This is a genomic window from Flavobacterium sp. UW10123 (assembly GCF_040538975.1).
In the GTDB taxonomy this organism is placed as follows: domain Bacteria; phylum Bacteroidota; class Bacteroidia; order Flavobacteriales; family Flavobacteriaceae; genus Flavobacterium.
This window is the reverse complement of sequence record NZ_JBEWQE010000011.1, coordinates 173,014-230,684: the sequence shown is the minus strand read 5'-3', so window position 1 is coordinate 230,684 and position 57,671 is coordinate 173,014. Positions and strand designations below refer to the sequence as shown.

The 57,671-nt window shown below is 33.6% G+C and carries 48 protein-coding genes (2 of these 48 only partly in view); 31 read left to right on the top strand and 17 right to left on the bottom strand.

The annotated features are described in order from the left end of the window. On the top strand, window positions 1-100 hold the 3' portion of the coding sequence (locus tag ABXT06_RS14780) for an SRPBCC family protein (protein WP_111283220.1). Its footprint begins 293 nt before the window's first position; the window shows 100 of its 393 coding nt (coding positions 294-393); its start codon lies beyond the left edge, outside the window; it ends in the stop codon at window positions 98-100. Window positions 101-274: 174 nt separating this feature from the next. Here ABXT06_RS14780 and ABXT06_RS14775 read toward each other — a convergent pair whose 3' ends face one another. Continuing rightward, a complete protein-coding gene (locus ABXT06_RS14775; protein ID WP_354591431.1) occupies window positions 275-1,003 on the bottom strand; it encodes a biotin--[acetyl-CoA-carboxylase] ligase in 729 nt (242 codons plus the stop codon). Between the two features lie 92 nt (window positions 1,004-1,095). On the opposite strand from ABXT06_RS14775, the gene rsfS reads away from it, so the two are divergent. From rsfS to ABXT06_RS14735, 8 genes are all read left to right on the top strand, one after another. Next, window positions 1,096-1,467: a ribosome silencing factor gene (rsfS, locus tag ABXT06_RS14770; protein ID WP_095930844.1), complete on the top strand. Its 372-nt coding sequence runs from the start codon at window positions 1,096-1,098 to the stop codon at window positions 1,465-1,467. 15 nt (window positions 1,468-1,482) lie between these two features. Then, window positions 1,483-3,408 (top strand): ATP-dependent zinc metalloprotease FtsH, encoded by a 1,926-nt coding sequence (ftsH, locus tag ABXT06_RS14765; protein WP_343705913.1) that lies wholly within the window; start codon window positions 1,483-1,485, stop codon window positions 3,406-3,408. 118 nt (window positions 3,409-3,526) lie between these two features. Beyond that, window positions 3,527-4,132 (top strand): lactate utilization protein B/C, encoded by a 606-nt coding sequence (locus ABXT06_RS14760; RefSeq protein WP_354591430.1) that lies wholly within the window; start codon window positions 3,527-3,529, stop codon window positions 4,130-4,132. 1 nt (window position 4,133) lies between these two features. Beyond that, the gene (locus ABXT06_RS14755; protein ID WP_354591429.1) at window positions 4,134-5,024 is read left to right on the top strand and encodes a phosphatidate cytidylyltransferase; all 891 of its coding nucleotides are present in this window, start codon (window positions 4,134-4,136) and stop codon (window positions 5,022-5,024) included. Next, window positions 5,014-5,667 carry a phosphatidylserine decarboxylase family protein gene (locus ABXT06_RS14750; protein WP_354591428.1) on the top strand — a complete coding sequence of 218 codons (654 nt, stop codon included), beginning with the start codon at window positions 5,014-5,016 and terminating at the stop codon, window positions 5,665-5,667. The genes ABXT06_RS14755 and ABXT06_RS14750 overlap by 11 nt, the downstream gene beginning before the upstream one ends. After that, window positions 5,668-5,937, top strand: coding sequence for an acyl-CoA-binding protein (locus ABXT06_RS14745; protein ID WP_354591427.1), 270 nt, complete (start codon window positions 5,668-5,670; stop codon window positions 5,935-5,937). Window positions 5,938-5,944: 7 nt separating this feature from the next. Continuing rightward, window positions 5,945-6,724 carry a superoxide dismutase gene (locus ABXT06_RS14740; protein ID WP_354591426.1) on the top strand — a complete coding sequence of 260 codons (780 nt, stop codon included), beginning with the start codon at window positions 5,945-5,947 and terminating at the stop codon, window positions 6,722-6,724. Window positions 6,725-6,789: 65 nt separating this feature from the next. Next, window positions 6,790-7,848 carry a glycoside hydrolase family 130 protein gene (locus tag ABXT06_RS14735; RefSeq protein ID WP_354591425.1) on the top strand — a complete coding sequence of 353 codons (1,059 nt, stop codon included), beginning with the start codon at window positions 6,790-6,792 and terminating at the stop codon, window positions 7,846-7,848. 44 nt (window positions 7,849-7,892) lie between these two features. On the opposite strand, the gene ABXT06_RS14730 is transcribed toward ABXT06_RS14735, so the two are convergent. After that, window positions 7,893-9,785: an alpha-amylase family protein gene (locus ABXT06_RS14730; RefSeq protein WP_354591424.1), complete on the bottom strand. Its 1,893-nt coding sequence runs from the start codon at window positions 9,783-9,785 to the stop codon at window positions 7,893-7,895. 318 nt (window positions 9,786-10,103) lie between these two features. Between ABXT06_RS14730 and ABXT06_RS14725 the strand changes: the two genes are divergently transcribed. The 7 genes from ABXT06_RS14725 to ABXT06_RS14695 all read left to right on the top strand — a co-directional run bounded on the left by ABXT06_RS14725 (window position 10,104) and on the right by ABXT06_RS14695 (window position 19,294). Continuing rightward, the gene (locus ABXT06_RS14725) at window positions 10,104-11,750 is read left to right on the top strand and encodes an OstA-like protein (RefSeq protein ID WP_502909046.1); all 1,647 of its coding nucleotides are present in this window, start codon (window positions 10,104-10,106) and stop codon (window positions 11,748-11,750) included. Between the two features lie 140 nt (window positions 11,751-11,890). Then, window positions 11,891-13,084, top strand: a complete 1,194-nt coding sequence (locus ABXT06_RS14720; protein WP_354591422.1) for an aspartate aminotransferase family protein — start codon at window positions 11,891-11,893, stop codon at window positions 13,082-13,084. A 264-nt stretch (window positions 13,085-13,348) separates the two neighbouring features. Next, window positions 13,349-14,743 (top strand): tetratricopeptide repeat protein, encoded by a 1,395-nt coding sequence (locus tag ABXT06_RS14715; protein WP_354591421.1) that lies wholly within the window; start codon window positions 13,349-13,351, stop codon window positions 14,741-14,743. 2 nt (window positions 14,744-14,745) lie between these two features. Next, window positions 14,746-15,498 (top strand): shikimate dehydrogenase family protein, encoded by a 753-nt coding sequence (locus ABXT06_RS14710; protein ID WP_248726289.1) that lies wholly within the window; start codon window positions 14,746-14,748, stop codon window positions 15,496-15,498. A 56-nt stretch (window positions 15,499-15,554) separates the two neighbouring features. Then, window positions 15,555-16,307, top strand: coding sequence for a lipid A phosphoethanolamine transferase (locus ABXT06_RS14705; RefSeq protein ID WP_354591420.1), 753 nt, complete (start codon window positions 15,555-15,557; stop codon window positions 16,305-16,307). 251 nt (window positions 16,308-16,558) lie between these two features. After that, window positions 16,559-18,538, top strand: a complete 1,980-nt coding sequence (locus tag ABXT06_RS14700) for a DUF349 domain-containing protein (RefSeq protein ID WP_354591419.1) — start codon at window positions 16,559-16,561, stop codon at window positions 18,536-18,538. Window positions 18,539-18,874: 336 nt separating this feature from the next. After that, on the top strand, window positions 18,875-19,294 hold the full coding sequence (locus ABXT06_RS14695; RefSeq protein WP_111283188.1) for an OsmC family protein: 420 nt from the start codon (window positions 18,875-18,877) through the stop codon (window positions 19,292-19,294). 59 nt (window positions 19,295-19,353) lie between these two features. Here ABXT06_RS14695 and ABXT06_RS14690 read toward each other — a convergent pair whose 3' ends face one another. Continuing rightward, entirely contained in the window at window positions 19,354-20,622 is a 1,269-nt protein-coding gene (locus ABXT06_RS14690; RefSeq protein ID WP_354591418.1) for a tetratricopeptide repeat protein, read from the bottom strand. Between the two features lie 35 nt (window positions 20,623-20,657). Beyond that, window positions 20,658-23,300 carry a DNA gyrase subunit A gene (gyrA, locus tag ABXT06_RS14685; RefSeq protein WP_354591417.1) on the bottom strand — a complete coding sequence of 881 codons (2,643 nt, stop codon included), beginning with the start codon at window positions 23,298-23,300 and terminating at the stop codon, window positions 20,658-20,660. A 258-nt stretch (window positions 23,301-23,558) separates the two neighbouring features. Between gyrA and ABXT06_RS14680 the strand changes: the two genes are divergently transcribed. The 3 genes from ABXT06_RS14680 (at window position 23,559) to ABXT06_RS14670 (ending at window position 28,234) form a co-directional block, all read left to right on the top strand. Further along, complete coding sequence (locus tag ABXT06_RS14680) at window positions 23,559-26,105, top strand: ATP-dependent Clp protease ATP-binding subunit (RefSeq protein ID WP_119789945.1); 2,547 nt, start codon at window positions 23,559-23,561, stop codon at window positions 26,103-26,105. A gap of 141 nt (window positions 26,106-26,246) precedes the next feature. Then, on the top strand, window positions 26,247-27,614 hold the full coding sequence (gene rimK / locus ABXT06_RS14675) for a 30S ribosomal protein S6--L-glutamate ligase (RefSeq protein ID WP_354591416.1): 1,368 nt from the start codon (window positions 26,247-26,249) through the stop codon (window positions 27,612-27,614). 101 nt (window positions 27,615-27,715) lie between these two features. Beyond that, window positions 27,716-28,234 (top strand): DUF421 domain-containing protein, encoded by a 519-nt coding sequence (locus ABXT06_RS14670; RefSeq protein ID WP_354591415.1) that lies wholly within the window; start codon window positions 27,716-27,718, stop codon window positions 28,232-28,234. Here the strand turns inward: ABXT06_RS14670 and ABXT06_RS14665 are convergent. The 5 genes from ABXT06_RS14665 to hutH all read right to left on the bottom strand — a co-directional run bounded on the left by ABXT06_RS14665 (window position 28,231) and on the right by hutH (window position 33,802). After that, window positions 28,231-29,226, bottom strand: coding sequence for a WG repeat-containing protein (locus tag ABXT06_RS14665; RefSeq protein ID WP_354591414.1), 996 nt, complete (start codon window positions 29,224-29,226; stop codon window positions 28,231-28,233). The two genes, ABXT06_RS14670 and ABXT06_RS14665, sit on opposite strands and share 4 nt — an antisense overlap. Before the next feature lie 136 nt (window positions 29,227-29,362). Then, window positions 29,363-29,995 (bottom strand): hypothetical protein, encoded by a 633-nt coding sequence (locus ABXT06_RS14660; RefSeq protein WP_354591413.1) that lies wholly within the window; start codon window positions 29,993-29,995, stop codon window positions 29,363-29,365. 227 nt (window positions 29,996-30,222) lie between these two features. After that, a complete protein-coding gene (locus tag ABXT06_RS14655; protein WP_354591412.1) occupies window positions 30,223-31,563 on the bottom strand; it encodes an inorganic phosphate transporter in 1,341 nt (446 codons plus the stop codon). Between the two features lie 30 nt (window positions 31,564-31,593). Next, window positions 31,594-32,238, bottom strand: a complete 645-nt coding sequence (locus ABXT06_RS14650; protein ID WP_008462731.1) for a DUF47 domain-containing protein — start codon at window positions 32,236-32,238, stop codon at window positions 31,594-31,596. 49 nt (window positions 32,239-32,287) lie between these two features. Beyond that, window positions 32,288-33,802: a histidine ammonia-lyase gene (hutH, locus tag ABXT06_RS14645; protein ID WP_354591411.1), complete on the bottom strand. Its 1,515-nt coding sequence runs from the start codon at window positions 33,800-33,802 to the stop codon at window positions 32,288-32,290. A gap of 643 nt (window positions 33,803-34,445) precedes the next feature. Between hutH and thrA the strand changes: the two genes are divergently transcribed. The 6 genes from thrA to ABXT06_RS14615 all read left to right on the top strand — a co-directional run bounded on the left by thrA (window position 34,446) and on the right by ABXT06_RS14615 (window position 43,506). Further along, the gene (gene thrA, locus ABXT06_RS14640; protein ID WP_354591410.1) at window positions 34,446-36,893 is read left to right on the top strand and encodes a bifunctional aspartate kinase/homoserine dehydrogenase I; all 2,448 of its coding nucleotides are present in this window, start codon (window positions 34,446-34,448) and stop codon (window positions 36,891-36,893) included. 144 nt (window positions 36,894-37,037) lie between these two features. Continuing rightward, window positions 37,038-37,958, top strand: a complete 921-nt coding sequence (locus ABXT06_RS14635; protein WP_354591409.1) for a homoserine kinase — start codon at window positions 37,038-37,040, stop codon at window positions 37,956-37,958. A 157-nt stretch (window positions 37,959-38,115) separates the two neighbouring features. Continuing rightward, window positions 38,116-39,405, top strand: a complete 1,290-nt coding sequence (thrC, locus tag ABXT06_RS14630) for a threonine synthase (protein ID WP_354591408.1) — start codon at window positions 38,116-38,118, stop codon at window positions 39,403-39,405. Window positions 39,406-39,666: 261 nt separating this feature from the next. After that, window positions 39,667-40,203 (top strand): hypothetical protein, encoded by a 537-nt coding sequence (locus tag ABXT06_RS14625; RefSeq protein ID WP_354591407.1) that lies wholly within the window; start codon window positions 39,667-39,669, stop codon window positions 40,201-40,203. A gap of 150 nt (window positions 40,204-40,353) precedes the next feature. Further along, window positions 40,354-41,868: an RNA-directed DNA polymerase gene (locus ABXT06_RS14620; RefSeq protein ID WP_354591406.1), complete on the top strand. Its 1,515-nt coding sequence runs from the start codon at window positions 40,354-40,356 to the stop codon at window positions 41,866-41,868. Between the two features lie 201 nt (window positions 41,869-42,069). After that, the gene (locus tag ABXT06_RS14615) at window positions 42,070-43,506 is read left to right on the top strand and encodes an AAA family ATPase (protein ID WP_354591405.1); all 1,437 of its coding nucleotides are present in this window, start codon (window positions 42,070-42,072) and stop codon (window positions 43,504-43,506) included. Window positions 43,507-43,656: 150 nt separating this feature from the next. Here ABXT06_RS14615 and ABXT06_RS14610 read toward each other — a convergent pair whose 3' ends face one another. Beyond that, a complete protein-coding gene (locus tag ABXT06_RS14610) occupies window positions 43,657-44,061 on the bottom strand; it encodes a helix-turn-helix domain-containing protein (protein WP_354591404.1) in 405 nt (134 codons plus the stop codon). Window positions 44,062-44,245: 184 nt separating this feature from the next. On the opposite strand from ABXT06_RS14610, the gene ABXT06_RS14605 reads away from it, so the two are divergent. Then, on the top strand, window positions 44,246-44,752 hold the full coding sequence (locus ABXT06_RS14605; RefSeq protein WP_354591403.1) for a GNAT family N-acetyltransferase: 507 nt from the start codon (window positions 44,246-44,248) through the stop codon (window positions 44,750-44,752). A gap of 108 nt (window positions 44,753-44,860) precedes the next feature. Beyond that, window positions 44,861-45,409: a HutD family protein gene (locus ABXT06_RS14600; RefSeq protein ID WP_354591402.1), complete on the top strand. Its 549-nt coding sequence runs from the start codon at window positions 44,861-44,863 to the stop codon at window positions 45,407-45,409. A 306-nt stretch (window positions 45,410-45,715) separates the two neighbouring features. Here the strand turns inward: ABXT06_RS14600 and ABXT06_RS14595 are convergent, their stop codons facing one another. From ABXT06_RS14595 to ABXT06_RS14585, 3 genes are all read right to left on the bottom strand, one after another. Beyond that, the gene (locus ABXT06_RS14595) at window positions 45,716-46,099 is read right to left on the bottom strand and encodes a DUF3037 domain-containing protein (RefSeq protein WP_354591401.1); all 384 of its coding nucleotides are present in this window, start codon (window positions 46,097-46,099) and stop codon (window positions 45,716-45,718) included. Then, window positions 46,089-46,868, bottom strand: a complete 780-nt coding sequence (locus tag ABXT06_RS14590) for a HipA family kinase (RefSeq protein ID WP_354591400.1) — start codon at window positions 46,866-46,868, stop codon at window positions 46,089-46,091. The genes ABXT06_RS14595 and ABXT06_RS14590 overlap by 11 nt, the downstream gene beginning before the upstream one ends. 293 nt (window positions 46,869-47,161) lie before the next feature. Beyond that, window positions 47,162-48,010, bottom strand: coding sequence for an NAD(P)H-hydrate dehydratase (locus ABXT06_RS14585; RefSeq protein ID WP_354591399.1), 849 nt, complete (start codon window positions 48,008-48,010; stop codon window positions 47,162-47,164). A 234-nt stretch (window positions 48,011-48,244) separates the two neighbouring features. Between ABXT06_RS14585 and gcvT the strand changes: the two genes are divergently transcribed. From gcvT to ABXT06_RS14565, 4 genes are all read left to right on the top strand, one after another. Further along, window positions 48,245-49,327: a glycine cleavage system aminomethyltransferase GcvT gene (gene gcvT, locus ABXT06_RS14580; RefSeq protein WP_354591398.1), complete on the top strand. Its 1,083-nt coding sequence runs from the start codon at window positions 48,245-48,247 to the stop codon at window positions 49,325-49,327. Window positions 49,328-49,527: 200 nt separating this feature from the next. After that, window positions 49,528-51,564, top strand: coding sequence for a S41 family peptidase (locus ABXT06_RS14575; protein ID WP_354591397.1), 2,037 nt, complete (start codon window positions 49,528-49,530; stop codon window positions 51,562-51,564). Window positions 51,565-51,887: 323 nt separating this feature from the next. Continuing rightward, window positions 51,888-52,601, top strand: coding sequence for a YebC/PmpR family DNA-binding transcriptional regulator (locus ABXT06_RS14570; RefSeq protein WP_012024626.1), 714 nt, complete (start codon window positions 51,888-51,890; stop codon window positions 52,599-52,601). A gap of 498 nt (window positions 52,602-53,099) precedes the next feature. Continuing rightward, complete coding sequence (locus ABXT06_RS14565; protein WP_354591396.1) at window positions 53,100-53,309, top strand: hypothetical protein; 210 nt, start codon at window positions 53,100-53,102, stop codon at window positions 53,307-53,309. Window positions 53,310-53,353: 44 nt separating this feature from the next. Here the strand turns inward: ABXT06_RS14565 and ABXT06_RS14560 are convergent, their stop codons facing one another. The 4 genes from ABXT06_RS14560 to ABXT06_RS14545 form a co-directional block, all read right to left on the bottom strand. Then, window positions 53,354-54,265, bottom strand: a complete 912-nt coding sequence (locus tag ABXT06_RS14560; protein WP_354591395.1) for a LamG domain-containing protein — start codon at window positions 54,263-54,265, stop codon at window positions 53,354-53,356. Between the two features lie 430 nt (window positions 54,266-54,695). Continuing rightward, the gene (locus ABXT06_RS14555; RefSeq protein WP_354591394.1) at window positions 54,696-55,583 is read right to left on the bottom strand and encodes a LamG domain-containing protein; all 888 of its coding nucleotides are present in this window, start codon (window positions 55,581-55,583) and stop codon (window positions 54,696-54,698) included. Between the two features lie 347 nt (window positions 55,584-55,930). Further along, on the bottom strand, window positions 55,931-56,971 hold the full coding sequence (gene capA / locus ABXT06_RS14550; RefSeq protein WP_109194804.1) for a cysteate synthase: 1,041 nt from the start codon (window positions 56,969-56,971) through the stop codon (window positions 55,931-55,933). Window positions 56,972-57,042: 71 nt separating this feature from the next. Next, on the bottom strand, window positions 57,043-57,671 hold the 3' portion of the coding sequence (locus tag ABXT06_RS14545) for a S9 family peptidase (protein ID WP_354591393.1). It continues 1,432 nt past the right edge of the window; only the last 629 of its 2,061 coding nucleotides appear in the window; the start codon falls outside the window, past its right edge — the gene reads right to left on this strand; its stop codon occupies window positions 57,043-57,045.

Sequence of the window (57,671 nt, the reverse complement as noted above, 5' to 3'; positions counted from 1 at the left end):
ATTCTTTGAAGGAGAATTCAACGCTATGATGGCAATGATGGTTAAAGGTCCAATCAGTAAGTTTATTGAAACTTTAGCAAACAATATGAACAAGCTTTAATAATGGTGAATTATAAATGAAAATGTCCGACTATTGTTGGACATTTTTTTTATGCTCTCGCAAAGTCGCAGAGACGCAAAGTTTTATTTTAAAATTAAACCATTACTAACTTAGAATCTTTGCGAGATTAAAATAAAAAAACTTAGAATCTTAGCATCTCAGAACCTTAGCAACTTAGTAAAGCATTTTAACTTCCTTAATCTCAAATTCGGCAATCGAATCATCTTCTAGCAAAACCTGTAGTTTACCAATTGGAGAAACACCCTGAATGATTCCCATAAAATCTTGGTTACTGTTATCTCTGAACGCTGTTGGAACTCCTTTTTTAAATAAAAAATTGAAATAATCGTCCCAAAAAGTCTGTGCTGAGGTATTCCACAATTGGATTTTTTCTTTTAGTTTTTCCACAATTAAAACTGCCAATTCTTCTTTATCAAAAGATTTGCCTGCAATCACTGACATAGAAGAAGCAGTTGGCAATTCGCTAAAATCAGTTTGATTGACATTGATTCCAATTCCCGCAACTGACACGATTCTGCCATTACTTTTTAAGGTATTTTCGATTAATATGCCAACCAATTTCTTATTATATGACAGAATGTCGTTTGGCCATTTTATACAAATATCAGGAATATTTAATGTTTTTAAAACCTCTGCAACCGATAAAGATACAACGAGACTTAAATTGAAAACTTCGTCGTTATTAAAGAGGAAATCTTTAATCAAAACGCTCATAGTTAAGTTTTTACCAGCTTGAGTCTTCCATACGCCACCTACTTGACCCTTCCCTTTTGTCTGATTTTCAGCTGTTACCGTTGTAAAATTCTCCAGTTCATCTTGACTTGCCAAAGCCTTTAGGAAGTCATTTGTTGAATCTATGGCATCGAGTTTGATTAGTTTCATTAAATAATTTAAATATCTTAATTTAATATTTTGTTAAGGTTCAAAAATAATCACAAAATTTGGTAACTTTACAAATTCATATAAAATAATTCATGGCGAAAAAGACTATTAATAATGATGTTCTACTGGCGAACATAATCAAAGGGATTGAGGAAGTAAAAGGAAATGATATCGATATTCTTGACTTAAGAGAAATAGATACAGCTGTATGCGACTATTTTGTTATTTGCAACGGTAGCTCAAACACCCAAGTTAACGCCATCGTAAACTCAATTCAAAAAATCGTATCAAAAGACTTAAAAGATAAACCTTGGCACGTAGAAGGAACAGATAATGCAGAATGGGTTTTAATGGACTATGTACATATTGTTGTACACGTTTTCCAAAAACACATTCGTGAATATTACAACATCGAAAGCCTTTGGGGCGATGCCAAAATAACTTCAATCGAGAACAAATACTAAAGAAACTTTCATTAAATGGCTAAAGATAATAATCCAAATCCGAATAAATTTAAAATAAGTCCTTGGTTAATATACACCGCAATACTTTTAGTTTTTTTATTCATAAGTTTTGCCACAGGAGGATCAAGCTTAAGCGAACCTGCTCAATTAACTTCTTCTAAATTCAATACCCTTCTAGAAAAAGGACAGATTGAAAAAGTAATTGTTTACAACAAGGCAGAAGCTGAGGTATATTTGAATGCTGCGGCTCTTAAAGACCCAGCAAACAAAAAAGTTGCTGAAGATATTTTCAAACAGCCAAACAAAGGTCCACATTACACTTTGGAAATTGGTAATGATCAAATCTTTCAGACTAAACTAGAAAAAGCAGTTAGTGAAGGAAAATTGAAAGACTTTAACTTCCTTCAAAAAAACAACTGGAGCGATATTTTAATCAGCCTACTTCCTATCATCATTATTGTTGGTGTATGGATTTTCATTATGCGTAAAATGTCTGGCGGAGGCGCTGGAGGTGGCGGACAGATCTTCAATATAGGAAAATCTAAAGCTAAATTGTTTGATGAAAAAACAGATATCAAAACTACATTTAAAGATGTTGCAGGTTTAGAAGGTGCTAAAGAAGAAATTCAGGAAATAGTTGAATTCCTTAAAAACCCTGAAAAATATACAAATCTTGGAGGTAAAATTCCAAAAGGAGCTTTACTTGTAGGGCCTCCGGGAACTGGTAAAACTTTATTGGCAAAAGCAGTTGCTGGTGAAGCTCAAGTACCTTTCTTCTCTTTATCTGGTTCAGATTTCGTAGAAATGTTCGTAGGAGTTGGTGCTTCACGTGTACGTGACTTATTTAAACAAGCTAAAGAAAAATCTCCTGCTATCATATTCATCGACGAGATCGATGCTGTTGGTAGAGCAAGAGGAAAAAGCAATATGTCTGGCGGAAACGACGAAAGAGAAAATACATTAAACCAATTACTGACAGAAATGGATGGTTTTGGTACAAACTCTAACGTAATTGTTTTAGCTGCAACTAACCGAGCTGACGTGTTAGATAAAGCTTTAATGCGTGCAGGACGTTTTGACAGACAAATTTTTGTTGACTTACCAGACATTCGAGAGAGAGCTGAAATCTTCAAAGTACATTTAGCTCCAATCAAAAAAGTTGAAGGTCTTGATTTAGATTTCTTAGCAAAACAAACTCCAGGCTTCTCAGGTGCTGATATTGCTAATGTTTGTAACGAAGCTGCATTAATTGCTGCTAGAAATAATAAAGCTGCAGTTGACAGACAAGATTTCCTTGACGCTGTTGATAGAATTATTGGTGGTCTTGAAAAGAAAAACAAAATCATTACTCCAGAAGAGAAAAGAGCAATTGCTATTCACGAAGCTGGCCACGCAACTGTGAGCTGGATGTTAGAGCATGCTGCTCCGCTTATTAAAGTTACAATTGTTCCTCGTGGACAAAGTTTAGGTGCTGCTTGGTACTTGCCAGAAGAAAGACAAATCGTAAGAACAGATCAAATGTTAGACGAAATGTGTGCTACAATGGGTGGTAGAGCTGCAGAAAAAGTAACTTTCGACAGAATTTCAACTGGAGCTTTAAGCGATTTAGAAAAAGTAACTCGTCAGGCTCGTGCAATGGTAACAATTTACGGATTGAATGATAAAATCGGTAACGTTACATATTACGATTCATCTGGACAAAGCGAATACAATTTCTCTAAACCATATTCTGACGAAACTGCAAAAATTATTGACAAAGAAATTTCAGATTTAATCGAAGGTCAATACCAGAGAGCGATTCAGATTTTAGAGGAAAACAAAGATAAATTAAATCAACTTGCTGATATCCTGATTGAAAAAGAAGTAATCTTTAAAGATGACTTAGAAAATATATTCGGAAAACGCACATTTGACAAAAATTTAGAAGAGGTAGTTTCATAACGAATTACCAAATACATAATAATATTTTTCAAAATCTTAATTCAAAACACCCTTTTGAATTAAGATTTTTTTATCTTTGAACGTTTTCAATTAACATGTAAAGCATTTCATATAAAAAATGAATTTTTTCAAAAAAATATTTGGCTCTAGTGAGGCCGCTTCTGACGAGGAGAACGAAAGCGAATATGCAGGAACTTCTGCGCAGAACAGTCATTTATCCTTAGACGAGCAATTTATTTTCAACTTCAAAAAAAATGGAGGTAAATTTTTGTACTGCGAAAACACGGGAGAACTTTCTGAACAGTTTGAAAATATTTTAGAAGAAAATGATTGGTTTGAACAAGAAGTTTTATGTTATGAGCCTGCTTTATTTGGTTTATTAGAAGAAAACAAACTATTTTACAGCGCACCAACCAAACCGAGGTTCTTATTAGCGAGTTGCGAAAACCTTATTGCCGATGAAGGTTCTATTTTATTTTCATCCAGACAAATTAAACAAAATAAACCAAACGAATTACCTGCAAATATTGTCATCATAGCTACAACCAGCCAAATCCTTCCAATGAAAAGCGATGGATTAAGCGCTATAAAACGCAAGTACGAAAGAGACTATCCTACTAATATCACTACAATAAAATATTTCGAAAAAGCGAAAGACGAAGATTTTACACAATACGGAAGTGTTGCGAAAAACCTTTATTTATTGCTTTTAGAAGATCTTTAAGATGAACGAAACGCTGAAGAGAACCATTTCTGGTGCTGTTTATATTGCTTTATTATTAACTTCAATATTGTTTTCGACTGAAAGCTTCATTACCCTTTTTGGTGTTTTCTTAATTATTACGATATATGAATTTTCTAATATAGTTAACCTGAATAAAGTGTTTTCTATATTTTTTGGAATACTGGTTTATACTACTACTATTTTAGTAAGTCATTACAATAAACAGACCAGCAAATTCTTAAATGACTCTTTTAATTTGGATGTAAACCTGGAAATAAACATCAAACAACTAGACTTAGTTCTTCTAGCTGTTACAATTGTCGTTTCTATTAAATGCATTATATTCTTATTTTATGATTCTATTCAAAAAATAAGCACTTCTTCAAAATATTTATACCTGCTTGGATATATTACGCTCCCATTTATTTTTATTGTAAAAATCTCTTTTGGAACAAATGATTATAATCCGAAAATCATTCTAGGATTATTTGTTTTAATCTGGACCAACGATACTTTTGCCTACTTAGTAGGAAAATCAATGGGAAAGCACAAGCTGTTTGAACGTGTTTCTCCTAAAAAAACAATCGAAGGCTTTCTTGGTGGTGTTGTTTTTGCTGCCTTTGCTGGCTTTTTGATTTCTAAACTCTACATTCAGCCTAAACCTGAATTTAGCAACACATCGATCTTAATCTGGACCATTATTGCATTAATTGTGAGCATTTTTGGAACTATAGGGGACTTAATAGAATCCAAATTTAAACGAATCGCAGGTATAAAAGACAGTGGTTCGATAATGCCCGGCCATGGAGGTATTTTAGATCGATTAGATAGTGTTATATTTGTAGCACCAATTATATTTTTATTTTATCAAATTTTATATTATGTTTCATAAAGAGGGAGGCCCGTCCATTTTATTAGGTACTGTATTTACTGTAGCTGTACTTTTAATTGCTGAAAGATTTATAGATATCAATTGGCTTAGAATGCTTGTTCAAATTGCAGCGCTTGTAATTTTGATTATTATTTTACAATTCTTCAGAAACCCGAAGAGAATTGCAGTTAGAAACAGCGATTACATCCTAGCTCCAGTTGATGGAAAAGTGGTGGTTATCGAAGAAGTTTATGAAGGAGAATATTTTAAAGACAAACGTTTACAGGTTTCTATCTTTATGTCGCCAATCAATGTGCACGTAACACGTTACGCAATGGATGGGATTATTAAATTTAGCAAATACCACCCTGGAAAATTCCTTGTTGCTTGGCACCCAAAAGCAAGTGAAGAAAACGAAAGAACTACTGTAGTGATTGAAAACGAAACTTTTGGCGCTATTTTATACAGACAAATTGCTGGAGCTTTGGCTCGTAGAATTGTAAACTACGCTAAAGAAGGAATGCAGGTTGTTCAGGGAACTGATGCTGGTTTTATTAAATTTGGATCTAGAGTAGATTTATTTTTACCTTTAGGTACACCAATTAATGTTGAGTTAAATCAAAAAGCAATTGGTGGAAAAACAATTATTGCTACAAAAGCATAAATGGCTGATAAAGATTTAGATATTCGCTTTGCTGATGCCGTCGAAGTTGCTATGACAATGACACAGGCTTCGTTGCCGCAAGACGTGCAGCTAAGACTTTATGCTTTTTACAAACAGGCTACTTTTGGAACAGCAGTTTATAATCAATCTCAAAATTTTGATTTGCGAGATGCTTTTAAAACTAACGCTTGGATGCAAATAAGCCATATGTCTGTAGACGAAGCCAAAGAAAGTTATATCGAAATCATCAATTCATTAACATCAAAATAAAAACATTATGAAGAAAAACGTTGTACTTTTCAGCACTTTAGCTTCATTTTTACTATTATTTTCCTGTAAAGAAGATAAGCTGGTTGAAGTAGTTGAAGTTCCTCTTCCAACAAAAGAAGAAAAAATAACTATTGGTTCACCAAATGATGTTAAAGCTGATCCTGGTTCTTTTGAAATGACGAAATTGCCATTTAACTACGATGCACTTGCACCAGACATTAGAAGCTTAACTTTAGAAACCCATTATTCTAAACATTATTTGTCGTACACCAACGCTTTTAATAAAGAAATTGTTTCGACTGAGTTTGAAAATATGCCTATTGAAGACATTTTGAAAAAAATGCCGCTTACAAATTTAAAGCTTCGTCAAAATGCGGGTGGATATTACAATCATACTTTGTATTTTAATATTCTGACTCCAAAAGAGCAGACACCAAAAGATACACTTTCTGGTTCTATTAACAAAGAATTTGGTTCTTTTAATAATTTGACGAATCAATTTAAAGCGCAGTCAGAAAAGCAGTTTGGCTCTGGATGGGTTTGGCTGGTTGTGGATCGATATGGTAAATTACAAATTACTACAACAGACAATCAGGATAATCCATTGATGAAAAATGCTTTGATTCCGGGCACTCCAATTATGGGAATTGATCTATGGGAACATGCATATTATTTAGATTATCAAAATCGAAAAGGCAGTTATATTGATGCTTTTTACAATCACATCAATTGGGAAAAAGTAAACGAATATTACGTTGAAGCACTCAAAAAGGTTAAAAAAGTATAGAAAAGAAGCTGATACAAGTAAGTATCAGCTTTTTTTTATACCTTTTAGGTACTTAAACGAAGATCATGAAAGACATTGCCAATCGTTTTACAGAAAACCCTATAGTATCTCCATCGGATCTACCGCCAAGCAGAGAAGGCTTAGAAATCACATGCCTATTAAACCCAGGTGTTTTTCGGTTCCAAAATAAAATCTGGCTGGCTGTACGTGTTGCTGAAAGACCAAAACAAATTGAAAATAGCATTTCGTTTCCAATTCTAACAGAAGCTGGAACAATCCAAATTATTGAAATTCTAAAAAATCATCCAGAACTTATTGCAACAGATGCTCGTGTAATTAATTATCAAGGAATTGATTATTTAACCACTTTATCACATATTCGTTTATTGTGTAGTGAAGATGGAAAACGATTTTATGAACCTGAAAACTATCCGCATTTGGTTGGCGAAGGAATACTAGAAACTTTCGGAATCGAAGATTGTCGCGTTTCTTTAATTGAAGGCAAATATTACCTGACTTTTACTTCTGTTTCTCCTAGTGGTGTTGGCGTTGGCTTAAGAACCACAACCGATTGGAAAAATTTCCAAAAACACGGAATGATATTTCCGCCTCACAATAAAGACTGTGCTATTTTTGAAGAAAAAATAAACGGCTTATTTTATGCTTTGCACCGACCAAGTAGTGTAGATATTGGAGGAAATTACATTTGGATTGCCTCTTCTCCAGATGGCATTCATTGGGGAAATCATAAATGCATTATCAAAACCAGAAAAGAAAGTTGGGATAGTAAAAGAGTTGGTGCAGGAGCCGCTCCTATAAAAACAGAATTGGGTTGGCTAGAAATTTATCACGGAGCCAACGAGTTCCATCAATATTGTTTAGGCGCTTTTTTATTGGATTTAGAAGATCCTACAAAAGTAATTTCAAGAACAGAAACCCCAATCATGTTTCCTAAAACAAATTATGAATTAAGCGGATTCTTTGGAAATGTCGTTTTTACAAACGGACATATCTTCGACCCTGATAGCGATACACTGACGATTTATTATGGCGCTTCAGACGAATTTGTCTGCGGAGCAACATTTTCTATAAAAGAGATTTTTTCTTTGCTGATAAAGATTTAAAATAAAAAAAAACGTGTTTAGGATACACTAAACACGTTTTCTATTTATAATATTTCAATTGGCTTGACATCAATTCCTAAAATCAAAGATTCTGAAGGTTGAATTGAGATTTTAGCTTCTCCTTGCCCATTTTGAACTTTCAATACAAAAGTTTTATCTTGATACAACTGATCTTTTAACTGATATTCTCCATCTTTTAAATTCCATTTTGAAATAAGTGAAGAAGGCACTTTCAAATCAAATTCACTTCCTTTTTCAGAAGAGAAATTAGCCACTACAATTAGCTTTTGATTTTCTGACCAGCGTGCATAAGAATACAGCAACGTATCGTAACCTTCATTGTTTTGTCTGTTTACTGATTGAATTTCTTCAAAACTTCCCATCAAGGCATTGCTATTAATTGTAAAATTCAGTAAACGCTTGTAAAAATCACGAAGCTGTTTTTCAGATTCAGAAAGCAGTCCTCCATCAAATTTACCGCCATTCATCCAACGCTGATGATTTGGAACACCGATGTAATCAAAAATTGATGTTCTAGAGCGTTTTCCAAAACCTGCATCTTCGTTTCCAGCCTCTCCTACTTCTTGTCCGAAATAAATCATTGTTGGCGAAGTGCTAATTGTTGCCGAAACCACCATTAAAGGTTTTCCTCTTTCTGGCGTTCTAGCAAATTCTGGGCTTGCCAAACGCTGTTCATCATGGTTATCTAGAAAATGAAGCATATGATGTTCAATATCCGCCATTCCGTTTTGGATTTTTGTCAATTCGTCTGGAGAAGATTTTCCGCGAATAACATCTTTCAGTTTGTCATACGTTTCAACTTTATCATACAGATAATCCATTTTTCCTAAACGAATATAATTGCGATACTCATTCGGATTATAAACCTCTGCCAATAAAAATGCATTTGGATTTTTCATTTTAATGGAAGAATTCATATAACTCCAAAATTCGTACGGAACCATTTCAGCCATATCATATCGAAATCCGTCCACTCCTTTCGCAGTCCAGTACAAAGCAATATCCCTAAATTTCTTCCAAGAATCAGGAACGTCTTTATCCTGCCAAAAAGCAAAATGCTCTTGATACGATTTTTGGTCAAAACCAGCAGGAAGTTCAGGAAAATCTTTAGTACCGTCTGGACGTACTCCGTAATTTACTTTTACGGTTTCGTACCAGTCATTTTGATCTGGCTTAATTTTACGAGAACCATTTCCTGTCCATTTTGCAGGATTCTCGTCAAATTTTCCATCAATAAGCGGATTTTTTTCTCCATTTAAAGGAACATCCCCATCTGGAATTTCAAAATGCTGTTGCGGAATATAATAGAAATTATTGTCGCGTTTGTATTCAACTGCAACATCATCATTTGCTCCGAAATCTTTTACTCCTTCTGGATTTGATCTTCCTTCGTATTTTCTCGCAATATGATTTGGAACGATATCAATAATTACTTTCAAACCTGCATTATGAGTACGCTTAATTAAAGCCTCAAATTCTTCTAACCGTTTTGCAGGATTTACAGCTAAATCTGGATTTACATTGTAATAATCTTTCACAGCATAAGGAGAACCGGCACGCCCTTTTACTACTTCTGGATCATCATTTGAAATTCCATAAGCCGTATAATCATGTACTAAAGCATGATGCGGAACTCCTGTATACCAAACATAGGTAACACCCAAATCTTTTATTTCTTGGAGCGCTTTATCGGTAAAATCATTAAACTTTCCGACACCATTCTCTTCAATGGTTCCCCATGGTTTATTGTTTGTATTTTTATTTCCAAAAAGGCGTGTAAAAACTTGATAAACTACAACTTTCTTTTCTGTTGCAGTTTCTTCTTTTGCTGTGCTCATCTTTAAGTCTTTTGTTTTACAGGCTGAAAATAGAACCGTTAATGTAATTCCGGCTGCAATAATTTTTTTACTTATCATATATTTTGGGCTATTCTTATCTTCTTTCTTTAGTTTCAAAAACGAAAAAGCATCGAAACAATTTTCTAAAATAGCTTATTTTTTAAAACTCCGAAAACGTTTTATCTAATTTACAATGTTTTTGGTCTAAAATACAACTACTACAACGTGAGAGTTTAAGATTTTGTTGAAAAATTAAATGACACTTAAATCTGACTTTAAACTGTTAATGACTTATTATAAATTAATCCTAATAACAGCCATAGGTTCTATCCTTTTTTATAAATTTGACAAAAATTTAATCAGTTGAAGAAATCACTCTTTTTCATATTTATTTGCCTGTCTTTTTTAAGCGTTCAATTCACTTTCGCGCAAGCAAAAAAACCTGCACAATCTCCAAAAACAATCGTCATCGAAAATGCTGACTTTTCTGATGTAGATCAGGTTAATGTACCAGATGCGCTTTTACTTACCGGAAATGTAAAAGTAAATCACGATGGCGTGGTATTAACTTGCAATAAAGCCTATTTTTTTCAAAAAGAGAATTATCTAAAAGCCTTTGGAAATGTACAATTAGTACAGGGAGATACTTTATTTCTGAATAGTAAATACGCTGAATATAGCGGTAATGAAAAAAAAGCTTTCGCTAAAGGAGATGCTGTTTTAACTTCACCAGACGCAACTTTGCGCACTGATACGATTAATTTTGACAGAAATACTCAAGAAGCATTTTACAATACAAAAGGTACAATAGTCAATAAAGACAATACTTTGGTGAGCAAATCTGGAAGATATTTTGTAAAAGAAAAAAAATTCCAGTTTTTAACTGAAGTTACAATTACAAATCCGAAATATGTAATTAAATCAAACCATTTGGATTATTACAGCAACTCTGGACATACGTATCTTCTTGGTCCTTCAACTATTACTAGTAAAGCTAATTACATTTATACCGAAAAAGGTTTTTATGATACGAAGAAAAACTTAGCCCATTTTCTCCGAAAATCGTACATAAAGTATGATGATCGGCGCATAGAAGGCGATAGTTTATTCTACAATCGAAATACCGAATTTGCTTCGGCAACACGAAATGTAAAAATTACCGATTCTATCAATAAAGGAATTGTAAAAGGCCATTATGCAGAGCTTTACAAACTGAAAGATTCAATGTTTGTAACCAAAAGAGCTGTCGCTGTAAATCTTGTCGAAAATGACTCGGTTTACATTCACGGACAAAAATTAATGGTTACAGGAAAAGAAGGGGAAAGAATTTTAAGAGCTTATAAAAATGTTCGTTTCTACAAAACAGATATGAGCGGTAAATGTGATTCTATACACTCAGATTCTAAAATAGCCTTAACAAAATTGATCGGAAATCCGATTCTTTGGAACGGAGAGAATCAGATTACAGGAGATATAATGCATCTGATTGGCGATAATAAAACAAGAAAAATTGATTCTTTGAAAGTACTCAATAATACTTTTGTCTTATCCAAAGACACGCTCGGAACAGGATTTAACCAAGTCAAGGGACTCAATTTGTTTGGAAAATTCCGGGATGGAAAACTCCATGATGTTGATGTCATAAAAAATACCGAAGTAGTTTACTATATGCGTAATGATGCCAAAGAACTAATTGGAATCAATAAAAATGTCAGCAGTAAAATCAACATGATATTAGAAAATAATGCCATTGAAACTATTACGTTCTTCAACAAAGTAGACGGAGATATTTTTCCTGAAGATGAACTTCCCGAAAATGCTCGTAAACTGAGAGGAATGAAATGGCGAGGTGAGGAAAGAATAAAATCCAAAGATGATATTTTTACCGCAGAAGAAAACGAAGAGAATGACAAACTGATTAAACAAGGAAAAGAGGAAGAAGAAAAAGGCAAAAATGTTCCGCTAAAAGTCAGAAAAGAAACTTTGAATTACGACAAGAAGAATCCTGCTCCTAAAACAGACACGAAAGCTAAAAGCAAGTAGTTTTCAGTCTCAGTGACAGTTTTCAGTCGAAGTTACAGTTTTCAGTCGCGGTCACAGTGTTCAGTTTAGCATTTTACTCAAAACTTTAACTAAGACTACCTTAGAATCTTAGCATCTCAGCAACTTAGAAGCTTAAAAAAATGAATCCAGATTTTATAAAATACCAAGCACAAACCTCTCCTTACCCACTCGGAATGGAAGTTTCGCATGCCGTTGGCTCATACATTTACGATACAAACGATAAAAAATATTTAGATTTCGTAGCCGGAGTTTCTGCTTGCACTTTAGGACATCAGCATCCAAGAGTAAATCAAGCTATAAAAGACCAATTGGATAAATATTCGCACGTAATGGTTTACGGAGAATATTCTCAAAGTCCTGCGGTTCAATACTGCAAAATGATGGCTTCTCTGCTTCCTGAATCTTTAAACAAAACTTATTTGGTTAATTCTGGTACAGAAGCGATTGAAGGTTCATTAAAATTAGCCAAACGCGTTACAGGCCGCAGCCAGCTTATTTCTTGCCACAACGCTTATCATGGAAACACCATGGGATCTATGAGTGTTATGGGATTTGAAGAACGCAAACAAGCTTTTAGACCTCTACTTCCAGATGTTGATTTTATTACTTTCAACAACGAAGAAGATCTGCAAAAAATAACGACTAGAACAGCAGCGATTCTTTTAGAAACTATTCAAGGTGGAGCTGGTTTTATTCAACCAGAAAACAATTTCCTTCAAAAAGTTCGTAAACGATGCGATGAGGTTGGTGCCTTAATGATTGTTGACGAAATTCAGCCAGGTTTCGGAAGAACTGGAAAGCTTTTTGGTTTCCAAAATTACGACGTTGTTCCCGATATCGTAGTGATGGGTAAAGGAATGGGTGGCGGAATGCCAGTTGGTGCTTTTACAGCTTCTGCCGAAAAAATGGATCTTTTAACAGAAAATCCGAAATTAGGGCACATTACCACTTTTGGAGGCCATCCTGTCATTGCGTCAGCTTGCTTAGCAACTTTGCAAGAATTAACTGAAACAAATTTAATGGCAGAAACGCTAGAGAAGGAAAAACTCTTCAGATCGCTTTTGGTACATCCTTTGATTACAGAAGTTAGAGGAAAAGGATTAATGCTTGCCGCAATGACAGAATCGGCAAATATTACCAACGAAGTCATTTTAACTTGTCAAGACAGAGGACTTATTTTGTTCTGGCTTTTATTTGAAGGATGCGCAATACGAATTACACCTCCTTTGACTATTTCTGAAGACGAAATTAGAGAAGGCTGTGCTATTATTTTAGACGTGATGGACGAAATAATGAAAAAGAACAAAAACTAAAACGTAAAATTATTTGAATGCTGTTTTTAATAAAACTGACAGATATTAACATTGACTTTCTCTTTCAAAAAAGCCTTTCGTTACAGATAAAAAAATGACAAACCCGAAGTTAATCCCTTAAGAATAAAAGAGATTTCTTCCCAAAATAGAATAAAAAACGCCATATTTTGTTAATTAAATTGTTCAAAACAATTAATTTCCTATCCTTACAACAATTATATGGTTGCCTAAATTTATATCAGGCTAATTTCAAATATACGAAGTATGCAATTAAGCAACGAAGAAGAAGATTATAACCTATCCCTATCCAAATTTGAGTCGATGTTAAAAACCAACAAAGTACTCTTTTTTGATTCTGAAGAATTCGAAGAAATAATTCTTCATTATTTAGACATAGGTAAGGCTAATTTAGCAAAAAAGGCCTTAAAACTTGCATTAGACCAGCATCCAAAATCTACAGGCTTAAAATTAGTACAAGTAGAAATGCTAGTTTACGATGACAAACTCGACATTGCTGAAAAGCTTTTGAATGAGTTATACGCAATTGAACCTAACAACGAGGAAATCTATATCCAGAAAGCCAATATCTGCTCAAAAAGAGATCAGCACGAAAAAGCAGTCGAACTGCTAAAAATCGCGTTGCAATACACTGATGATTATGCTGATGTGTACAATTTGATTGGAATGGAGTATCTTTTTATGGATAATCTCGAGCTGGCAAAAGAGAATTTTATCAAATGTCTTGAAGAAGACTTAGAAGATCAATCTGCTCTCTATAACGTAGTGTATTGTTTTGAATTTTTAGATCAAAATCAAGAAGCTATTGTATATCTTAACGAATATATCAACAGAAATCCCTACAGCGAAATTGCATGGCATCAGCTTGGACGCCTTCATTATGGCGTAAAAGAATATGAAAATGCTATTCGCGCATTTGATTATGCAACACTGATTGATGATGAATTTTTGGGTGCTTTTATGGAAAAAGCAAAAGCTTATGAACGCCTCAAAAAATACAACGAAGCAATTGAAAGTTATAACAGAACGATCGAATTGGACGATGCAACATCGTATGCATTGCTTCGAATTGGAAAATGTTACGAAAAACTTGGAAATTTAGCGAAAGCGATCCAATATTATAACCAAACTGTTCACGAAGATCCGCTTTTAGACAAAGGTTGGATTGCAATAACAGATTTTCACCTTCGCCAGAAAAACTATCAGAAAGCATTGTTTTTTGTAAATAAAGCATTGGCAATAGACAATCAAAATCGTTTGTACTGGAAAAGATATGCTACAATCAACAAACAGATGAATTTCTTTGAAGAGGCCGAATTTGGTTTTAGAAAAGCGGTTGAATTTGGAGATTATGCATTAGACACCTGGCTATATTGGGTTGATATTCTTCAGTTTTTAGGAGAATTTGAAACTGCTATCCAGACTTTATTGCAAGCTACAGAGTATTTTCCTGAAGAAAATGAAATCGAATACCGTCTGGCTGGGTTGTATTTTATGATTCAAGACAATACAAAAGCTAAATTCCATTTAAGCAACGGATTACGTCTAAACTTTGATAACTATATCTTGATAGAAGATTTGTTCCCGGTAGTTTGGACAAAAAAAACAGTAAAAAATTATATAGAAAAACATCGTAAATAAGAATGGTTGATATTTTATTAAGGAGACGTTTTGGATTATTGGGACGCAACATAAGCTACTCTTTTTCAAAAGGTTATTTTACAGAGAAATTTAATAATGAAGTTTTTGCTGGCAACAGCTATGAGAATTTTGACATTTCTGAGATTAATTACTTCACAGAACTAATTAAAAACAATCCTGATTTAAAAGGATTAAATGTTACGATTCCATACAAAGAACAAGTTATTCCTTTCTTAGATAAATTATCAAAAAAAGCCGCTCTAATTGGCGCTGTGAATACTATTAAATTTACGAAAAGCGGTAAGCTAAAAGGATACAATACCGATTATTACGGATTTAAGAAGTCTTTAAAGCCATTATTAGAGCCTCACCATAAAAAAGCTCTTATTTTAGGAACAGGTGGTGCTTCTAAAGGTGTTGCCTTTGCTTTGGACGAATTGGACATTCCGTACACTTTTGTTTCTAGGGAAGCAAAAGAAAATATTATTGATTATGATTTGATCAATGCGACAACTTTTGACAATTTTCAAATTATAATTAATTGTACACCAGTTGGAACAAGCCCGAATATTGAAGCTTGTCCAAACTTGCCATATGAGTTTTTTACAGAAAAACATATTGCTTACGATTTAATCTACAATCCCGCAGAAACTACTTTCCTGCGAAAAGCAAAAGAAATGGGTGCCGTAATTAAAAACGGGCACGATATGCTTATTTTTCAAGCTGAGAAAGCTTGGAAAATCTGGAACAAATAAAAAATTAAAATGTTAAAGTAATTTTTGTAAATTAGTCTACTCATTTGCAAATAGTTATGAAAAAACAATTACTTTACTTTAGCATTTTTTTTCTTATTACATTCTTTGCAGTTGCCCAAGACGAAGATATAGACAGAAGCAATAGTCCGTTTGCCGAACCCAGATATCATTATTTTCTGCAAACTATTCTATTGTACAATGAATATTTAGACACTAAAAATGGCTCTTATAACACTACAAATTTACGTGTCTTACAGCCAATAGGAAACAAAGCTTGGAATCTGAGATTTGATTTGCCTTTAATTTCAACCAACTCTAATTCTATCAATCAAACCGGACTTGGTGATGTTGGTGCTGGGCTTAGCTTTATTCCTTATTTTAAAAAAAATAATGGAATTGGTCTTAGAACTCGTGTCATCTCAAATTCTGCCGCTGATCCGAGTTTTGGTACCGGAAAATGGGTTGTGATTCCTGCTGGTGTTTTTGCAAAATACTTCAATCAAAAGAAATTTTTATGGATTGCGACCGTCGAACATTCCCAAAGTTTTGCGGGATCAAGCAATCGGAGTGATGTAAGCGTGACGTTACTAGAAAACAACTTATTATGGTTTTTCGGTAAAAATTGGATTGCCACAGATATAGCCTTTAGATACAATTACGTTCTGGATGGCTTTCAAAATAATGCTTTTATGGAATTTGGACGAAAAATTACCCCAACAAACTTAGTTTATGTACACCCTAGCGTAGCTTTTGGTGGTGAAAAATCATATAATTTTGGTATGGAAGTCGGTTTGCTGGTTTTATTTTGATTTAAAACAAACCATATAATTCAGCTTGACTTTTTAAAATTCATATCTTTTTCATTGAAAAATCGTAAAAAATATTATTTACATCTTATCAATTAAAACAACAAAAATTAATATATCATACTGCCAAATTGAATTAAACAATAAGAATTTCATCGCAAATTAGCGTATAAACAAAGGATTTATTTTGTAGTTAGAAACACCTTTACTATCTTTCGCACTGTTTAAAATAAAAACCTTATACATTTTTAAAGATGTTAGAAGAAAAGAATGATAACCTGCATGAAGCAGACGGAAAATCTGGAATCGAAATAAATGATTCGGTAACAAATGATGCAATAGAAATCTCAGATTCTGAAACTTTGACCGAAGATTTGGTCTCAGAAACTGAAAATGAAGCAGCAGAACAAGAAGATGCCCATCAGGAGGCATTAGATGTTATTACCAATTCGAACGCTGCTGAAAGCGAAGACGAAACGCTAAAGGAACGTCATGACATTCCTATGCAAGATTACAATACATTCTCACTAGATGCTCTTGTTGATGAACTTAAAAAACTGGTCAATATAGACAAAGTAATGTCTGTAAAAGATCATATTGAAGAAATCAAAAAAGCCTTTCTATTACAATATCATCATCTTATAGAGGAGAAAAAAGAAGAATTTTTAGCTTCTAATCAAGATCCCAATGAAGAGTTTGAATATCATCTTCCTTTAAAATCAAAATTTGACGAATATTATAATGTTTTTAGAGAAAAAAGAAATTCTCATTTTAAACATTTACAGACCAATTTAAAAAGTAATTTAGAGAATCGTCTGGCTATTGTTGAAGAACTAAAAGAATTAATCAATCCGCAGGAAAACATAAAAGATACTCTTAAGCATTTTAATGAATTAAGAGAAAGATGGAAAAATGCAGGAGCTATTCCAAAAGATAAATACAATCACGTTTGGAATAATTACCATTTCCATGTAGAAAACTTCTACGATTATCTTCACTTAGACCGTGAGGCTAGGGATTTAGATTTTAAACATAACTTAGAATTAAAACAAAAAATTATCGCTCGCGTTGAAGAATTGGTAAATGATGCCGATGTGAGTAAATCTTTCCGTGAGTTACAGGATTTACACAGAATTTGGAAGGAAGAAATCGGACCTGTTTCTAAAGAACACCGTGATGCAATCTGGAATCAGTTTAGTGAACTGACTAAGAAAATACACGACAAGAGAGAGCTTTTATTTGAAAGCCAAAGAGCTAATGAGCAAAAAAATCTTGAAGTTAAAAAAGATATTATCTCCAAAATTGAAGCACTTGGAAGCGAAAAGGTAAATTCTCACTCGCAATGGCTTGTTCAGATTCAAAAAGTAGAAGAACTGAGAAATGAGTTTTTTGTAGCTGGAAAAGTGCCTTCTGAAGTAAATGAAGAAACTTGGGCTACTTTTAAAACTGCCGTTAGAAATTTCAACGCTTTCAAAAATTCTTTTTATAAAGACATTAAAAAAGATCAAAACGATAATCTAAATAAGAAACTAGCTCTTGTTGCAAAGGCTAAAGAATTACAAGAAAGTACCGATTTTCAAGCTACAACTCCTGTAATGAAACAAATCCAGGAAGAATGGAAACAAATCGGGCACGTTCCTAAAAAATATTCAGACAAAATCTGGAAAGAATTTAAGGATGCCTGCAACCATTATTTCGACAAATTAAAAGAGCACAAATCTGAAGAAAACAGTGATGAAGTTGCTGCTTTTGACAATAAAAAGGCTTATTTAGATGTTTTAAGAGCTTTTCAATTGACAGGAGAACATAAAACAGATCTAGACGCAATTAAAGCACATATAGAAACTTGGAAAGGATTTGGAAAAGTTCCTTTTTCAAGAAGACACATTGAAGGAAAATTCAATAAAATTTTAGACGCTCTTTTTGAAAAACTAAGTTTAAGCAAAAAGGAATCTGAAATGATGCGCTTTGCAAACCGCATTGATTCTCTAACTGACAGCAATGATACCCGTAAATTAGACAATGAAAAAATCTTTATTATGCGCAAAATTGAGGAAGTTCAAAATGAAATTTTCCAATTAGAAAATAACATTCAGTTCTTTGCCAATACGAAAAATGCCAAAAAAGAGAATTCAATAGTTACAGAAGTTCGTAAAAACATTGCAATTCATAAAGAAAGCCTTGACGTATGGAAAGATAAATTGAAGCAACTTCGAAACTTAGGTCAAGAGTAATTCTAGTCGAATTCTAAAAATATTAAAGTGTAACAAGCAATAGTTACACTTTTTTTTGTGCTCACTTTTTAACGCAAAGTCCACAAAGATTTTTAAATATATGAGGTTTTATAAAAACACACAGTTCGCAAAGCTTTACTTAAAAACTTTGCTTGCTTTGCGTTAACCTTTGTGCACACTTTGCGGTTAAAACTCACCCAGCCTAAAATCCAAAACTTAACAACACAATTAAATTTCATAAAACTTATTCTGCAAAATATTGATTATATTTGAGTTACCACTTTTCATTAACATCAAACGAATAACATTTAATACTAATTTTTAAATAAGAAGAATATGAAATTTACAAGAAAAGCACACGCCAACTGGAAAGGAACTGGTATGGAAGGAAAAGGAACAATCAGCACACAAAGTACAACTTTAGACAATGCACAACTGTCTTTTAAAACAAGATTTGCTGACGGCGTTGGAACAAATCCGGAAGAATTGGTTGCTGCAGCTCATTCTGGCTGTTTTACGATGCAATTAAGCTTTTTACTTAACGAAGCAGGTTTTACTGCCGATGATTTAACTACAGAAGCTACAGTAACTTTTGAAGACGGATCAATCACTTTGATTCACTTAGATTTAAAAGGTAAAGTTCCATCGATATCTGCAGAAGAATTTGCTTCTACAGCTGCAAAAGCAAAAGAAATCTGTCCAATTTCAAAACTGTTAAATACAACTATCACTTTATCTGCTGAATTAATCAGTTAAGAACATAAAAAAAACCATCCGCCAGGCGGATGGTTTTTTCTTTATTTTAAAACTAACAATTACATTTTTGCTTTTAAAGCTTTAGCTTCTGCAGTCATTTCAAGAGCACTATAAACTCCTAATAATGTTTTAGAAACATCCTCGTTTTTAGGATCTAATTCATTTGCTTTTTTAAGGTAAGGAATAACTCCTTTGAAAACAGCCTCTCTTTGTGCTTTTAAAACATCGTAACGTTTCATATCTTTAGCAGAAGTACCCAATTTATTCATTTCATCAATGATTGGCTTTTCAGCTTCTAATTTTAAAGCAGCAAGGTTTAAGTAAGCATTTGTATAATTAGGATTGATTTCAATTGCTTTTAAGTAATACTTCTCTGCGTCAGCATTATTTTTAGCTCCAGCGCTAATCACCCCTAAATTGAACACTAAATCAGCATTGTTTGGATCTTTTTCTAAAGCCTCACCAACTAATTTTTTGTACATATCGAAGTCTTTAGTCTCTAAATACAAATTAGCTTCAGTTAAAATCAAAGAAGTATCATCTGGATTTGCTTTTCTAGCGTCAGCGATTGCTTTTTTAGCATCTTCTGTACGTCCTTTTTGAACTAAAATTAGGGCTAAGTTTTTGTATATCTCACCTCTTTTAGAAGGAATAGCTTCAGTTTTAGGTTTTTCGTGAGTTCCTAATTTTACAGCTAAATCTCTTTCTTTAGCATTAGCAAAACTATCATCATTTCCAGAAGCTTTGTTTACAGCTGTGTACAATGTTCCTTTTCCTGAATAATTTAATTTTTTCAACTCTTCATACATTGGTAAAGCAAGATCAAAATCTTGTGAATTTACAGCTGTAGAGGCTGCATAGTACAAGTTAATAGTATCTTTTTTGTCTAATTCATATGCTTCGTACAATTTTTTAGCGCCTTCGACATGTTTGTTTGCCTGTGTGTCAGCAATTGCAGAATTAATCAGCAAACCTTTAATGTTTGTAATTGAAGCTGCTGCTTGTGTAGAATATTTTTGTTTTCCAGAAGTTTTTTCTACTTCAATTAATTTTTTGTAGCTATCAGCTGCTGCTGATAAGTTTTTACTTTCTTCAACCTTTTTATTAGCAAGTTCAAGAAAAGCATTTCCTTGAACGAAATAATATTGAGCCTGCTCTGTATCTTTAGCATTTGCAATTAAGCTCTCTGCATCTTTTAATTGCGCAAGAGCACCTTGTGCATCTCCACCTTTTAATGCTTTTTCAGCATTTTTAATTTGATCTTTTTGCGCAAACGTAGCTACAGAGATCAGTAATGCTGATGCAAGTATTACATATTTACTTTTCATAATGATATTTGTTTGTATTTAATTTTTGTTTTTACCTATTCTTCAGACTCTTCATCTTCTCCTTCAGCATCATCCTCGTCCTCTACTTCATCATCAGAGTCGTCATCCTCTTCTACAGACCCGTCATCTTCAAGAACTTCCATATCTGGCTTCACTCTCTCAATTGTAGATTCAATCACATTACCGTCTTCGTCCACTTCTACTTCTTCTGCATCATCTTTCATTACTGTTGTAACGGCAGCGATAGAATCTTTACCTTTAAGGTTAATCAATCTAACACCTTGAGTCGCACGTCCCATAACACGTAAATCTTCAATTGCCATTCTGATAGTTAATCCAGATTTGTTGATAATCATCAAATCATCTGCATCAGTAACAGCATTGATAGAAATCAGTTTTCCTGTTTTCTCCGTGATATTAAGCGTTTTAACCCCTTTACCTCCACGATTTGTAATTCTATATACATCTTCTCCATCTTCATCAACCAATTTGGTACGTTTTCCGTATCCATTTTCAGTTACAACTAAAATCTGAGATTCCGTAATATCATTTTTATCCACCGTAACCATTCCGATTACTTCATCCGTTTCGTCTTTCAAAGTAATTCCACGAACTCCAGAAGCTGTTCTTCCCATCGGACGTGTTTTAGTCTCTTCAAAACGAACTAATTTACCAGATTTAACAGCTAAGATAATTTGACTTTCTCCGTTTGTCAACTGAGCTCCAAGCAACTCATCGCCTTCTTTAATTGTAATAGCCGCAACTCCATTTGCTCTTGGCTTAGAATATTTCTCTAAAGAAGTTTTCTTCACCTGACCTTGTTTTGTCACCATTACAAGATTATGCGTATTGATATAATCTTTATCTTTTAAATCTTGTGTACAAATGAAAGCTTTTACTTTATCATCGCTTTCAATATTCACCAAGTTCTGGATTGCTCTACCTTTAGCAGTTTTGCTACCTTCCGGAATTTCATAAACACGCATCCAGAAACATTTTCCTTTTTGAGTAAAGAACATCATATACTGGTGGTTTGTCGCCACAAACATGTGCTCTAAGAAATCCTGATCTCTTGTTCCAGCACTTTTCTGTCCAACTCCTCCTCTATTTTGAGTTTTGTACTCAGATAAATTTGTACGTTTGATATAGCCTGCATGCGAAATAGTAATGACTACATTTTCGTCAGCAATTAAATCTTCAATACTTACATCACCTCCAGAATACTCGATTTTAGAACGTCTTTCGTCACCGTATTTATCACGAATTTCCGTAAGCTCTTCTTTAATTAAATCAATTCTCAAATTAACATCTGCCAATAAAGCTTTTAAATGCTCTATTAATTTCATTAATTCATCAAATTCAGCTCTTAATTTATCTTGCTCCAGACCTGTTAACTGACGCAAACGCATCTCAACAATTGCACGAGCCTGAATATCTGATAATTTAAATCTTTCGATTAATTTCTCTCTAGCTTCATCTGTATTTTTAGAACCTCTAATTAACGCGATTACTTCGTCGATATTATCAGAAGCAATAATTAATCCTTCTAAAATATGTGCTCTTTCTTCTGCTTTACGCAATTCGAATTGTGTTCTTCTAACTACTACATCATGACGGTGCTCAATAAAATAGTGAATCATATCTTTCAGATTCAGTAATTGAGGACGTCCTTTTACTAATGCAATATTGTTTACACTAAACGAAGATTGCAACTGAGTGTATTTGTATAAAGTATTTAAGACTACGTTTGGCGTAGCATCGCGTTTTAAGATATAAACGATACGCATACCAGTTCTATCCGACTCGTCGCGGATATTGGCAATACCTTCGATTTTTTTCTCGTTAACCAAATCAGCCGTACGTTTGATCATTTCGGCTTTATTAACTTGATATGGAATTTCGGTAACGATGATGCATTCTCTTCCGTCGACCTCTTCAAAACCGACTTTAGCACGCATTACAATACGTCCCCTACCTGTTTTAAAAGCTTCACGAACACCTTCATATCCGTAGATAATACCTCCTGTAGGGAAATCAGGCGCTTTAATATGAGTTATTAATTCATCTACTTCAATATCGTTATTATCAAGATATGCTAAAGTACCGTTGATAACTTCAGTTAAATTGTGTGGTGGCATGTTTGTCGCCATACCAACTGCAATACCTGTTGCTCCATTTACTAATAAAGTAGGAACTCTTGTTGGCATTACTTTTGGCTCGTATATCGTATCGTCAAAGTTCAATTGAAAATCAACTGTTTCTTTTTCGATATCGGCCATAATCTCTTCAGAAATTTTACGCATTCTGGCCTCAGTATAACGCATTGCTGCAGGACTGTCTCCATCGACAGATCCAAAGTTACCCTGTCCGTCAACTAATAAATAACGCATACTCCATTCTTGCGCCATACGCACCATTGCATCATAAACAGAGGTATCACCGTGCGGGTGATACTTACCCAGAACCTCCCCTACAATTCTCGCAGACTTTTTGTGAGCAGATCTTGAAGTTACACCTAAATCATACATTCCGTAAAGAACTCTTCGGTGCACTGGTTTTAAGCCATCTCTAACATCCGGAAGTGCTCTCGATACAATTACTGACATCGAATAATCGATGTAAGCTGATTTCATTTCATCCTCAATGTTAATAGGAATTAACTTTTCTCCTTCAGACATAAGTTGTTATGTTTAAATAATTATATTAGTTTCAAAGCGTGCCAAGATACGTTTTTTTAAAATTTTTTCAGCTATTTCCTTACACTTATTTAAATGATTTATTAACAACTTTATTTTGGCTTTTAGTTAATAAATTAAACGTTTTTTAACTCTTTTATTGTCTTTTTTTTCGTCTATTAGCTGACAGGAGATGTCGATGGGTACGGTTTTTGTTTTTAAAACTGTAATTCACTAAATTTACAATACCAATTATATATTATGGATGATAATTTTTCACCAAGAGTAAAAGATGTAATTACGTACAGTAAGGAAGAGGCTCTACGTTTAGGGCACGACTTTATTGGCACAGAACATCTTATGCTAGGTATTTTAAGAGATGGTAACGGAAAAGCTATTCATATACTTAATAACCTAGCTGTCGATTTAGATCATTTACGCAGAAAAGTAGAAATACTAAGCCCTGCCAACCTGAGCGTTGAAGTAAATGCAGAAAAGAAAAACCTTCATCTTACCCGACAGGCCGAAAGAGCCCTGAAGACCACTTTTCTTGAAGCAAAAGTATTTCAAAGTTCATCGATTAGCACGGCACATTTGCTGTTATGTATCTTGAGAAACGAAAACGATCCAACAACCAAGCTACTGAATAAACTAAAAATAGATTATGATGTGGCTAAAGAACAGTACTTAAATATGACTCCAAACGAAGAAGAATTCTTAGAAAACTTGCCAAGAAACGAATCATACAATGACGATTCAGGACAAGATGACAGTCTTAAAGAAAGCAGTTTTAATAATCCTGCCAATAAGTCAAACAAAAAATCTAAAACCCCAGTTTTAGATAATTTTGGGAGAGATTTAACAGAAATGGCTGAGGAAGGGAAATTAGACCCTGTTGTAGGACGAGAAAAAGAAATTGAGCGTGTATCGCAAATTTTAAGCCGTAGAAAAAAGAACAATCCGCTTCTTATTGGAGAACCTGGAGTTGGTAAATCTGCTATTGCAGAAGGACTTGCTTTACGTATCATTCAAAAGAAAGTATCTCGTATTCTTTTCCATAAACGTGTTGTTACTCTAGATTTAGCAAGCTTAGTAGCTGGAACTAAATACAGAGGACAATTTGAAGAAAGAATGAAAGCCGTAATGAACGAGCTTGAGAAAAACGATGATATTATTCTTTTCATTGATGAGATCCACACTATTGTAGGAGCTGGAGGAGCAACTGGTTCACTTGATGCTTCAAACATGTTCAAACCTGCTTTAGCAAGAGGCGAAATACAATGTATTGGTGCTACTACTCTTGACGAGTACAGACAATATATTGAGAAAGACGGTGCTTTAGAAAGACGTTTCCAGAAAGTAATTGTTGAACCAACTTCTGTTGAAGAAACAATCGCTATTTTGAACAATGTAAAAGACAAATACGAAGATCATCACAACGTAACTTATACTCCAGAAGCTATTGAGGCTTGCGTTAAGCTAACAAACAGATATATGTCTGAGCGTTTCTTGCCAGACAAAGCGATTGATGCGATGGACGAAGCTGGTTCACGTGTACACATCACTAACATTGATGTTCCAAAACAAATTTTGGATTTAGAGCGTCAATTGGAAGAAGTTCGCGAAATGAAAAATATGGTTGTTAAAAAACAAAAATATGAAGAAGCAGCCAAACTTCGCGATGATGAAAAACGTATCGAAAAAGATCTTGCTTTAGCACAAGAACAATGGGAAGAAGATTCTAAAAACAACAGAATTGAAGTTACAGAAGATAATGTAGCCGATGTTGTTTCTATGATGACTGGAATTCCTGTAAATAGAATTGCACAAACAGAGAGCAACAAATTGGCTCAATTGCCTGAATTGATTCAGAATAAAGTAATTGGTCAAAATGAAGCCGTTCTTAAAATTGCACGTTCTATTCAACGTAACAGAGCTGGACTTAAAGATCCGAACAAACCAATTGGTTCATTTATTTTCTTAGGTCAGACTGGTGTTGGTAAAACGCAATTGGCTAAAGTATTAGCAAAAGAATTATTTGATTCTGAAGATGCTTTAGTTCGTATCGATATGAGTGAATACATGGAGAAATTTGCAATTTCTCGTTTAGTTGGAGCGCCTCCAGGATACGTTGGTTACGAAGAAGGTGGTCAATTGACTGAGAAAGTTCGTAGAAAACCTTACTGTGTGGTTCTTTTAGATGAGATCGAAAAAGCGCATCCAGATGTATTCAACATGATGCTTCAAGTTTTAGATGACGGATATTTGACTGATAGTTTAGGTCGCAAAATTGACTTTAAAAATACGATCATTATCATGACATCTAACGTTGGTGCACGTCAGTTAAAAGATTTCGGACAAGGTGTTGGATTCGGAACTGCTGCAAGAACAGCTCAGGCTGATGAAAATTCAAAAAGCATTATCGAAAATGCATTGAAGAAAACTTTTGCTCCTGAGTTCTTAAACAGAATTGATGACGTAATTGTATTTAACGCATTAGAAAAAGCTGATATCGATTTGATTATCGAAATCGAATTGAAAAAACTATATTCTCGTATTGCAGAGTTAGGCTACAAATTAAGCTTAACTGACAAAGCAAAAGCGTTTATTGCCGAAAAAGGTTTTGATAAACAATTTGGAGCTAGACCGCTGAAAAGAGCAATTCAGAAATATGTTGAAGATTTGTTAGCCGAAGAAATCATCACTTCAAAAATTCATTCTGGTGATGAAATCATGATGGACTTAAAAGATGATTCACAAGAATTATCAGTTGAGATTCACAAAGCCGAAGAGCCAACGAATCAATAAATTAGTCAAAATTTATAACATTCATAATATGCCCGTTACGTTTTCATAACATAACGGGTATTTTTTTTATTAAAAATCACTATCTTTAGTAAAAGCAAATAGCTATTTTTGAATTTAAATTCTATAATAAAAAAACAAAATATGCTTCAAAACAAAGTCATTTTAGGTAGCGAAGAATGGTGCTCATTTCCAGAACTTGGAATCCCGACAATTAAAGCTCGTGTAGATTCTGGTGCCAAAACTTCGGCAATGCATGCTTTAAACATAGCTCCTTTTATAAAAAATGATGCCAATTGGGTTAAATTTGATATCAATCCAATTCAGAATAATATTAAAACTGTTATTCACTGCGAAGCGCCACTTGTAGATAAAAGGATTGTTAAAAGCTCAAGTGGTTTTAGAGAACACCGTTATGTTATTCAAACTAGTCTAAAAATTGGCGATACAAAATGGCCAATCGAAATGACTTTGACCAATCGCGATTCTATGGGATTTAGAATGCTTTTAGGACGCGAAGCGATGAGCGGAAGGGTTTTGGTCGATCCTGAACAAAAATACTTATTAGGACAGCCTACAGCAGAATCTTTAAAAGAATTATATCAAAATTCAGAAAAAGCAAAAACAGGTTTGCGAATTGGTCTTTTGGCCAGTAATCCTGAATTGTACAGCAATAAAAGAATCATGGAAGCCGGCGAAATGCGCGGGCACGAAATGCATTTCTTAAACATCAAGGAATGCTACATGAAATTGGATGCCAAAAAACCTGAAATTCATTACAGAGGCGGAACGATTCTAAACGAGTTCGACGCCATTATTCCTAGAATCCGTCCAAGTATTACTTTTTACGGCTGTGCTTTAACGCGTCAGTTTGAGGCATTGAAGGTTTTTGTTTTGAATTCGGCAACAGCTATAACTCAGTCTCGAGACAAATTATATTCTTTACAATTATTATTGAATAGCGGAATTGACATCCCAACAACAGGATTTGCCAATTCTCCGCTAGATACAGACAATTTAATTAAAATGGTTGGCGGTTCACCTTTAATTGTGAAATTATTAGAAGGAACACAAGGAAAAGGGGTTGTTTTGGCCGAAACCAAAAAAGCTGCAGAAAGTGTTATCAATGCTTTCAAAAGTTTAAATGCCAATATTTTGGTTCAAGAATTCATTAAAGAAGCAAACGGAAAAGATATTCGCTGTTTTGTAATTGATGGAAAAGTTGTTGCGGCAATTCAGCGTGAAGCAATGCCGGGCGAATTTAGAGCCAACATTCACCTTGGCGGAACTGCTTCTGTCATCAAAGTAACAGCCGAAGAAAAAAAGATTGCTATTAAAGCCGCAAAAGCAATGGATTTGAAAGTTGCTGGAGTTGATATTATACGTTCCTCTAAAGGCCCATTATTGCTTGAAGTCAACTCTTCTCCAGGTCTTGAAGGAATCGAAGGCGCAACCAATAAAGATGTTGCCGGAGAAATGATAAAAGCGATTGAAAAGAATTTCAAACTCTAAATTAAGTTCATTTAAACTTAATATCTCGTAAATAATTTAGCAGCTTTGTCAAAGTTTAAAACTCTGACAAAGCTTTTTTATTTAACTTTAAAATAAAAAACATGACTTTTCCTTATTTAGATATAATCATACGAAGCGTTGCCGTTTATTTCTTTATGACAATTGCTTTACGAATATTTGGCAAAAAAGAACTTTCTCAATTAAACACAGCCGATGTAATTCTTATTTTATTAATCAGTAACTCTGTTCAGAATGCAATGGTTGGTCCTGACACCAGTTTAATTGGAGGTTTGATTGCCGCTTTGGTCTTATTTACAATCAATTTTACAATTAAAAAACTAACAAAGAGATTCAAAACTCTTAGCGATTTAATTCTTGATAAACCTGAAATATTAATTCATAATGGGGTTTTAGATTTTAAAACTTTAAGCAGATTAGATGTTTCGCACGAAGAATTAAAAGAAGCGGCAAGAGAACATGGTTTAGAACATCTTACAGACATTAAACTTGCCATGCTTGAAATTGACGGAACTATAAGCGTTATTTCAGCCGATAAAAAACATCTTAAACAAACACATTACAAACGAAAACACAATCATAAAAACCTGCAAAAGCTTTAATTTCCAACCTGAATTCTAATAGCACCTAAACCGTCTTTAAAATCATCTGCTTTTTCGTATTTTGGGGTTACGATTTCTTTCCCTTCCTTATTAATAAAACCATATTTTCCACTCAATTTTACCACAGCGATTCCATCTTTAAAAGATTCAATTGCATCATATTTAATTGGAGTCATTTCTTTTCCTGTTTTATCAATCAATCCATATTTATCGCTTGATTTCACTTGAATTAATTCATCGTTTAAAATCATGAAATCATATTTTACCGGCACGATTTCTTTTCCTTCGTTATCCAAAAGACCATATTTATTTTCCTGTTTTACAATAGACACATTATCTTTAAAATAAAAATTCATATCGTACTTAACGGGAACTACAATTTTCCCTTCCTCGCTAATCACTCCGAACTTATTGTTAGAATTCACTACTGCAAAACCTTCTTTAAAATTTTGGACATGATCGTAAATTGGCGCAACAACCTCTTTTCCAATTTGATCTACAATGCCGAATTTGCCACTTAATTTCACAACTGCAAACCTATCTGCAAACTCAATTATTTCGTCATATTTCGGAGTTATTTCTTCTCCAATCACATCTATAAAACCCCACTTATTATTCAGTTTTACAGCTATGATTTCAGGAGATAAAGTTTTTGCATCATCATATTTTTTAGTTAGCAAAACATCTGAAGACTTAATTAAATATTGAGTTTTAGTATTTTTATTGCTTACAGCTATCCAATTCTGCTTATTAATTATTTCATCATAAATACAGCGAATAACTTCTTTTCCAGTTTTATCTACTACTCCACTTTTGCCTTTTAATTGCACAATAGCAAACCCATTTTCAAAAGTAGCAATTCCATCGTATTTGCAAGGAACTATTTCTTTTCCTGTCTGATCAACAAAGCCGTATTTAAAAGTTTTTTCTTTTAATTGAGCAAAACTAATTTTTACAATCAGCATTAAAATCAATACAATTATTCTCTTCATTTATTTAAAATATTAAACTATTTATAAAAGTCAGCGAAATGGGCTATTAATATAGCCTCTAAAAGTTTTTAGCTTTTACTTTAAAACAAATTAAAACAAAAAAAACCGATTTCAGATTTGAAATCGGCTTTTAAAATTATTTTACCGCACTAATTTTAACAGGCGGATTTGTTATTCTTTTTATCATCCAAAATAAACATACCATTAATAATAATACCGTTAGAATTAATAAAGGTAGATATCCAATTGCTTTAGAAAGCTTTACAAAAATATAAACGTACCATTTTACAATCATTGTTCGTCTTGGCTCCCATGTTTCAAGTTCATAAGAAAACCATGTTAATCCACCTCCAATAATTGCAATAATTGCAATAAAAATTCCTGGTAATGAGGCTGCACTTAAAGCTGTTAACTGTTTTTCTTCTCTTTTAAACCCTAGTTGTCTAAAATTTTCCTTGAAAGTTCTTTCCGCTGATTTAGCTGTATCTGTATCTTTGAACTCTACATTTTTGTAACTTGTTCCCTCACTGTTTTTTACTCCAAACATAATACAAGTGTCATTATCAGGCTCGAATTCGTATTCAAAGATTTCTTCAATTTTTATTGTCGATTCAAAAAAAGAAGCATTGAAAGTCTCTCTATTCATCTTTTCAATACTCAAATTAGCATCTTCTACTGTAATTTCACTTATTATATAATTTGAGTAGATCAAAACTACCATTTCCTTATCTCCATCAAAAATTAATGGCTTCTCAAAAACTGTTTTCATTTTTATGATTTATTGAATTAAGCTATTGATAACTACCTATCAATATTTTTGCAAAAGTCATGTAAGCACAAAACAGTTATTACCCGAATAAGCTTTAATAATTTCATTTTAAGACAATTATTAAACTCCTATTCTCAAACAAAAAAACTCCGATTTCAAATTGAAATCGGAGTTTTATATTTAGTCAAAATGCGATTTATATCTCACATTTCGTAATAATCATTTTATTAAATAAATACGCTTAGAATAAAATAAACCAAACCTGCTAATAAAGCTGAAATTGGAATAGTTAAGATCCAAGCCCAGATTAAACTTACTGTAACTCCCCATCTAACGGCAGAAACACGTTTTGTTAATCCAACTCCAATAATAGAACCTGTAATTGTATGCGTTGTACTTACTGGAATTTTTAAGTGTTCTGTAAAGTAAAGTGTCAAAGCACCTGCAGTTTCAGCTGCAACACCTTCAAACGAACTTACTTTAGTAATTTTAGACCCCATTGTTTTCACAATTTTCCATCCACCGCTTAAAGTTCCCGCAGCAATGGCAGAATAACATGCTAACGGAATCCAGCTTGGCATTACACCTTTAATACCTGCATCGTCATTTGGAAGCACAACATCTAACCAAGCATCCATATGAACTCCTGGATTTGTATTAATGTAAACCGCTACAGCTGCAGCAATAATACCCATTACTTTTTGAGAATCGTTTCCTCCGTGACCTAAACTAAATGCCGCAGAAGACAATAATTGCATTTTCTTTAAAGCTGCATCTGCTTGATGAAGATTCAAACTACTGAATATCAAACAGAATCCACTTACTGTTAAGATAATAAAGGCTACTAAAAACCATTTAATATTATGAGAATCAAATACTACACTCCAGAAGTGAGAATCGAAACGAGGTTTTCCATGCTCTAGAATTTCTTCATAAGAAACCATTTGAGTATAAACAAACCAAATCGTGGCAAGCATTAAAGCTACAGTAAAGATTTTTGGTCCGATACTTTTACGCGAAGCATTTAATAACCAAATTGAAATTAAATACGATGCTAAAACCCCTAAAAGTGGCGCCAATACAATAAAAGCGATGATAATAAGAACTCCCGAAGGCATTCCGCCGTCTTTACCGGCCTTATACCAGCTTACAATTTCATACCAGTAGTGAGTCGCTCCGTCTTCTCCAACATAACCAGAGAAACCATGAACTGCAATAGCATGCGCTACAGCTGCTCCAGCAAAACCTCCAATTAAAGTGTGCGAAGAACTTGAAGGAATACCTAACCACCAAGTCAATAAATTCCAACAGATTGCTGCAATTACTCCGGCTAGGATAACAACAAGGTTAATTTCCATAGTGTGCGCTGTTTTAGCAACAGTATCCGCAACACCAAATCCGAAAACCCAATACGCCAGAAAGTTAAAAAATGCTGCCCAGACTACCGCCTGAAAAGGTGTCAAAACCTTTGTTGCAACAACAGTCGCTATAGCATTTGCCGCATCATGAAAACCATTGATGTAATCAAAAATTAAGGCAAGTACTATAATTAATATAAGTAGCGTCATAAAATTATAACTTCAGAATGAAAAATTGAATTAAGAATGTTTTACAGAAATAGATTCTAGTATGTTCGCAACACTCTTACATTTGTCTGTTGCTGATTCTAAAACAGATAACACCTCTTTATACTTAATGATATTTTTAGCGTCTGTTTCGTTTTCAAAAATTTCAAAAACTGCTTTGTTATAAACGTTATCAGATTTGTTTTCTAGTTTGTTGATTCTAGCACACGCATCTTTAATAACTTTAAAATTCTGTAGGTTTCTCAACTCTTTTACCGCACTGTCAATGTTCTGACAAGCTTCAAGGTTGATTTCAGTCATCTTTCTGATAGATTTTGTAATCTTATCAACTTGATACAATCTCATACGGCTAGATGCACCGTGAAGGTAATCTGCAACGTTATCAATTGAAGTGATTAATGTATGAATATCTTCTCTGTCAAACGGAGTGATAAAGTTTCTGCTTAACTCCAAGTTTGTCTGACGAGTAATGTCTTCTCCTTTTTGTTCTAATTCGTCAATTTTTTGAAAAAGAATTTCTCTTTCTTTTAATGGTAAATTTACAGCTTCGTGTAAGTTAGATGCTAATTCAATTAAATTGCTAGAAGCCTCTTCAAAAAGTGGAAAGAATTTTTTGTCTTTCGGCACTAAAAATTGGAAAATACTGTTTATTGACATTGTTTTATTTTTGATAGTGCAAAATTACCTTCAATAACACGTTCCTGTGTTAAGCCATTGTTAACAAATCGTTTTCAATTTGAAAACTCTCAAGGAATAAAACCGTGTTTTCTATGTCATTATGTAAGATTCTGTCTTCTTTTACCAAAGGCACCACTTCTCTGTAGCTGTTTAAGAACATTTCGATAAAATCACTTGATTTTAGAGGCTCTCTGTACGCTATAGCCTGAGAAGCATTTAATAATTCGATTGCCAAAATACGCTCTAAATTATCTAAAATTCGTAAGGCTTTTGTAGCTCCGTTTGCTCCCATGCTCACGTGATCTTCTTGACCGTTACTTGAAACAATACTATCGATACTTGCCGGAGTAGCCAATTGTTTGTTCTGGCTTGCAATACTCGCTGCTGTATATTGTGGAATCATAAATCCTGAATTCAATCCTGGATTATCAACCAAAAATGCTGGAAGATTACGTAATCCAGAAATCAATTGATAGGTTCTTCTTTCAGAAATACTTCCTAATTCTGCCAAAGCAATTGCCATAAAGTCTAAAGCTAAAGCTAAAGGTTGTCCGTGGAAATTCCCTCCCGAAATAATCTGATCAGCTTCGATAAAGATATTAGGATTATCGGTTACCGAATTGATTTCTGTTTTGAATACTTTTCTAACATAATCGATCGCATCTTTTGAACCTCCGTGAACCTGTGGCATACAACGGAAAGAATACGGATCTTGAACGTGTTTCTTTTCTTGAGCAATAATTTCGCTTCCTTCTAAAAATTCAGTAATACGCTGCGCCGTTACAATCTGCCCTTTGTGCGGACGTATATAATGTATCAATTCGTTAAACGGCTCAATTCTTCCATCAAAACCTTCTAATGAAATAGTTCCGATTAAATCTGCCAAGTATGAATATTTATAAGCTTTAATTAAAATATGAGCTCCGTAAGCACTCATAAATTGCGTTCCGTTCAACAGAGCCAAACCTTCTTTTGACTGTAAAACAATAGGTTCCCAGTTAAAATGTTTTAAAACTTCAGCAGAAGCTACTTTTTTTCCTTCAAACAATACAACTCCTTCTCCAATTAAAGGCAAAGACAAATGCGCCAAAGGAGCTAAATCTCCAGAAGCTCCAAGAGAGCCTTGAGTATATATTATCGGAAGAATATCATTATTATAAAAATCAACCAAACGTTGCAATGTGATTAGCTGAATTCCAGAATGTCCATAGCTTAAAGATTGGATTTTCAACAGAAGCATCATCTTCACAATCTCAGCAGGAACTTCCTCTCCAGTTCCGCAAGAGTGCGATTTTACTAAGTTTTCTTGAAGTTTAGATAAATTCTCGTTAGAGATTTTTACACTATACAAAGATCCGAAACCTGTATTGATACCATAAATTGGTGCAGTATGCGATGCCATTTTCTTATCTAAATAATCACGGCATTTTTGAACATTTACTTTAGCTTCTTCAGATAATTCAAGTATTTTATTTTGACTTAAAATTTCTTGTAAAGTTTCTAAAGTGATAGTTTCTGAACTTATATAATGGATCTCTCTCATGATGATTGTAAATTTTAAACGCCAAAATTCAACAAATCAATATTAAAAAGCAACAATTTATCACAATAATTAAGATTTCTATAAAAGCTCTTAACATACTTTAAAGAGCATTTCAGATCAAAATTTCTCTTTTTCACCTGTTTTCCATATGTTTTTGACCTAAACATCAATCCCTTGCAAAGGTTCATTCTATAAAAACAGGTATTCAAAATATATCAAAACATCAATTTAGCATATTCAATTTTAACAAATACTCAATATTGATTTATAGAGATTTGAATTATTAAAATATTCGTAAAAAAGCTTTTTGGGTTTTTAACTCTTATAAAAAGCTGTACTTTTGAAAAATCAAAAATGAAAAATAACAGCATAAAATATCAATCTTCGATTATTACAACTCAAACAGGAGTTGCAATTGCTGCTACCATTATTTCTACTACAACAACTACTACCCCTTAGGGGTATACATTTTTACATATAATCCGGGTTATCTATACTTTTTTCTAAAAAGAAGAAAGGTATTGGATAGATGAAAACATTTACAAAAAAAATAGTCATAGTTTTCAGTTTCAGTTCACAGTCGACAAACCTTTGAACCTTTGTTACTCAAAATCTTTGCACCTTATTAAAAAATATCACTAAAATGAAAGTATTAAAATTTGGCGGAACTTCGGTTGCCAATGCTCAAAATATAAAACTCGTTCTCGAAATTGTTAACCAAAAAGCGAAACAGGATCAATTAGTTGTTGTTGTATCTGCCTTAAGTAAAGTAACTGATTTATTGCAATCTGCAGCAGCAAAAGCAGCAGCAAACGACGAAAGCTTTAGAGAAGTTGTGGCTGAAATTGAGAAAAAACACCTTGACACTTTAAAAGAACTTATTCCGGTAAGCGAGCAAAGTAGTTTGTTGAGCCACGTAAAAAGAATTATCAACCATCTAGAAACTTTATTAGACGGATGTTTCTTGCTTGGCGAATTATCTCCTAGAACTGCTGATACAATTTTAAGTTTTGGTGAATTGCTTTCTTCATTCATCATCGCTCAAGCGTATCAGCAAATCAGTAAAGATGCAGTTTACAAGGATAGTCGCGAATTAATTAAAACAGATAACAACTTCGGAAAAGCTGTCGTTAATTTTGAAGTTTCTAATAAATTAATCCCAGAATATTTTGCTTCTAATCAAGCCAGAATCAATATCATGCCTGGATTTATTGCACAGACTTTAGACGGAATCACTTCCACTTTAGGTCGCGGTGGATCTGATTATACTGCAGCCATTATCGCTGGAGCAATCAATGCTGAACAATTAGAAATCTGGACTGACGTAAACGGAATGTTTACTGCAAATCCGAAAATTGTAAAACAAGCACAGCCAATTTCGAATATCTCTTATCAGGAAGCAATGGAATTGTCGCATTTTGGAGCAAAAGTTTTATATCCGCCAACAATTCAGCCTGTTTTAAGAAAAAATATTCCGATTTTAATCAAAAATACTTTTGAGCCAGAAGCTGAGGGAACTTTAATTTCTAATCAGGTTTCATCAAAAGATACAGTTGTAAAAGGAATCAGCCATATCGATCATATTTCACTTTTAACTCTTGAAGGTCCAGGAATGATTGGAGTTGCAGGTTCGTCAAGACGTTTATTTGAAGTATTGTCTCAGGAAAAAATCAACGTAATTTTTATTACTCAGGCTTCTTCTGAGCACTCAATCTGTATCGGAATTTTGAATTCTGATGCTGATAATGCCGAAGCAGCAATCAATAGAGCATTCGAAATCGAAATTTCTCAAAACAAAATCGATCCTTGTTATGTAGAAAAAGACCTTTGCATTATTGCTCTAGTTGGTGAAAACATGAAAAATCACCAAGGTTTAAGCGGAAGAATGTTCTCTACTTTAGGAAAAAACAACGTAAACATTCGCGCCATTGCACAAGGTGCTTCTGAAAGAAACATTTCGACTGTAATTAACGAAAGAGACGTTAAAAAAGCGTTGAATACTTTGCACGAAAATTTCTTCGAAGAAAACACAAAACAGCTCAACTTATTTGTAATGGGAGTTGGAAATGTGGGCGAAAAATTCATCGAGCAGATTCACAATCAAAGAAAGTTTTTAAAAGATAATTTAAAGATAAACGTTCGCGTAATCGCTTTGTCTAATTCTAGAAAAATGGTATTTGACGAAGACGGAATTTCATTAAAAAATTGGGATGCCGCTTTAAGCGAAGGTGAACCAGCAAGTATCGAAGAATTTATCAAAAAAGCTAAAGAGCTGAATTTACGTAACAGCATTTTCGTGGATATTACTGCAAACGCAACGGTTTCTGAAGCTTACGAAAAATTCTTAAAAGAAAGTATTGCCGTTGTAACTTGTAATAAAATTGCTTGTTCATCTGCTTACGATAATTATAAAAAACTAAAAAGCTTATCTCGCCAATACAATGCTCCTTTCTTGTTTGAAACGAATGTTGGTGCGGGATTGCCAATTATTGATACAGTAAAAAACCTTATTGCTTCTGGCGATAAAGTGCATAAAATTCAAGCTGTTTTATCTGGAAGTTTGAACTTCATTTTCAACAATTTTGACGAAAATAATTCTTTCCACGATGTGGTAAAAGAAGCTGGAGTTCAAGGTTTCACAGAACCAGATCCAAAAATTGACTTAAGCGGAATCGACGTAGCGCGTAAAATCTTAATCCTAATTCGCGAAAGCGGTTACGAAATGGACATCGACGCAATTGCAAACGAATCGTTTTTACCTGCAGAATGTCTAGCAACAACAAACAACGAAGATTTCTTCGCATCGTTAATCAAACACGCTTCGCATTTTGATGGCATTTACAAAGAAGCCTTAGCCAAAGATTCAAGATTGAAATACGTAGCGCAATTCGAAAACGGAAAAGCAAGCGTAGGTCTGCAATTCATTCCAAAAGATCATCCTTTCTACAATTTAGAAGGAAAAGACAATATCGTATTGTTCTACACAGATCGTTACGTAGATCAGCCTTTATTGATCAAAGGAGCCGGAGCCGGAGCTGCGGTAACAGCATCAGGAATTTTTGCGGATGTAATTAGAATTGGAAATATCTAAAGAGGTACAAAGGCTCAAAGGTGCAAAGGGACAAAGTTAAAAACCTTTGAACCTATGAACCTTTGCCACTATGAACCTTAAAAAACAATAAGTAGTAAAGCCTCTGAACCTTTGAACCTTTGCCACTTTGAACCTTAAAAGAAAATGGAAATTAAACTATTTTGCCCAGCAACTATTGCCAATCTCTCATGCGGATTTGACGTACTCGGACTTTGCTTAGACAATGCGGGCGATGAAATGATTGTTCGAAAAGTCGATCAAAAAGGAGTTCGAATCACTAAAATTGTGGGTGCCGATTTGCCTTTGGAAACCGAAAAAAACGTTTCTGGAGTTGCGGCTTTGGCAATGCTTGAAACTTTAGATGAATTGGATTTTGGATTTGAAATCGAAATTTATAAACATATCAAAGCCGGAAGCGGAATCGGAAGCAGTGCTGCAAGTTCTGCCGGAGCGGTTTTCGGAATTAATGAATTATTGGGAAGACCTTATTCTCGTAAAGATTTGGTTCAGTTTGCGATGCAGGGCGAGAAATTAGCCAGCGGAAACGCGCATGCCGACAACGTTGCTCCTGCCCTTTTAGGCGCTTTTACTTTGGTAAGAAGTTATTCGCCTTTGGATATTATCAGAATTGATAGTCCGGAAGAATTATACGCAACGGTGGTTCATCCGCAAATTGAATTGAAAACATCTGATGCCCGTTCGGTTTTAAAACAAAATGTTTCCCTAAAAAGCGCTATCACACAATGGGGAAATGTAGGCGGATTGGTTGCAGGTCTTTACACCAAAGATTATGATTTAATTGGAAGATCGCTTCACGACGAAATCGTTGAACCAGTTCGAAGTGTTTTAATTCCTGGATTTGATCAAATCAAACAAACGGCTTACGAAAACGGCGCTTTAGGTTCTGGAATTTCTGGTTCTGGCCCATCAATCTTCGCTTTAAGCAGAGGAAAAGAAACAGCCGACCAAATCGCAAAAGCCATGAGCGACGTTTACGAAAAAATGAATTTACCGTATGAAATTCACGTATCGAAAATCAATCCAGACGGAGTCCGCGTGCTTTAGCACGGGACGCTGTAAGCAATAGGCTTTAGGCTATAAGCTTAAAACCTTTGCGAAAAAATGTAAAACTAAGAAAAAAGCATAAAGCCTACTGCCTAAAGCTTAAAGCCATACAAAAAGCCTAAAGCATACTGCCTAAAGCCTAAAGCAACAAAAAAAAATGAAATACTACAGTTTAAACCATAATGCCCCAAAAGTTTCTTTTCAAGAAGCCGTTATACAAGGATTAGCAACTGACAAAGGATTATATTTCCCAGAAAGCATCACACCGCTTGATCCTTCATTTTTTGATAAAATCGAAAGTTTAAGTCACGAAGAAATTGCTTTTGAAGCGATTAAACAATTTGTTGGAGACGAAATCCCGGCAGAAAAATTAAAAGAAATCATTGCCGAAACTTTAGTTTTTGATTTTCCGGTTGTGAAAGTCGAAGACGGAATCTATTCGTTAGAATTATTTCACGGACCAACAATGGCTTTTAAAGACGTTGGAGCACGTTTTATGTCGCGTTGTTTGGGCTATTTCAATAAAGACAAAAAAGACGCTAAAAACACCGTTTTAGTAGCGACTTCTGGAGATACAGGCGGTGCCGTTGCGAGCGGATTTCTAGGCGTTGACGGCGTTGATGTTGTCATTTTATATCCGTCAGGAAAAGTGAGCGACATACAGGAAAAACAATTGACTACTTTAGGGCAAAACATTAAAGCGCTTGAAGTGGACGGTGTTTTTGATGATTGTCAGGATATGGTGAAAAAAGCGTTTTTAGATGAAACTCTAGCGCACAAAAACCTGACTTCGGCAAACTCTATTAATATTGCACGTTGGTTGCCACAAATGTTTTATTTCTTCTTTGCTTACAAAGCATTGAAAAGCCAAAACAAACCTTTAGTTTTCTCTTGTCCAAGCGGAAACTTCGGGAATATCTGCGCGGGAATTATGGCAAAGAAATTAGGTTTACCAATTGAACATTTTGTAGCATCTACAAACGTAAACGACACCGTGCCAAGATTCTTAGAAAACGGAAAATACGACCCGAAACCTTCTAAAGCAACAATCTCTAACGCAATGGACGTTGGAAACCCAAGCAACTTTATTAGAATTCAGGAATTGTACAACAATGATTTAAAAGCTTTCGAAAAAGACTTTTCTTCTTATAGTTATACTGATGAAGAAACTCTTGAAGCGCTAAAGAAAATTTACAATACAGACGGTTACATTGCAGAACCGCACGGTGCTGTTGGTTATTTAGGTTTGAAAAAAGAACTAGAAAAACACCCGAACGCAATTGGTATTTTCTTAGAAACAGCGCATCCTATTAAATTCTTAGATGTTGTGGAACCTGCGTTAGGAATTACGCTTCCGATTCCCGCTCAAATTGAGAGTGTTATTAATGAGAAGAAAGTTAGTGTGAAAATTGGGACTTATGAGGAGTTGAAGGCTTTCTTGGGGTAAAAAAACATAAAACAAATGATCAAGGCGAGTAAAAAAAATACTCGCTTTTTTATTGAATTCTCATTCTTTATTTTGAATTAATAAATAAAGATATCAAGTACGGAAATCCGTAAAAATTGGCAAGAAAAAATACATATATTTGGAAGTAAGAAAACGGAACAAACTTTCGCTTAACTATCCAATTTTAGGTGTAGATGCGAAAGTTTGTTTCGCTTATAATGACTTAGGAGAGATTTAAAAAAAACGTAATATAGTCAAAATATGTTTACTGAAAAAGCAATAGAATCTATAAAAGAAACAGCCGAAAATTTTCAAAATGAAAAATTCACTTTACTAAACGAAAGTGACTTGGAATCAATTTTGAGCAATAATATTCGAAACAAATTCGACAGCAATGTGAGCGTAAATACCCAAAGTCCTTGGTACGATGAATACGTTACAAATAGTAAATACATTGTTGATATTACAGCTTACGATAAAAACAAACTTTATCTTGCTTACATTCCAGAACTAAAAAAGAAAGGTTACAAATATGATGATGAAGCTTTAACTATTGAACTTAAATATTTTAGATATAAAGAAGATATTAAAGAAATAAGTGGAGACTTCAAAAAAATGACATTATTATCTAAAGCTCCAAAAAATGAGTGTTTCATTATTGCATGTGCGAGAACTCAAGAAATATTTGAACAAGCCGAAATTTTCATGAAAAGTCAATTAGAAATCTTCCGCGAAGAATTTGATGGAAAGGTGAAAATATATTTATTTGGACCTCAAAAATTAATTGAAATAAAATAAAACCATTACATGAGATTTGCGTATTGGCTGAATTTATAGATAGTTTTGTACTTGAAAGATCTGACAAATCAGAAAGATTACTCTTTCTTAATCCCAAACTTCATGTAGCGGCAGAACGTTAGGCAACATTCTTAAAAAGCACAATAAATTATGACACCATACATTGATTACATGACTGACATCACTCCAGCCGAATTATATGACGGTTTTGTAGGTCATGGGTTGTTCGCTAATAAAATCCCTAACTTTTTATCAAGTGAAAGTTTTTTAGCTTATACAAAAACAGCAACCTTTCCAAACCAAAATAATGAGCGAGATTATGTTCGTTATTCCAATATGCGTAATATAAATGTCCTGAGACCATTAGCAATTCCAGACCCTTTTGCATACGCAAATTTGTGCAAATTTCTTTCTTCAAACTGGCTAACAATTGTTGATCATTTTAGAAATAAAACTAGTACTGAAACTCATAAAGTCAGCCGAATTCATATTCGTAAGCTATTCAATGGAAATAGTTTATTTGAAATGAATTATAAAAATTTTTACATGGACGCTGAACCACAACAAGATTTGATAATCAAAAGTAAATATGTTGCACATGCAGATGTTGCTACATGTTTTCCTAGTATGTATAGCCATTCTATTTCATGGGCATTAGTAACAAAACAGTTTGCCAAAACTAACAGAGGTCAAGGATTATGGTTTAACCAAATTGATTTTAAAACACGTAATCTAAAGTTTGGAGAAACAAATGGATTACTTATTGGACCACACGCATCAAATTTAATTTCAGAAATAATTCTAACTTCAGTTGACCATGAACTAGTAAATAGTGGTTTTAAATATATTCGTAATATAGATGACTATACTTGTTATACGAGTAGTTATGAAGATGCTGAAAGGTTTATCCTTTCACTATCAGAAGAACTCAAAAAATATGAACTAGTTTTAAATTCTAAAAAATCAAAAATTATATCTTTACCTAAGGCTGATGTCAAAAATTGGGTTACTAAACTAAATCATTTTAATTTTACAAATACTTATGTTTCACCAAATGGAACTGAGGGAATTAGAGTAAAAGAACTAAAAGGATTCTTTGATTTCGCAATTGAATTGATGCTTGAAGAAGGATGTGATGTATCAATTATTAATTACGCAATTCAAATAATATCAGGAAAGTATCTTGCGTTTAGCGCTAAAAATTACTACATCAAACAAATTCATCATTTAGTTTTACTTTATCCATATTTAATTAATTTACTCGACGAATATGTTTTCCAAGCCCATTCTATTGATGTAACAATTATTGAAAAGATTGCAAAAGATATTTATGAATATGGAATAAGAACTAAAATTTACGAAGCATGCTCATATGCAATTTATTATGCCTTAAAGTATAATTTTGATCTGCAAATTGCTACCATTAAAACTGATTCAATACAATCTAATGATTGTGTATTTATGCTTTTAGCATTTAGAATTGATAAAAAACATCAACAAGCAAGCTACTTACAAGAATATAAAATTCATGCACGATTGTTAAAATCTACTGATTTTCAGCAATATTGGCTTTATATATTTGAAATTTTGCCTTGGACAGAGCATTCTGGTGAATATAGACACATGAAACGAAATGGAATTACATTTATAAAAACTGGATTCTGAGAGATATCGAAAATGGAAAACTTAAAATATCCCGATAGCGCGGATTTGTAATCCGTGCCCGCAACAGTGAGACACAAAACAAATCATTAAACGAAAATTATGCAAATTAATGTTTCTAGAAAGAGAACTTGCCAATCTTTGCGGGCACGGATTACAAATCCGCGCTATCGAGTTATAACTTTAAATAATATCAAACGATAAATGAATACAAGACTTACTCTGAAAAAATTTAAAAAAGTAACTAGTGAAATCACTCTCAATGATTTTTCATTTGTCAACTATTTAGTTGGTGAAAATGGAAGTGGTAAAACTAGTGTTCTAAATGCGCTTTCATACTTAAGAGACAGTACAAATTCACGACATTTTTTTGGACCAGAAAGCATTGTTAAATTTTCAGTTGATAATAAACATTCAGAATTATTTTGGAATATCACCAATCCTAATAAAACAGAAGAACGAAGTAATTTATCTCTTAATATTCACTTAATGATTTCTAATGGTGAAAATGAAAAAGGAATGAATAATCTTCGAGGAAAAGCTAAAATAGATTCTTTAATTGGTATTGGAGATGTTGCTTCATTAGACAGATTAAATACTTTTCTAGAAGAAACAGGTAATTCTAAATTAGTTGCAAAAAAATATGTTGACCAAAATGACCCATTTAATCAAGACAATGGGAGATTAATTTTTGAAAGTGATTCGGGTACTGTAGATCCAACGTTTATTGCCGATGGCCTAAGAGCAAAGCATAATTTTTCTAAAATAATCAAAGAATGGATAATGACAATCCAAAATGCAAATTCTACAAATATTTTCATCATTGAAGAACCTGAAAACAATCTTCATCCTAATTACCAAAAAGAAATTCCACATATTTTAAATTCCATTTTCGAAGAAATAAATCCAGAAATAGCAAAAACAGTTTATTTCTTTATATCTACCCATAGTCCATTTATAATTACGGCATCATCAAAATATCAAAACCAAAAAGTCTATCCACTTCAAAATGGCAAGCCTTTATCAATTGATTTTAATAAACAATCATGGATTGAAACTAATGAAAGTTATGGCTACAAAGGTTCTCAATGTGCATATATAGTGAATAAAATGCTTGGCGCAGACATCTCTGATATTGGATACCCAGAAAATTATGGAATATTAGAGGAATATTCTTTGCAAATTATTTTAGATTCAGCGAGAGATAAAGGTTTAATTAAGAATATCCAATTTGTATCTGCCTCTGGAATATCTAAAGTTGCAGACTTTTCAAATACAATATATGAAATTGAAAAGCTTAATACACTGATAAAATGTAATCCATATTATTTCGATAAATATTTTATAATTATTGACAACTTGGATGAAATTGATGATCCAAAACTTAAAGATAGAATGAAAAAAATTGAAAAAAGATTAGACATAAGATTTATTGAATTATCACAACATTCTCTGGAAGATTATTACCAAAATATTGATAAAGAGATATGGGAAAACGCAATCAATGAGTTATCAGAGAGTACAGAAAAAAACCAAGGGAATATCAAAGCAAAATACGCTCAATTGATTTCAGATAAAATAACTAACCATCAAACATTTTCTATATTATTTAATAATGAACTAGATTTCTTATTGAAATAAAAGCTCCTGTTTCCCTCGCTCACGCAATCATATTATTTGTGGACGCAAAGATTGGTAAATTAAAAACTGAAACGTTCCCGTTAGCTATAAACAATAAAAAAAGAGATCTTTGTAAGATCTCTTTTATAAATAATATATGTCTAAAAACGTCTATTTCCCATTCAATAATTTCTCCAAATACTCCACTTTATCTTTTTCAGCTTGCACCAAACGTTCGTAAAGTTCAACAACTTTATCTAAAGGATTAAAAGTACAGTCGTAATTATTATTTGCACCTTGTCCAAAACTACTATTTGAAACAGCATCATTAAAAGTATTAAAATAATTAAAAACCGCTTCATCCGAAAAGTTTTTAATTGCTTCAACAGAAACGTCAAGAGCTTTTGCTACTTCAATTAATCTTTGCTCGTCAACCGTTTCGCTGTTTTCGATAGTTGAAACCATCTGCTGACTTATGCCTAAAGCAATTGCCAGTGCATCCTGCTTCATATCTTTAAGCTCTCTGATACGGCTTATATTTCTGCCGATATGTTTTGGTTTTGTTGCTGTACTCATAATTCAAAGATATTTAAAATTCTTAAACAAAAATAAATTCCTGTAAAAAACAAAAGTATTTTTGTAAGATACTTTTTTCGTAGTTTGTACGAATTGACAAATTCAAATTTAGTCAAAAAACATAAAACATTAGGCTAAAGCTATTTTCTAATGTAATTTTACACCTCACATTTCACAACAATATATGATTACAAAAGCAACTTTAGAAGATATTCCAGCATTAACCATCTTAATAAACTCAGCATATAGAGGTGAATCTTCTAAAAAAGGCTGGACCACCGAAGCGCATTTATTAGAAGGAAAAAGAACCGATGAGCAGGAAATGACCGAAATCTTTCTTGATCCAAAAAATACGATTCTGAAATTTACAGAAAATGACAAGATTATTGGTTCGGTTTTATTGGTTGAAAAAGGACATCAATTGTACTTAGGAATGCTGACCGTTTCGCCTGAACTTCAAAACGGCGGAATCGGGAAAAAACTTTTGGCCGAAGCCGAAAATCATGCAAAATCTTTGGGATTGTCGAGCATTATTATGACGGTTATTTCGGTTCGCGAAGAGCTTGTGGCTTGGTACAAACGTCACGGTTATGTTGACACTGGCAAACGTGAGGCTTTTCCTGAAAGCGAAATTCATACTACCGTTTCGGCAGTTCCTTTGGAGTTTATTTACTTAGAGAAAAGCATTTAAGTTTTTGTTTTGCCACAAAGGCGCGAAGACACGAAGTTTTTTTGACCATATAAGTGAGGTAAGATTTTTAAACGTCGGATTCAAGATGTATATTAAAATATTCAATAAATGAACATAAAGCTTTTCTCTAAAAAAAATACTAAACCCTCTATTTGGAGTGGTGGATTGACGTATGAATATATGATTTATCCAAAAACAGCCATTTATGCCGATAGAGATTTTGTGTTTAGAATAAGCAGTGCTACAATAGAGCAAACGCCTTCAGAGTTTACCAAATTTAAAGGCTATTACCGATATTTGGTTATGCTTGATAACGACTTAGATGTCGAGGTAAACAAAGAAAAAAAAGAATACGAGAAGTATGAAATCATGGAATTTAATTCGAATGATGAAGTAACTTCTTTCACCAAAGGCACTGATTTTAATTGGATGGTTTCAGAAAAAATATCCCATCATAAATTGGAAATAACCAATAGTAATCAGAATTGTACTGCTGAAATAGTAATTTTATTTTCTTTAGATACAACCGTTATTATAATTAATGAAAAGCTGTATCATTTAGAACCTTATGATTTATTGGTTATTGAAAATCAAGAAAAGGAAAATATTATGCTTCATTTTTCTAATGAATGCCTTTTTGGAATATTGGATTTTTAAAGGAATCTAAGTTTTTTTTTAATCTCGCAAAGACGCAGAGTCGCAAAGTTTTTTGTTTTATGCATTATCCCCCAATATTGTCATTTCGAGGAACGAGACTCGAGCGATAGCGAACAGGCGAAGCAAATCTTCGCAAGTAACTCCGCAACGAAAATCCAATCTTTGTAGAGCTTCTCGTGGAGATTTCTCGTTCCTCGAAATGACAAACTGTATGGAAACTTTACCTAAAAAAACTTTGCGACTCTGTGTCTTTGCGAGATTTCTTTTTAAGCCAAACCTTAAATTATCTTATATAACTTATATGGTTTAAAGAACAAGTTCAGTAAATAAGCGCTGAATCGTTTTCTCCAAATCCTGACTCAAGCCAGGATGAGGTCTTGAAGTTTGTATCGCAGAACTTCTAATGGCTGTTAACCATCTAAAACGTTCTGGAATCTCAAATTCGGCAATTGGACCGCCGTCTTTGGCTCCGTTGGCGATTTTTACTAGCGAAGTCAGGTTACATTCTAACTGTTCGACATCAAAATCGGCAGAAAGGGCTTGTATTTTTTCTTTATTTAAATGAAAAAGAACCTTTATAAATTTGGCTTTTTTGCAAAACAAAATGATTCCGATATTCAGGAATTCTTCGCGTTCTACCCTTGGTACAACACGAATCACAGCATATTCGTATAAGTGGTTATCTTGCATTTTGCGCCTGATTTACAAATATTTCTGAATTCTCTAATCTTGTTTTTAAAAACTGCAGATACACATTTCGCAATCCTTCTGGAGTTTCGTCTGCATCTTCCCACTGCAACCAATCTAATGGAATTGTATTGACAATTTCTTCTAAAACTTCTGGAGTTAAAATCGCTTTAAATTCGGCATCAACTTCTTTTAAAAGAGAAGCTTGAGGCAATAAAACGTGATCTTTTATCAACGCAAACGGACTTTTAGCATGTTGTTCCCAGTTATGCCAAGAATGATGAAAATACAAACAAGCACCATGATCGATCAGCCATAATTCTTTATGCCAGATCAACATATTGGTGTTTCTGAAAGTTCTATCAACATTGGTGATATAGGCGTCTAGCCAAACAATTTGTGAAGCCAATTTAGCATCGACAGTGGTTACCGCAGGATCAAAAGTTATTGCTCCAGATAGGAAATGAAGTGCCAAGTTTAAGCCCTGACTTCCTTGCAGTAAATCCTGAATTTCTTCATCGGCTTCGGTTCTTCCAAAAGCTTCGTCAAGGTTTGCAAATACTAATTCTGGCAATTGTAGCTTTAAGGCTTTTGCAATTTGTCCGCCTACTAATTCGGCTATTAAGGCTTTTACGCCGTGCCCGGCACCTCTAAATTTTAATACGTATTTAAAGTCGTCATCGGCTTCTGCTAAAGCGGGTAAAGAACCGCCTTCGCGCAGTGGCGTTATATAACGCATGACGTTTACTGTTCTTAAATCGAAATTTCTCATTTTTTAAAGATTCTAAGATGCTAAGAAACTAAGTTGCTAAGTCTCTAATCTTGGATGTTACAAACTTAATGATTTTTGATTTTAGATTTTTCCTTTCACGCAGATTCAAAAAGATTTGAGCAGATCATGGCAGATTTACTCTCATTTTTTGTCATCCTGAGGAACGAAGGATCACGCTAGAAACTCGACAAAGATTGGCGAATTACTTTATGGTTACTGTGCAGAATTACTTGTGTGATCCTTCGTTCCTCAGGATGACAAAACTGCATACAATTATCAAATTACCACATTTTCTAATTATCTAATTCGAGAAAAGCTTTTCCTAAATACTTAATAATCGTAGAAGCCGTAAAAGATTCATAACCTGTTTTTGGCAAGGCTAAATCGGCTGTTAATCCGTGGAGGTAGACGCCCATTTTTGAAGCGTATTTAGGTTCGTAACCTTGCGCTAAAAGACTTGTGAGAATTCCGGTTAGAACGTCTCCGCTTCCTGCGGTCGCGAGTGCTGCGTTTCCGCTTGTGTTTTCATAGACTGAAGTTCTGTTGATGATGTAGGTCGGTGCGCCTTTCATAACTACTATGACTTTGTATTTCTCTGAAAAAGCAATTGTTTTTTGGAATTTCTCAGCTTCTGAATTCCACTTTCCAATCAAACGTTCTAATTCTTTTGGATGCGGTGTCAAGATGGTGTCTTCTGGAACTAATTCTAACCACGACAAATTTTCGGAAATAATATTTAGTGCATCTGCATCGAGAACTAAAGGCGCTTTATTGACTCTTAAAAATTCAAACAAGGCTTTTTGTGTTCCGAGCTCCTTCCCTATTCCTGGACCAATTCCGATGGCTTGCGGAATTAATGGCAAATGAATATTGGTTATAAAATTCACGTTTTCATCTGTTGCAACCATTACTTCTGGAATGGAGATTTGAAGTATTTGATAACCGCATTTTGGCGCAAAAGTTGTTACAAGTCCGCAGCCTGTTTTGAGGCAGGATTTTGAGGCTAAAACCGCTGCTCCTATTTTGCCGTAACTTCCGGCAATAATCACCGCATGTCCTTGTGTTCCTTTATGAGTTTGAGGATTTACAGGTTTGTATAATTTCTGAAATTCTTTTTTATTAATTAAATACGGTGATTTCATTTAAATACTTTTATACAATAAAATTACATAAAAAATCGAAATCATAACTCGTCTTTTGAAACTGTTAGCCTTAGCCCTGATAGTAGCGATATCCTTTTTGTTTTTTCTTTAAAAAGCAAAAGATATAGCGGATAGCAGGAAATAGCTCCAAATTATTGCGAAATTTATAATTTAAGGTCTTTTAATTTGATATTTTTTGAATAGATTTGCAAAACAATTTTATAAAACAACACAATGAAAAATACTGCGCTTACGCACATACATGAAGGTTTAGGAGCGAAAATGCTTCCTTTTGCTGGTTATAATATGCCTATCACTTATGAAGGGGTTAATGCTGAACACGAAACGGTTCGTAATAGTGTCGGCGTTTTTGACGTTTCACACATGGGTGAATTTTTATTGACAGGTCCAAATGCACTGGCTTTGATTCAGAAAGTGACTTCAAACGATGCTTCTACTTTGACTATCGGAAGAGCACAATATTCTTGTCTTCCAAATAATGAAGGCGGAATTGTTGACGATTTAATTATTTATAAAATGAAAGAAGAAGAGTATTTACTGGTTGTAAATGCTTCTAATATTGAAAAAGACTGGAACTGGATTTCATCTCATAATGATTTAGGAGTTGATATGAAGAATCTTTCTGACGAATATTCTTTATTGGCAATTCAAGGGCCAAAAGCAGTTGAAGCTATGCAGTCTTTGACTTCTGTAGATTTGTCTGCTATTACGTATTATCATTTTGAAGTAGCCGATTTTGCAGGTTTTAACGATGTTATTATTTCTGCTACTGGTTATACTGGCTCTGGAGGTTTTGAGATTTATTGCAAAAATGCGGATGCTGAGGCTATCTGGAACAAAGTTTTTGAAGCTGGAGCTTCTTTTGGCATTAAGCCAATTGGTCTTGCTGCTCGTGATACTTTACGTTTAGAAATGGGATTCTGCCTTTACGGAAACGATATTAACGATACTACTTCTCCGCTTGAAGCTGGTTTAGGATGGATTACAAAATTCACTAAAGATTTCACCAATTCTGAGGCGCTTAAAAAGCAAAAAGAGGCTGGTGTTACTAGAAAATTAATTGCTTTTGAAATGCAAGAGCGTGCTGTGCCAAGACACGATTACGAAATTGTTGATGGTTCTGGAGCGGTAATCGGAATTGTAACTTCTGGAACTATGTCTCCTTCTATGAATAAAGGAATTGGTTTAGGATATGTGACAGTTGCAAACAGTGCAGTTGACAGCGATATTTTTATTAGAATCAGAAAAAATGATGTTCCTGCAAAAGTGGTAAAATTACCTTTTTACAAGAAATAAGTTTTGACTATATAATTCAAATAATGCGTTACGGTTGTAACGCATTTTTTTTGCTTTAAAATAAGCAGATTCAGGTTAAATTATTTGGCGTGCGTTCGTTTAACGATTAAAAACTTTTCGTTGTCGATATTTTATTAAAAATACTACAATTTTCAAAAAATTTAGTGTAACTTTAATCATGAACCCATGAATTTCCATTTATGAAAAAGATTTCACTACTCCTTTTTTTGCTGACATCAACTATATCCATTGGTCAGAACAGCGCAGAAACTTGTGAAATATTAAACAAAATAAATGCGCTTATTCAAGCAGAACACTTAAGGCCAAAACCAGTTGATGATAGTCTATCTGTGTTCGTTTTTGACAACTTAATTAATGAGCTTGACCCTTCACGCAATATTTTTTTTAAAAGCGAATACGATGAATTGGCTCAAAAATACCGATACAATTTAGATGATCTGATTCTAAAGAATGATTGCAGCTTTCTTACTGATATAAAAGCGGTGTACATAAATGGTCTTATACGCACTAAGAAAGTCTTGGAAAAAATCCAGACACTTCCTATTGATTATGCTAAGAAAGACACAATCCGTTTTTATAAAAAGTCTTTTGCCTTTTATTTAAAGAAAGAAGACATGGAAAAGGTTTGGGTAAAAAAGTTGCGCTATCAAATATTGGACGATATTGCTGAGATGAGCGAGAATTTAGATTCTGTAAAAGCTAATTTTAAATCGATCGAACAGGCTTCTAAAAATCAAATTCTTACGAATGAAATTTGCCGTTTTAATACCCTTATAGAAACCAGTGCAAAACAAGAAGAAAAATTATACAATTTCTTCTGTACGTATTTTGATCCACATACCGCTTATTTTAGCGATGATTCTAAAACAAGTTTTGTTGCTTCTTTATCCAAAGAACATTTGTCGCTTGGAATGACGGTAAACCTCAACGAGAAAAACGAAATTATTATTGATGAGGTTGATCCAAACGGACCAGCGTATCAGACAGGACAAGTGAAAAAAGGCGATCAGATTATTTCAATTTCCAATCAGAAAGAAACACTTCAGGTTTCGTGCGCTTCGTTAGAGTCTATATCGACCATGATTTTATCTGAAAGCAACAAGCATATTACACTTACCTTAAAACGCAATTCGGGTAAAAGTTTTGATGTTTATATTGAAAAGCAAATGATGAAGGATGAAGAAAATTCTGTTTTCAGTTTCATTATTGGCAAAGACAGCAAAATTGGATACATAAAAATTCCGAGTTTTTATGCAGATCTTGACGGCAACAGCAGAAAAGGTTGTGCCGATGACGTTGCACGTGAAGTTATAAAACTACAGAGAGATAGCATACAAGGACTTGTTATTGATCTTATTGATAATGGCGGCGGTTCTATGGAAGAAGCCATAAAACTGGCTGGAATGTTTGTAGATTATGGTCCGCTTTCAATTGTGATTGACAACAAAAAAGAGAAATCTATAATTAATGATCCTTTTAAGGGAGTAATTTATAGAGGTCCAATTGTGGTATTGGTTAATAGCAATACGGCTTCAGCAAGCGAATTTTTCTCTTCTATCATGCAAGACTACAATCGCGCTCTTTTATTAGGAAGTAACACACTTGGAAAAGCTACTATGCAGACTATTCTTCCGCTTGAGGAAGAAAAAAATACCGATTTCTTAAAAATTACAATCAATAAATTCTACAGGATTACGGGTAAAAGCCATCAATATATTGGTGTAAAACCAGACGTGGTACTTCCTGAATTCTATGAAGACATTTACCAGAAAGAAAGTGATTTTCCGACGGCTATAAAAAACGATAGCATCGAACCTTTCTTAAAATATAAAACGTATGTTAAACGAAATTTAATTGATAAGATTGCTAAAAACAGTTCGGCAAGATTGTCCGACAATTACTTTTTCAACAACATTAAAAAGATCAATCTCAAAATAGATCAGCTTGTAAATACTCCAAAAGCTGAAATTCCGCTGACGTTAGATGCAGTTTTTAAACAGAAAAAAACATTGAACGCACTTTGGACTGAGATCAATACTTTTAATGATGAAAACAATCCCCTTGATGTATACAATTCGAGTGTGAATCAGTTTCTTTTAGGAGCTTATCCAAATGATAAAACGATTAACCAATATCAAATGGATAATCTAAAAACCAATCCGTACCTCAACGAAGCCGTTAATATCATTAACGAATTTAATGGAGGGGTTAAGTAGTTTTTTTTGTTTCAAGTTTCAGGTTTATTAAGTGCATGAGATTTTTTTTTAACGCAAAGTACGCAAAGGTTTACGCAAAGAACGCCAAGAAATTTTTAAGTTAATTTATAAATAAAAGAGTTCGCAAAGCTTTATCCATTTAGCTTTGCGAACTTTGTATTTATAAGCGTAATCTTAAATAAAAAATCTTTGCGAACTTTGCGGTTAAAATCAGCGCAAGCCCTTCAACTTGAAACCTTAAAACCTGAAACAAAAAAGAACAATTTTGTTTTTGTAAAAATTAGGAAAACCGTATTTTTGCATCACAAAACTAAAAATTAGAAATGGGAAGAGCGTTCGAATTTAGAAAAGGAAGAAAAATGAAACGTTGGTCAGCAATGGCCAAAACATTTACCAGAATTGGTAAAGATATCGTAATGGCTGTTAAAGAAGGCGGACCAAACCCAGACGCCAATTCTAGATTAAGAGCTGTTATACAAAATGCGAAAGCTGCAAACATGCCTAAGGACAATGTGGAGCGCGCTATTAAAAATGCAAGTAATAAAGATACTGCCAATTATAAAGAAATTTTGTTTGAAGGATATGCGCCTCACGGAATTGCAATCTTAATTGAAACTGCTTCTGATAACAATAACAGAACTGTAGCAAACATTCGCAGTTATTTCAATAAATGTAATGGAACAATGGGAACTCAAGGTTCTGTTGAGTTTATGTTTGATCATACTTGCAACTTCAGAATTGCAAAAGATGGTATCGACGCAGAGGAATTAGAATTAGAATTAATTGACTTTGGTGCTGAGGAAGTTTTTGAGGACGAGGACGGAATCTTAATCTATGCTCCTTTTGGAAGTTTTGGTGCTTTACAGAAAGAATTAGAAAACAGAGGCCTTGAAATCCTTTCTTCTGGTTTTGAGCGTATTCCGCAAATCACTAAAGAATTAACTGAAGCTCAAATTGCTGACGTTGAAAAATTGATCGAAAAAATCGAAGAAGATGATGACGTTATGAACGTTTATCATACAATGAAGGAAGAATAGTCTTTCTATAAAATATATTTTAAAAAGCTCTGGATTTTTCTGGAGCTTTTTTGTTTTAAGGAATTTACCCTTAATTCAAATAAAAAATTATATTTGCTGATATTTGGAATAATTAACTTAAACCTTTATTTATGCAATCATCAAAATTTATGAAATTTGCTGTAATAGCGCTCGTAATCTTATTTATTGTAATCAGTGTTATTAGCTAAAAACACAAGTCTTTTGATTTTTAGAAGACTTTTTTATTTGTTTACATCATAAATCCTTATATTCCTAAAACTGCTTAAAACTTAAAAGCAAATTCTCTAAGCTAATTAGAAAGTTGATACAAGTTAAGTTGCTAACTATGACCAAGATTTCAATTATAAAAAAAATCTTCCTCCTTAACAAAACATATTGCAATGATTATTTGAACTCATTTTAAACTAAGCTTAAACATAGTTAAAGTTAACATTTCGAGTATATTTGCAACACCTCAAATAAAATTAAAAACTAAAAATGCAAACATCAAAAATCACTCGAATTGCTGTAGTAGCGCTAGTTCTTTTGTTCTTAGTACTAAGTGTAATCAGCTGCAGTACACATGTGCACACTCATGACCATCATCACCCTGCTCCAGGTAAAAAAATACCACCAGGACAAGCAAAGAAAATGAATGGAGATAAAAGTGCGAAAGCTTATGCTCCAGGTCAGCAGAAAAAAAGATAATACAATAAGGCCTTCCAAAATATGGAGGGCTTTTTTATAAATAACTATTTTTTTCCTGCTGAATTGATAACCTTAATCAGATAAGTTCCTTCTGGCAAATCAGTTATATTAGAAGCGTTAGCACTCATTATTTGTCTTCCTTGAGAGAAAACTTCAATAGTTTTACCGCTTTTATTTGTTTCAACAGACACTGCAGATGATGGCGTAGATGCTTTTACAGGTGCAACTGTAGTCTTTTTTGATACATTTGAAGTTGCAGGACTTGAAATGGGCATGCTTTCTGTTACTGCTGCTCCATTTGGCTTCGAACTATTATACGCTTCTTTAACTTGTTCGTCTGTCATAGCAACACTATACAATCTTAAATCGTCAATATCTGCATTGATACTTGTCGAGTTATTTAATTTACCCAGATTTAAAATATACCCTTTTGCAGAACGCTGAATTCCTTCTACAGATTTCAGCAATTCACCATTACGATATATTTTTGATATATTTCCATCATAAGTGATACTGTACATGTACCAAGTTTCTTTTACTAATGGCACTGAAACTACTACATTATTTGTATCTCCCCAACCTACCAAACTTAAATCTGCAGTACTTCCAGATACAGGTTGCTGTACTAATCCGAAATATTGTCCGTTTACTGCTGTACCGTATCCTAAAATGTAATTCGGAATATTAACTGCGTTGAATTTTACCCAAACCGATATCGTTTTTGGCTTATTATCCTGAGGAAGCTCTCCTACTACAGCCTGATAAGCTTTATTTGTAAGTCGTAAAGCGCTTTTAGAGCTTCCCAATCTATCGTTTACAAAGACTGGAGCACCCAAAAAAGAAATGGTATTGTCTGCACTGTTTAAATTTCCGTTGAAATTAAATTCCTGAACCGGATTTTGCGCATTGGCGGTTAAAAAATTTACAAACATTAAAGTGAGTAATATTTTTTTCATAATTAATAGCTTTTATCAGAATCGTTTTGGTTTAAGGCAAATAGTAATTTATTATAAAATTGATGCTCTATAGATTTTCAATTTCAAAATTTCATTTATTATTTTTATAAAATTTGTTAAAAATATAATTAAAATTCAGCATATCCAAACCATTCCTACATGCAAATGAACGATTCTCACAAAAACACTTTTTACGTCTCAAACAACATTCTCTTTTTTAAAATACTTGAAAATACCTGCAATATTAAATCAAAAGACTTCTTAAGAAAAGTACTTAATGGGTAATAATAGCGTCAGTCTATCCACCGAATTGTTTTATTAAACTAAAAAAAGCCTTCTGAACACCAGAAAGCTTTCCTTACTATTCCAAAAACCCAATTGCTTACGCAATAAAAAAACTAACTAATAAAGAAACAAACTAAAAAACCATTTATTTTGAGGTAATTTTTTTCGATGGAGTACTGGTAATTTTTAATAAATAGGTCCCTTCTGGAAGATCGCTTAAATTCGTTGCATTACTTCCCACTATTTTTTGTCCTTGCGAATAAACTTCGATGCTTTTTGCTGATCCGTTAACATCGCCCGAAGTAATTATTGTTTGATTTGGTTTTGCCTTTATTGCAGTGGTCTTCGCTTCTGCAGCCACTGCAAGTAAGTTAGATGCTTTTTCGTTCTCATATAACTCACGTATTTGATCTGGAGTTAAAGCAACGTTATAAATTTTTAAATCATCTATATCTGCATTAATTCCTACCATTGTATTGATTTCGCCTAATCTAAAAATGTTTCCATTAGTAGATCTTGCCATACCTTCGAGATATTTCAATAACTTACCGTCACGATATATTTTAGAAGTCGTACCTTCATATGTAATAGCATAATTGTACCAAACATTCTTTTCAAGAGGTGTAGACACAATTACATCATTAGAAGCGCCCCAAGCTGCCAAACTCAAATCAGAGTTAGAAGAAGTTGTTCCCTGCTGTAATAAGCCACAATATTGTGCATTAAAAGGATTTCCGTAACCCCATACATAGTTTGGATTAGAAATATCATTGAATTTAACCCAAATACTAATTGTTCTTGAGCTTTTCCCTTGAGGCAGGTTATCGATTACAGCTTCTAGAGCTTTGTTATTTAATCGCTGAGCGCCTTTTACAACTCCTGCTCGGTCAGCTACAAAATTATTGGTTCCGATAAACGAGATGGTGTTTGCTGTATTGTTTAAAGTTCCATTAAAGTTAAATTCCTGAATCGGTGTTTGCGCGTTCACATTCAAAAAACTTACAAACAATACTGCTAGTAGTAATTTTTTCATAATAGTAGATTTTAGGGATTAAACAACTTATGTTATTTTAACACCTCAAAACTAGATTATTATGATTTTTAGCCGAAATATTTCCGACAACTGACCTAAATACTCGTTAAAGTAACACTTTTCAACAATTTTATCAACAAACAACTTTTACACAAAATCATAAATACTATTAAATTATTAAATTAAAACTATCTAAATTCATAATTTCTTACGTATAAATACGGTATATTCAACAATACCACAAATTACACTTTTTACCCGTTTAGTATTTCTCAGGAATTTGCTTCAAAAAAAAAACTCCATTCGCAAATTACGAATGGAGTTTTTATATTTTGAAAAGTACTTTATTACTTTACGAATTCAATTTTTTGAGCTTCCTCTTCATTAACACTATCAAAGAAACCTTGCTCGTTCATCCAGTCATCACTGAATACTTTACTCATGTAACGAGAACCATGATCTGGAAAAATAGCAATAATATTACTATCTTTTGTAAACTCGCCTTCTTCTGCATATTGCTTAATAGCTTGCATTACTGCTCCAGAAGTATATCCAACAAATAAACCTTCTTTTCTAGTAATCTCTCTCGCAGAATGAGCACTTTCTTCGTCGGTTACTTTCATGAATTTATCAATAATATCAAAATCTGTAGCTGACGGAATTAAGTTTTTACCTAAACCTTCTATACGGTATGGATAAATTTCTTTGCTATCGAATTCTTTTGTCTCGTGGTATTTTTTTAATACAGATCCAAAAGCATCAACTCCTAGAATTCTAATATTTGGATTTTTTTCTTTTAAGAATTTTGCAGTTCCAGAAATAGTCCCTCCTGTTCCGCTGCAAGCAATTAAGTGTGTAATTTGTCCTTTTGTCTGTTCCCAAATTTCTGGACCTGTAGTGTTGTAGTGAGCATCAATATTCAATTGGTTAAAATATTGATTAATATAGACTGACCCTTTTGTCTCTTCGTGCAAACGTTTGGCTACATTATAATAAGATCTTTCATCATCTGCAGAAACGTGAGCCGGACAGACATACACTTTGGCGCCTAAACTTCTCAACATGTCAATTTTATCTTTAGATGATTTTGAACTTACAGCCAAAATACAATTGTAACCTTTAATAATGCTTACCATTGCTAAACTAAATCCTGTATTACCAGAGGTGGTTTCGATAATGGTATCTCCTGGAGAAAGAATTCCTCTTTTCTCGGCTTCTTCAATAATATATAATGCTATTCTATCTTTTGAGGAATGACCTGGGTTGAAAGCTTCTACCTTTGCGTAGAAATTTCCTTCTAACTCTTCGGTGATTTTATTTAGTTTAATAAGGGGGGTGTTTCCTATTAACTCTAAAACATTATTATAAGCGGTTATTTCTTCTTTCATAAAAAAATAGTTAATCAAAGGCCTTTTTAAATTAACCTTGATAGGTTGCAAATTTAACAAAAAATTTCTAATTAGCTTTTAATTTTTTCTAAATCTAATAAAAAACTAAATTCTTTTGCTAAGTCTTTTAAAGCCTCAAAACGTCCCGAAGCCCCGCCATGACCTGCATCCATGTTAGTATCTAAAAACAAAAGTTTATTATTTGTTTTTAAATCTCTCAATTTCGCAACCCATTTAGCTGGCTCCCAGTACTGTACCTGCGAATCATGCAATCCGGTAGAAACATACATATTAGGATATTCCTGTGCTTTTACATTATCGTAAGGCGAGTACGACAACATATAATCGTAATATTTTTTATTGTTAGGGTTCCCCCATTCGTCATACTCTCCAGTTGTAAGCGGAATACTGTCATCCAGCATCGTGGTAATTACGTCTACAAAAGGCACCTGAGCGATAACGCCATTATATAATTCTGGAGCTTCATTTACGATAACTCCCATCAAAAGTCCTCCAGCAGATCCTCCTTCTGCATAAAGATGTTCAGGAGAAGTATACTTTTGGTCTATTACAAATTTAGAGCAATCAATGAAATCTGTAAAGGTATTTTTCTTTTTTAACAGTTTTCCGTCTTCATACCATTGTCTTCCTAAGTCCTCACCTCCTCTAATATGCGCTATTGCATAAACAAATCCGCGGT

What these genes read in the sequence shown, in the direction of transcription:
- ABXT06_RS14575 (WP_354591397.1), top strand. Translation starts at nt 49,528, where the DNA reads ATGAAAAAGATTTCACTACTCCTTTTTTTGCTGACATCAACTATATCC.
- rimK (WP_354591416.1), top strand. Translation starts at nt 26,247, where the DNA reads ATGCTTCAAAACAAAGTCATTTTAGGTAGCGAAGAATGGTGCTCATTT.
- hutH (WP_354591411.1), bottom strand. Translation starts at nt 33,802, where the DNA reads ATGAGAGAGATCCATTATATAAGTTCAGAAACTATCACTTTAGAAACT.
- ABXT06_RS14745 (WP_354591427.1), top strand. Translation starts at nt 5,668, where the DNA reads ATGGCTGATAAAGATTTAGATATTCGCTTTGCTGATGCCGTCGAAGTT.
- ABXT06_RS14710 (WP_248726289.1), top strand. Translation starts at nt 14,746, where the DNA reads ATGGTTGATATTTTATTAAGGAGACGTTTTGGATTATTGGGACGCAAC.
- ABXT06_RS14560 (WP_354591395.1), bottom strand. Translation starts at nt 54,265, where the DNA reads ATGAAAAAAATATTACTCACTTTAATGTTTGTAAATTTTTTAACCGCC.
- rsfS (WP_095930844.1), top strand. Translation starts at nt 1,096, where the DNA reads ATGGCGAAAAAGACTATTAATAATGATGTTCTACTGGCGAACATAATC.
- ABXT06_RS14755 (WP_354591429.1), top strand. Translation starts at nt 4,134, where the DNA reads ATGAACGAAACGCTGAAGAGAACCATTTCTGGTGCTGTTTATATTGCT.
- ABXT06_RS14590 (WP_354591400.1), bottom strand. Translation starts at nt 46,868, where the DNA reads ATGAGAAATTTCGATTTAAGAACAGTAAACGTCATGCGTTATATAACG.
- ABXT06_RS14625 (WP_354591407.1), top strand. Translation starts at nt 39,667, where the DNA reads ATGTTTACTGAAAAAGCAATAGAATCTATAAAAGAAACAGCCGAAAAT.
- ABXT06_RS14620 (WP_354591406.1), top strand. Translation starts at nt 40,354, where the DNA reads ATGACACCATACATTGATTACATGACTGACATCACTCCAGCCGAATTA.
- thrA (WP_354591410.1), top strand. Translation starts at nt 34,446, where the DNA reads ATGAAAGTATTAAAATTTGGCGGAACTTCGGTTGCCAATGCTCAAAAT.
- ABXT06_RS14665 (WP_354591414.1), bottom strand. Translation starts at nt 29,226, where the DNA reads ATGAAGAGAATAATTGTATTGATTTTAATGCTGATTGTAAAAATTAGT.
- ABXT06_RS14565 (WP_354591396.1), top strand. Translation starts at nt 53,100, where the DNA reads ATGCAAACATCAAAAATCACTCGAATTGCTGTAGTAGCGCTAGTTCTT.
- ABXT06_RS14760 (WP_354591430.1), top strand. Translation starts at nt 3,527, where the DNA reads ATGAATTTTTTCAAAAAAATATTTGGCTCTAGTGAGGCCGCTTCTGAC.
- capA (WP_109194804.1), bottom strand. Translation starts at nt 56,971, where the DNA reads ATGAAAGAAGAAATAACCGCTTATAATAATGTTTTAGAGTTAATAGGA.
- ABXT06_RS14610 (WP_354591404.1), bottom strand. Translation starts at nt 44,061, where the DNA reads ATGAGTACAGCAACAAAACCAAAACATATCGGCAGAAATATAAGCCGT.
- thrC (WP_354591408.1), top strand. Translation starts at nt 38,116, where the DNA reads ATGAAATACTACAGTTTAAACCATAATGCCCCAAAAGTTTCTTTTCAA.
- ABXT06_RS14740 (WP_354591426.1), top strand. Translation starts at nt 5,945, where the DNA reads ATGAAGAAAAACGTTGTACTTTTCAGCACTTTAGCTTCATTTTTACTA.
- ABXT06_RS14635 (WP_354591409.1), top strand. Translation starts at nt 37,038, where the DNA reads ATGGAAATTAAACTATTTTGCCCAGCAACTATTGCCAATCTCTCATGC.
- ABXT06_RS14720 (WP_354591422.1), top strand. Translation starts at nt 11,891, where the DNA reads ATGAATCCAGATTTTATAAAATACCAAGCACAAACCTCTCCTTACCCA.
- ABXT06_RS14690 (WP_354591418.1), bottom strand. Translation starts at nt 20,622, where the DNA reads ATGAAAAGTAAATATGTAATACTTGCATCAGCATTACTGATCTCTGTA.
- gcvT (WP_354591398.1), top strand. Translation starts at nt 48,245, where the DNA reads ATGAAAAATACTGCGCTTACGCACATACATGAAGGTTTAGGAGCGAAA.
- ABXT06_RS14655 (WP_354591412.1), bottom strand. Translation starts at nt 31,563, where the DNA reads ATGACGCTACTTATATTAATTATAGTACTTGCCTTAATTTTTGATTAC.
- ABXT06_RS14695 (WP_111283188.1), top strand. Translation starts at nt 18,875, where the DNA reads ATGAAATTTACAAGAAAAGCACACGCCAACTGGAAAGGAACTGGTATG.
- ABXT06_RS14680 (WP_119789945.1), top strand. Translation starts at nt 23,559, where the DNA reads ATGGATGATAATTTTTCACCAAGAGTAAAAGATGTAATTACGTACAGT.
- ABXT06_RS14670 (WP_354591415.1), top strand. Translation starts at nt 27,716, where the DNA reads ATGACTTTTCCTTATTTAGATATAATCATACGAAGCGTTGCCGTTTAT.
- gyrA (WP_354591417.1), bottom strand. Translation starts at nt 23,300, where the DNA reads ATGTCTGAAGGAGAAAAGTTAATTCCTATTAACATTGAGGATGAAATG.
- ABXT06_RS14730 (WP_354591424.1), bottom strand. Translation starts at nt 9,785, where the DNA reads ATGATAAGTAAAAAAATTATTGCAGCCGGAATTACATTAACGGTTCTA.
- ABXT06_RS14705 (WP_354591420.1), top strand. Translation starts at nt 15,555, where the DNA reads ATGAAAAAACAATTACTTTACTTTAGCATTTTTTTTCTTATTACATTC.
- ABXT06_RS14595 (WP_354591401.1), bottom strand. Translation starts at nt 46,099, where the DNA reads ATGCAAGATAACCACTTATACGAATATGCTGTGATTCGTGTTGTACCA.
- ABXT06_RS14750 (WP_354591428.1), top strand. Translation starts at nt 5,014, where the DNA reads ATGTTTCATAAAGAGGGAGGCCCGTCCATTTTATTAGGTACTGTATTT.
- ABXT06_RS14700 (WP_354591419.1), top strand. Translation starts at nt 16,559, where the DNA reads ATGTTAGAAGAAAAGAATGATAACCTGCATGAAGCAGACGGAAAATCT.
- ABXT06_RS14570 (WP_012024626.1), top strand. Translation starts at nt 51,888, where the DNA reads ATGGGAAGAGCGTTCGAATTTAGAAAAGGAAGAAAAATGAAACGTTGG.
- ABXT06_RS14605 (WP_354591403.1), top strand. Translation starts at nt 44,246, where the DNA reads ATGATTACAAAAGCAACTTTAGAAGATATTCCAGCATTAACCATCTTA.
- ABXT06_RS14715 (WP_354591421.1), top strand. Translation starts at nt 13,349, where the DNA reads ATGCAATTAAGCAACGAAGAAGAAGATTATAACCTATCCCTATCCAAA.
- ABXT06_RS14585 (WP_354591399.1), bottom strand. Translation starts at nt 48,010, where the DNA reads ATGAAATCACCGTATTTAATTAATAAAAAAGAATTTCAGAAATTATAC.
- ABXT06_RS14615 (WP_354591405.1), top strand. Translation starts at nt 42,070, where the DNA reads ATGAATACAAGACTTACTCTGAAAAAATTTAAAAAAGTAACTAGTGAA.
- ABXT06_RS14555 (WP_354591394.1), bottom strand. Translation starts at nt 55,583, where the DNA reads ATGAAAAAATTACTACTAGCAGTATTGTTTGTAAGTTTTTTGAATGTG.
- ftsH (WP_343705913.1), top strand. Translation starts at nt 1,483, where the DNA reads ATGGCTAAAGATAATAATCCAAATCCGAATAAATTTAAAATAAGTCCT.
- ABXT06_RS14775 (WP_354591431.1), bottom strand. Translation starts at nt 1,003, where the DNA reads ATGAAACTAATCAAACTCGATGCCATAGATTCAACAAATGACTTCCTA.
- ABXT06_RS14735 (WP_354591425.1), top strand. Translation starts at nt 6,790, where the DNA reads ATGAAAGACATTGCCAATCGTTTTACAGAAAACCCTATAGTATCTCCA.
- ABXT06_RS14600 (WP_354591402.1), top strand. Translation starts at nt 44,861, where the DNA reads ATGAACATAAAGCTTTTCTCTAAAAAAAATACTAAACCCTCTATTTGG.
- ABXT06_RS14650 (WP_008462731.1), bottom strand. Translation starts at nt 32,238, where the DNA reads ATGTCAATAAACAGTATTTTCCAATTTTTAGTGCCGAAAGACAAAAAA.
- ABXT06_RS14660 (WP_354591413.1), bottom strand. Translation starts at nt 29,995, where the DNA reads ATGAAAACAGTTTTTGAGAAGCCATTAATTTTTGATGGAGATAAGGAA.